This is a genomic window from Janthinobacterium sp. GW821-FHT03C10 (assembly GCF_059420865.1).
On record NZ_JBWKUN010000001.1, the window covers coordinates 1 to 57671 of the forward strand.

The window sequence follows — 57671 nt, forward strand, 5'->3', positions numbered from 1 at the left end:
CGTCTGGCGCACTGCATCCGGTGATCAATACGCTTAGCTACGACGAGGCAGGCAGGATAACGCAGCAGATTCTGGCGCTGGGCCTGGTAGCGCAGGAAAGCAACGACTATGTGTACGACCAGACTGGAAAGCTGCAGCAACGAACGTATGCCGCGAATGGTGCGCGCAGTGTCTTCGATGGACTGAACCGGCTTGTGTCACATACCGATGCGCAAGGCAATGTGATGCTGACCACTTATGCGGAGGACGGCAGCAGGACGGAGTCGCGGCAGGTCAATGGCAAGACGGCCACCTATGAGTACGATAAAACGGGCCACTTGCTGCGCTCGGCCGCATCGGATGGTGTGGTGAAATCGTATGAATATGATGCACGCGGCTTGCTGATCCGCGAGACGTCGTCGGAAACTGGAAAGGATGCGTCTGGCGCACTGCATCCGGTGATCAATACGTATGCCTACAATGCTGCCGGCAAGATAACGCAGCAGATCAGGGCTGTTGGTTTGGTGACACAGGAAAGCAACGACTACCTGTACGACCAGGATGGAAAGTTGCAGCAACGAATTTACACTGCGAATGGTACGCGCACTATCTTTGATGAACTGGGCCGGCTTTCGTCACAAACCGATGCACAAGGTAATGTAAGGCTGGTCACCTATGCCGCGGACGGTAGCAGGATGGAGTCGCAGCAGTTCAACGGCAAGACGACCACCTATGAATACGATAAGACTGGCCGCCTGATCCGTTCGACCGACCCGGATGGCGTGTCGGTCATGCGCGGCTATGATGACCGCGGCTTGCTGATCCGCGAGACGTCGTCGGCGACCGGGAAAGATGCAGCTGGTGTATCGCATCCGGTGATTAATACCTATACCTACAATGCCGCTGGCAATATGACACTTCAGATCCAGGGGGTTGGTCTGGTGGTGCAGCGGCGAACTGACTATGTGTATGATCAGGCGGGACATTTACAGCAGCGTACCTTTGTCACCGAGGGGCTACGTATTGTTTACGACGCACTGAATCGTGTGGTGTCTTTAACCGATCTACAGGGCGAGACGGTGATTACATACAATGCGACCGGTGGTCGGACAGAATCCAGAACATTGAATGGCAATACCATCATCTCTGAATATGATGACCGTCGTTTGTTATTTCGCCAGACGTCAACTGAAACTGGAAAGGATGCGTCTGGTGAATTACATCCAGTGATCAATACGTATAGCTACGACGATGCGGGCAGGATGACACAGTGGATCCAGGCCGTTGGTCTGGTGGCGCAGGAAATCAATGACTATGTCTACGACCAGGCCGGCAATCTGCAGCAACGTACGTATGTCGGAAAAGGTACGCACAGCATTTATGATGGACAGAATCGTCCACTTTCGATGACTGACGCGCAAGGTAACGTAACACTGACCACTTATGCCACGGACGGCAGCAAGACGGAGTTGCAAAAGCTCAATGGCAAGACGTACACCTATGAATACGATAAAACTGGCCGCCTGATACGCTCGACCAACCCGGATGGCGTGTCGATCATGCGCGAGTATGATGATCGCGGCTTGCCGATCCGCGAGACGTCGTCGGCAACCGGGCAAGATGCAGCGGGCATATCGCATCCGTTGATCAATACGTATAGCTACGATGCCACCGGTCGACTGAAGCAGTTGATCACTGCCGTTGGTCTGGTGACACAGGTGACCGTCGATTACGTTTACGACCAGGCTGGAAAACTGCAGCAAAGTACTCATGTTGGCAGTGGCACACGCACTATCTACGATGGACTGGGCCGGCTTGTGTCGCACACCGATGCGCAGGGCAATGTCGCGCTGACCAGCTATGAGGCCGATGGCGGCACGACGGTGTCGCGAACCGTCAACGGCGAGACCACGCGCTACGGCTACGATCAGGCCGGCCGGCTGATCAAGCTGGTGATGGGTTTGATCAACGAACGCTATGTGTATGGCGAGAACAACCAGCGCGCATTTGTCATCGATGCGGCAGGCAAGGCACTGCGTTATATCTATGATGCCAGCGGTCAAGTAGAACAAACCATCCAGTATGCGTCCGCCATTAGCGTCGGCGACCGACCCGCGCTGCAGGCGGTGATCGCCGCGCTCAAACCAGCACCGGCGCTGGACATCGTCACCAATTTCGCCAATGGCTTGCCAGTGCCGACGGTACGTGAGGACCGCGGCTGGCACATGACCTTGCCGCTGCAGCGCTGGGGCTATGACCAGAACGGCAACCGTACGCCATATGTGGATACCAGCGGCAACAGCAGCGACAGCTATCTGAACCTATCGAACGGCAATGTCGTGCTTCGCCAGCGCGACGATATGATCGCCGCGCGCGGCATCGACCTGGCCCTGGGCCGGGCCTACAATGCGCAGGGCGGCCAGGCGCGGCACTGGACCTTTGGTGTCAGCCAGTCCGTTGGCAGGATCCTCGGCGTGGTCAACGGCGCTGGCAGCACGGTGCTGCGTACGGCCGCTGATGGCAGCCAGGCTGCATATACGTATGACAGCGCACGCGGCATGTATGTCTCGACCGATGGTGCCGGCGCCTACCGCACCCTTGCTTACGATGCGGTGGCGCAGCGCTGGACCTGGATTGCGGGCGATGGCCAGGTGCGCGAAGTGTATGACGCAACGCAGCAAGGCCGCATCATCCTGTCCGCGGATACCAGCAACAATCAGCTCAGTTATTACTATGATGCCGGAAGTGGCCAGCTGTCGCGCGTGGTCACTGCCAGCGGCGATACGACCTGGTTCGACTACAGCAATGGCGATCTGACGCAGGTACGCGACGTGCTCGCCTCGGGCAACGTGCTCACGCGCGTGCGTTATGGCTATGATGCGCAGCACCGTCTGACGTCGGTGACCACCGATTTGACACCGGACGATAACAGCATCGCCGATGGCAAGGTGGCTGTGATCCGCTATACCTACGATGGCAACAGTGAACGCATCGCCAGCGTGACGCAGGCCGACGGCACGGCGTTGTCCTTCACCTATCAGCAATACGGCAGCGAATGGCGCGTGGCCTCGGTGACGGACGGCCTGGGCCGCCGCACGCAGCTGGCCTACGATCTTGCCGCCAACACCACGCGCGTGACCGATGCGCTTGGCGCCGTCAGCGTGTATGTGTATGATGCGCAAGGCCAGCTGACCGGCGTGACCACGCCGGCGGGCCAGCAGACCATGTACGCGTATGACACGCAGGGCAATTTGATCCGCAGCGTGGACGCACGCGGCAATGCGGTCGAGATGCAATACGACGCCAATGGCAACCAGGTCCTGCAGCGAGACGCGCTGGGCAATACGATTACGCGCACGTATGATCCGGTGCGTAACCTCCTATTGACGGAAACGACGTACCAGATTGCCGACCCGGACGGTACCGGCCCTGGCCAGCCGGGCCGGGCGCAGACGGTGCGCTATGTCTATGATGCTGCGGGCCACCTGCGCTTCCAGATCAGCGCGGTGGGACGGACGATCGAGTACCGCTATAACGCCAAGGGTGAGCGCATCGCTAGCGTGCAATACGCAGCGGATCTGTTCGACAATAGCGCACTGGCGTCGACAGTGGCCCCAAGCGAGGCGGAGATCGCCGCACAGGTGGTGAACTATCCGAAAAAATCGCAGACGGTGCGCCTCGATTACGAATACGATGCGCGCGGCCTGCTGGCCCGCACGCTGTCGTCTGGCGCAGTCGATGCTGCTGGCGTGGGCATTGCCGCCACGCAGACGGTGCAGCGCTATGTGTACGACCAGGCTGGCCAATTGCTGCAAAGCATTGATACAGCCGGTGCCGTCACCAGTTACACGTATGACGGTTTGGGCCGTCTGCTGTCGGTGACCGATCCACTGGGCCATGTCACGCTCAACAGCTACGATGCGGCCGGCGGCCGCATGGCGGTCAGACTGGCCAATGGCTTGACGACCACCTCGGTGTATAACAAGGCGGGCGAACTGACAGACGTGATCCAGACAGGCCTGGCTGGAGAAGAGCTGGGCCGTACCAGTTATGCCTACGACGCCGATGGGCGTCTGCGCATGACGACGGGGCCGACGGGACAGCGAAGCTATGTGCTGTACGACGAGGCAGGGCGCAAGGCAGCGGACATCACGGCTGGCGGCACCCTGACGCAGTACCTGTACGACGTAAACCACCGGCTGATCCGCACGTTGCGTTACGCGCAGGCGGTGAGCGGCGCGAACCTGGCGCGCCTGGTGGCTGCCGATGGCAGTCCGCTGGCGGCAACCTTGGCACAAGCAGGGGTATTACCGCCTGCCAGTGCCAAGGATCAAGGCGAGTGGCGTCTGTATGACGCTGCCGGGCGGCTGGTCAAGACAGTGGGCGCTGCCGGTGCGGTGACCGAATATGTGTACGACGGCGTCTCCAAGCTGGTCCAGACCATTGCCCGCAGCACGCCGCTGAACATGGCGGCGTTTTCGGCCAATCCGGTCACAGGCAATGCCGTGGTGGCTGCTGCCGCCGACGACCGTATTACGTGGCGCAAGTACGATGCGGATGGACTGCTGCGTTATGAGGTCGATGGCGAACGCTATATGACGGAGTACCGCTACGACAGTGCGGGGCGCCAGGTGAGCACGCTGCGCTATGCCAACCAGGTGTCGGCGGCGGCGCTGGCGAATGGTTCGCTGGCCCAGGCCACGCCTGCGGCGCATGCGCAGGATATCGTGACCTCCACGAGCTACAACGGCCGTGGCCTGGTTGATACCCGCATTGATGGCGAAGGTTATGTCACCAGTTATACGTATGACGCGGCTGCACGCCTGGCGGAAACGCGCCAGGGAGCCCGCATGGTCGCTGGACAGCTGACGCAGCCTGGCGCCTTGCAGCGCGAAAGTTTCAGCTATGACGCCAATGGGCGCCTGTCGTCCAGCGTGCGCTACCTCGATGGTGGCGCAACAGAAACTGCGACGCTGTCCTATGACAACGTTGGCAATGTCATCGGTCAAACCCGTGCTGGCGTCGGCGCGGCCAGCCGTTACGACCTGCAGGGCCGCCTCACCGGCCAACTGGCGGGCAAGGGCAGTGCGGCCTTGGCGGCCCTGGGCAGCAATCCGTCCGCGGCCCAGGTCGAGGCCGTCTGGCAGGCATATGGCGTGCGTTATACCTACGACAAGGCAGGGCTGCGCACCGCGCAGACCGATGCCAACGGCAATAAGACGCTGTATCTGTATGACGCCGATGCGCGCCTGACACATGCCGTCAATGCCTTGGGCGAAGTACGCGAAACGGTGTACAACGTGCTGGGCGAAACGGTGGCCAGCATTGCCTACGGCACGCGCCTCGATGCGGCCACCCTGGCAAATTTGCAGGGCGGGATGGCAACGTCTGGCTTTAAGAATGCGGTGCTGGCGATCGCCAATGTCGCCAAAGATAGCCGCACTTCCTACAGTTATTTTGCCAGCGGCGCGCTGGCCTCGTCGGGCGATGCGCTGGGCAAGGTGACGACGTATGGCGTCAATGCGTTCGGCGAACAGGTCAGCCGGTTGACGCCGATCGCCACCGGCGTGGCGCTGCTGATCGAGACCAGTTACGACCGGCGCGGGCAAGTGACGGGCGAGGTGCGCGACCGTGGCGGCCTGAACCAGACCAGCATCTCGCGCTACGACGCGTTTGGCCGCCTGGCGGCAAGCGTGGACGCAAATCAGGTCACGCACGGCTATGACTATGACCGCAATGGTCGCCTGGTATTGGCGCGCGATGGCCTGCAGCAGGCGACACTGACCAGCTACGATGCCTACGGCAATGTGCTGACCCAGACGGACCGGCTGGGGCAAGTGACGCGCTACAGCTATACGGCATTTAACCGCGCCGTGACGGTGACCACGCCCGAGGGCCTGGTGACGGTCAGCAGCTTGGATGCGCAGGGCCGCAAGATTGCGCTGCGCGATGCGCAAGGTGTAACGAGTACCTATCACTATGATCTGGACGGCAACCTGGATGCGTCCAGGGCCGCCGAGGGGAGCCTGAATCTCAATAGCACGAATAGCTATGATGCCGCTGGCCGCCTGACGGAAAGTGTGGATGCGGGTGGACGCAAAGTGCGCTATGAGTACGACGCGGCCAATCGTCTCCTGACGCGCCGTGTCGATCCAGACGGTTTGAACCTGCGTACCAGCTACCAGTACGATGCCAAGGGCCAGCAGATCCAGATCACCGATCCTGCCGGCGCCGTGACGCAGACCGAGTTTGACCTGAACGGCAAAGTGTTCAAGCAAATTGCTGATCCACAGGGCCTGCGCCTGACGACGCAATATGCATACGATGATGCCGGGCGCGTCCTGGGCGTGACCAGTCCTGGTGGCATGGTCACCAGCTATATCTACGACAAGCTGGGCCGGCGCACGGAGCAGCATGTCGATCCGGCGGGCCTGAACCTGAGCACGCTGACGGGCTACGATGCCAAGGGCAACGTCGTGTGGGTGAAAGATCCGAATCGCAATGTCACGCGCTACCTATACGACGCCAACGACCGCGTGGTCCTGGTGGTCGATGCCAAGGGCGGCGTCACGCAGACGCTGTACGACAAGAATGGCAATGTGGTGCAGAGCATCGGCTATGCCAAGCCAGTCGTCGGGCTGACGGGCAACGAGACGACGCAGCAGATCCTGTCGCTGGTGGTGCGCGATACGGCGCACGACCTGAGCCAGGTCAGGCGCTATGATAAGGATGGCCGCCTGAGCTGGAGCGTCGATGGCAGCGGTGCAGTAGTACGTACCGAGTACGATGGCAAGACGGTCAAGCGCACGGCGTACGCGAATCGCCTCGACGCGGCCGCCCTGGCTGCATTGGCGGGCGGCGCCACGCCGGCGCCGGCCGTCGCGGCCGGACGCGACGTGGTCACGCAGCAGCTGTTCGATGCGGCCGGCCGCCTTGTCTACAGCATTGATGGCGTGGGAGCGGTGCAAGAGCTGCGCTACGACGGCAGCGGCAACGCCATCGTGCGCATCGCGTATGCCACAGCCATCAATATCACGCAGCCGCTGACGCTGGCCAGCGTGGCCCAGCAACTGGCGACGCTCTCTCAACCGGCGCGCGACGCGCGCCTGGTCAGCAATTACGACGGCGCCGGCCGCCTGACCTACAGCGCCGATGCGCAAGGTGCGGTGACGCAGTATGGTTACGACAAGGCCGGCAATCTGACGCGCCAGATCGCGTATGCGACGGCGCTGGCGGTGCCGGTGGCGGACAATGCCGTGCTGTCGGGTGTGGCGCAGAGCGCGGCGGACCGCATCAGCAGTTTTACGTATGATGCGCTGGGGCGCCAGGTGTATGCAGTCGATGCCATGGGCGGCGTGACGCGGCGCATGTATGACAATGCGGGCAACGTGGTGCGCAGCACGGCGTATGCGACACAGGTGCCGGCGTTGCTTGATCGTAACAGCGTGCCCGACACGGCGCGCATCCTGGCCTTGCTGCCGCTCGATACGCTGCCAGCGAGCCACGTCAACCGCGTGTTCGATAGCGCCAACCGGTTGCTGTACAGCGTCGATGCGCTGGGCTATGTCACGCAAAATACGTATGACGCGAATGGCCACGTGACCCGGGTAGCCCGCTATGCCAACGCCGTGACCGTGCCGGCGGCCAGCGGCAGCGCCATGAAAGAGGCGGTGGTGCAGGGCGCATTGCGCCTGGACGCCGCCAGGGACGTGGCCGAAACCCGCAAATACGACGCTGCGGGACGTCTGCAGGAGCAGACCCGCGCCGCCGGCAGCACGGCCGCCGGTACCATCCAGTACGCCTACGATGCCCTTGGCAATATCATCAGCATCACCAACGAACGCGGCTATGTGACGCGGCAGGAGTTTGACCAGGCCGGCCGCAAGACGCTGACCTCGGTGCCGCTGGACGCCACGAATTGGGCCGTGACACGGACCAGCTATGATGTCTTTGGCAATGCCGTCAAGGTCATCGATCCGAAGGGCAATGCCGGGTATTTCTATTACGACCTGCAAAACCGGCTGGTGTTGCAGGTCAATCCGCTCGGTTATGCTGTCGGCACCAGCTATACCTTGTCGGGCAAACCGCAAACGGTGACGGAATACAAAACTGTATTGACCGGAACGTGGTCGGCAGACGCGCGGCCCACGGTCACCAGTGCGGCGGGTGATGCCATTACCCGCCTGGAATATGACCGCAATGACAGTTTATTGCGTTCTGTCGATGCCGAGGGCGCTTCCGAGAGCTATACCTATGATGCCCTGGGCAACCGCAGCAGTTATGAGAACAAGCTGCGCGGCATCACGCGCTACACCTATGACGGCCGCGGCGCGCTGCTGACGGAAACGCTGCCGGTCAATGCCCCCGATGCCAATGGCGTGTCGAAGCCGGTCGTCAACAGCTACACCTATGATGCATTCGGCAACCGCATTACCTCAGTCGAAGCGCAGGGTTTGGCATCGCAGCGCCGCACCACGTACGGCTATGACCTGGCCGGGCGCCTGGTCAGCCAGCGCGGCGACGAGATCACGCTGCGCGACAGCAGCGGCGTGCAGCGGCGCGGCGCGCCGCAGCAGGCGTGGACCTACGACGAGCGCGGCAACAAGACCTCGTACACGGATGGTAATGACAAGGTGACGCGCTGGTACTACGACGCGGCTGACCGCAAGCAGATGGAACTGAGCGCGGCAGGTACCCTGTCGCAATGGCGCTATGACGCCGCCGGTAACATGATCTCGGCATTGGTGTACAACACGCCGGTCAGCGCGCCTGCCGGCAATGGTGCGCCGCAGCCGGTCAACGCGGCCGAGCGCCGCCAGACCTACTACGACTACGATCAGGCCAACCGCATGGTCGGCACGCGAGTAGGCAATAGCGACAAGCAGAAGGAGCTCAATGGTGATCCGGTTTTCAGCGTCCCCATGGCCGAACGCAATGAGCAGGGAAGCTTTGATTTCAAAAATGTCGCGATTGAGACCAAGCGCACCTACGATGCGCTGGGCAATGTGGTGTCCGAGAAGGACGGCCGCGGCACGGTGACCTGGTCGTACTACAACACGGCTGGTGCGAAGATTGCGCAAGTCGATGGCAAGAACTACCTGACGGTATGGACCCGCGATGCGGCCGGCAATATCCTGCAGGAGTACCGTTACGCCCAGCCGGTCAAACTGGTGGTGAATGCGGCAAGCAGCGTCGACGACCTGAAGGCCAGCAGCGGCACCAGCGCCGAGGACCGCATCACCGTGTCGACATATGACCGGATGAACCGGGTCAAGACGCAGAGCACGCTTAATCAGGAAGTGTTCAGCCTGGATACGAAGGGAGGGCTGAGCAGCCAGACCAGGACAACCGCAGTGGCCTACGAATATGATGGCCTGGGCAATATCCTCAAGAGAACCGAGGCGAACGGCGATGTCACCGATACCCGCTACGATGCCTTGGGCCGCCAGACCCGGACCGAAGGCGCTGGTTTTACGGACTTCCAGCAGGAATGGGTACGCCCGACCACCGACACGGTGTATGACGGCGTCGGCAACGTCATCACCTCGACCGCGCTGGGTAAGAAGCGCGCCGAGGACCGCGTCACACGCTTCAGCTATGACGCTGCCGGTATCCTGACGGGTAAATCGACGGATGGTATTGCAGGCAGTTATGTTTATGGCCACGACGCGGCCGGCAATGTGACGGAAGTGCAGGTGAACGGCCAGAAAGCCGATGGCACCGCCAGCATCAGCGGCACCCTGATCGGCTACGATGCGATGGGGCGCGAAACCAGACGTCAGACCGGCCCGGTGAACAGTGCTGGAGGCTGGCTTGCGGGCGACAGCCGCGAGGTGCGCTATAACGCCTTTGGCGAAATTGTATTCAAGGGTGTCAATGGTGGTACGGCGGAGTTTGCCGAGTACGACATCATGGGGCGGCGCTGGAAGACGAATGCGGGCGACGGGTCGACCAAGGTGTACCAGTATGACCAGAACGGCAATGCGACCGTCCTGATCCAGTCGTCAGGCGCGAATTTGCGCCCAATGACGCTGGAGCAAATCCTGGCAATCAATGAAATACAAGGAAAATCAACAGATCCAGTGGTGCTGGCGGCCAAGGCGGCTGGCGGCATCAGTGTCACCCTGAGCAAGTATGACCAGCGCAACCAGTTGACCGATACGTACCAGGCGACGATGCAAAGTGCGCATAATTTTGTGACGAATCAGCCGTTCCTGACGCAGGAGCTGGGTGTCAACTTTACGGCAGGAGGCTTGACTGTCGGGGCGACCAGGGAAACAAGCGACAAGGCAACGATTATGCCGACGGTGACCGGCAGTATTGGGTATAGCTCGTATGGAACGGTAGGCTTTAATATTGCCTGGACAGGCCATACTAACAAGGGTATAGGCGACGATATTAATGAGCTTCCCGAGGGCTCTATTGTTACAATTCCTCCGGGGTTAGCCAATGGCTCTGGCAAATTGCATATACGAATTAACGGTGTTGATATTCCAAATGCAATCTCTGAACCGAATGTTTCAGAAATTAGGTGGGAAATGAATGCTCCTAAACCTTTCCCTACCGGCTTTTATTCTAACTTCCGTGTTGAGCTACTACAAGAGGTACAAGAAGGTGCCACGTCAAGCTTGATACTGCTTGCTGCAACTAATATGTCTGCTCCTACCCACATTCGATTGGATCCGTTCACTTATGAACGACGGGGTAGCGGTTTAGGTGCTTTTGGGGTTCAGATTAATATTCGAAATCAACCAACTTCGACTAGCCGGCTTGTATTTATGCGCAGGCAAGTTGGCTCGAACGGGCCGTGGTCCACCTATGAAGGGCAGCAAACGCACAACAGTCAAGGCGGGCCAATTGCCGGTTGGTTCCAGCTTCAGCCTGGATATTTTCCATCGGCGGGCGGTGTATCTTTTTGGGAGCCTGATTCGGGTAGTTATGAGTACCAATACGTTGCCTTGGCTGCGGATGGCACGGTATTAAATGCCGAATCTGGTGTTTACAATAGTACGCAAGGAAACTCCGTGCTTGCGCAAACAGCGCAGGCAATCTACGGAACAGGTAAAGCATTTCAAACCAAGGTGAGTTCGATTTACGGAACCGGCGATACGGCTTGGCTCAATATCACGGAACAAGGCAAGGCGCAGTCCATGCGCATCCATTACCGTGGCCAAGGAACCGATGCTTGGCAGGTGATGATGTTGGAAGCGGAGCCTGGTATTCCAGGCTGGTTCAAAATGCCGATCGAAGGATTGCCCGCCTGCACGTACTGGTTTGAAACGTATACAGGGCCAGCTGGTACGGGGACGCAGGTCAACGCACCAGGCGGAGGTCGGACCGAGGGAACCTTTACGCCGTATGGCGAGGTTTCCGCACTGGCCGCATTCAATGCCAAGCCAGCCAGCGTGACTTTTTACAATCAGCCAACAAGTGCAGTCAGTATGCGCCTGTTTTACACAGGACCCGATGGTATTCCCCGAAGTAAAAATCTGGACCGCAATGGCGCAAACAGCTTCATCTGGAATGCCAGCGATGTGGCCCCCGATGTCTTATCCAGCAGTTATGTGGTTAAGTATAGTTACGAGGCATTCGACGCCAGCGGCCAGCGCGTCAACGCGGCAGAAGGTGTAGTGGGGTTGGGAAAAGAACCAATACAGTCGACGCACAAGCTGTTATCGCAGCCCAGCATCGTTTCCTTCGCGCCACCCGTGCCAGCGGCAACACAGATGATATTGCAGTACCGCAGTCTCGGCTCGACAGGCGCCTACACGCGCGTGGTGTTGCCACGCAGTGGCGACAAGTTCATCTGGAAAGTAGAAGACGCTGGCTTGCGCCCGCAGTCCGGCAGCAATAAATTTGAATACAGCTATACCTTGCTTGACGTGGCTGGCCAGCCGGTAACGGATGGCAAGCCGAGTTATGATGGTGTTGTCGAGGTCATGGCGGATCGCACTACCAGCTACAGTTTCACCAAATGGACAATGTTCATGAAGAGCGGTGAGGCGACCATTCACCGCCAGCAGGCCTATAACGCCTTTGGCGAGATCGCCAGCGAGACCGATGGCAGAAGTAACGTGGTCAACTTGACGTACAACACGGCGGGTAAATTGACGCGCAAAGAAGCGCCGATGACCACCATTGCATTGGAAAATGGCACCAATGCGCCTGGCCACCCGGTGATCTTGTATTACTACGATGCCTCCAATCAGCTGATCGGCGTGCGCGACGCGAATGGCAACCTCAATACCCAGACCTTGCTGCCGGGCTACGGCAGCGAGGGGCGCATCGTCAGCGAATTCCATGCGGATGGTGGCGTGAAAAAGGCTGGCTACGATGTGTTCGGCGACCTGCGCACGGTGACGGACGAATTACAGCGCGTGACGCAGAACCGCTATGACCAGGGTGGGCGTCTGATCGAGGTGATTCGGCCGCGACGTGTGGAGGGTACGCCTGGATTCAATAACGGCATACCGAACGTCGATACGTACACCTACGATACGCAGGGCAACCGCATCAGCCATACGAATGCCTACAATCAAACTGAAAGCACCGACTACGATGCCGAAGGAAGGGTGGTGCGCACACTCAGCTTTGAGCAGCGCGAGGTGCGCTACAGCTATACCTATGACGCGGCCATGCTGGGAGCGGGCGGTCTGGTGGTCGGCGGCTGGAAAAAGGTCACTACGGTAGGCGATGCGCGCAGCACCAGCGACAGCAACGACTATTTCGGCCATCTGGTTGGCCATGTCGATGTCATGAAACGCGACGTGATCTACAGCTACGACCATGCCGCCCACCTGATCCGCCAGACCTCCAGTGCCGGGCAGAACATCGACTTCGAATACTATGCCAATGGCTACCTGAAGCGTAGCACGGACCGGGTTCTGAACGTCGAGTCCTATTTCGAATACGACAAGGAGGGCAACCGCACGCGCGAAGCGTATGCGAAGCTGGAAAAAGATGGCCAGCGTACCTACTATCAGCTGGCCGATATCAGCTACGATGAACTGAACCGGGTCGTGAAGTTCGTCGATCCGGAAGCGACCATTACGTATAGCTATGACGCCAACGGTAACCGGCGTCAGGTGAAAAGTGCCTACAACACGGTGGTCAATGGTGCCCCGGCGGTGCAGGAATACTGGTACCAGTACGACAGCATGAACCGTTTTACGATCACCAAGGGGGTTTCGGCGAATGGCATGGTCAGCACTGGCAGCACCGGCACCAGGATCAGTTACGACCTGGCTGGGCAACGATTGACGGCGACGGCCGCCAACGGCACCGTTGAGCGCTACAGCTATACCAGCGATGGCTATTTGGAAGACGTCACGATCAACGGTGTGCTAGGTGCACGAAGGGAAAATGATTTGCGGGGCCGGGTAACTGTCTATATGGAATATAAGAACGGCGCCAAGATTTCACAGAAAAACACGTCCTTCGATTACGACAATCGCATTTTGCAAGAGAGCTATACCGATATGGCGACGTGGAAAACCACGGTCACCGATTTCGATTACCGCCTGGACGTCGGCAATGGCAGCTACACGGGTGTGGACCAGGGTGTGGTCACGCATACCTTCCAGCATGCAGAAGGCGTCACCAATACCGGCGTGCACACCATGTATAGCTATGTCTGGTGGGATGAGGCCAAGCAGAGCCAGGTCCAGATCCAGGGGATCAATGCGGGCAATCCGGAAGCGAAGCGCTGGGCCAGCGGCTTCTCGGACCTGCAGTATGACGTCAATGGTCATCTGACGCGGATGAATGCGTATGAAGCCGGCAGCTTGGGCGCCGTGGTCGGCAGTGCTTCGAGCCGCACGATGACTTATGTCAGCGACCAGTATGGCCAGGTGTTGCGCCGCAACAAAACACAGGCCAATGGCAACCTGGAGGTGGCGCACCGCTTCTACTATATGAATGGCCATACCATCGGCGACGTCAGCAGCGAAGGACCGTCGACGATTTCGTATGCGGAAGAGCTGGCGCAGCGCGGCCTGACCACGCCTGGCGGCTTCCGTAATGCCAAGCCGGTATCGTCGGCTGACTTCGACCAGAACTACCAGCCGATCAATTCGTCCTATCCGGGCGCCACCGCGAGCGCCTATACGGTGCGCAAAGGCGACACACTGGGTTCGATTGCGCGCGCCGTCTGGGGTGATGAAAGCCTGTGGTATCTGCTGGCCGACGCGAATGGCCTGACGATCAGCGACACGCTGATCGAAGGGCAGGTGCTGACGGTGCCGAACAAGGTCAGCAACTTCCACAACAATGCCAGCACCTTCAAGGTGTATAACGCCGGCCAGGCCATCGGCGACACCATGCCGGTGCTGCCGCCGGAACCGATGCCGCCTCCTCCACCACAGCAGTCCAAGGGCGGCGGTGGTTGCGGGGTGATGGGCAAGCTGATCATGGTAGTCGTGGCAGTCGCCGTGACATATATGACGATGGGAGCAGCAGCCGGTGTAGCAGGAGCGATGTTAGGTGCCGGGACTACGGCGGCGACTGTGGCAACCGGTGCGATTGCCGGTGCCCTCGGGGCGATTGCCAGCCAGACGGTGGGCATGGCAATTGGCGCGCAGGATGGCTTCAATTGGAATGGGGTTGCCTTGGGCGCCTTGGGTGGGGCGGCGACTGCTGGGGTGATGAATACGGGCATGGGGCCGACGTTCAGCCCTGGCACCAGCGCATTCGTCAAGGGCGCAGTGCAGGGGGGCATCAGCAACACGATCACGCAAGGCGTAGCGGTGGCGACGGGATTGCAGCACAGTTTTGACTGGCGCGGTGTCGCGGCAGGAGCAATCGCCGGTGGTGTTTTTGCCGAAGTGGGCAATGCTATCGGGCAAGCACAGTATGGCGAGCAGGGTTGGGCCAATCTAAACGGCTTGGGGCAAGACGCGAAGGATGCCGCCCTGTGGAGCGATATCGGCAAGACCATGGCGCGCGGCGCCGCCTCCGGCGTGGCAGCGGGCATGGCCAGCGGTCTGGTGCGCGGCGGCAGCTTGCGCAACAGCTTCCCGGGCATCATGCAGGATGTGATCGCCAGTACGGTGGGCAATGCGATTGGGCTGGGGGCGCAGGTGACAGGACAGATGGCGCAGGCTAGCGCAGCGTCAGAAAGTGAACAAGGTCCAAAGGTCTATAAAAACGGCTCAACACTGAGTGATCGACAGTTGTTCGCTGGTGAAACAAATTGGTTGAGTAAAATGGGGTTGTCCGGCTATACCTCTGACAAAATATCCGATAGTTCTGGTTCATGGCGCGATACCGTGGATCAGTGGCGGGAGGAAAATCCAGGTTACATGCTGCGAGTTAACGTTCAAGGGAAATATTTATCTGCTGAACAGTATCTGGCGGAGCGCTTCCCCGGTAGCGACGCTGTATCGTTAAACTCAACTGAGCAGTCGCGCAATTTTAATCAGCGTTACTACAATGCCAATGAAGCATCGGCATCGCATCCTGCCATTGCGGCTTTTTGGCATGTCGCCGGTTTGACGAGCGACGCTGCACACAATTTGGAAGCTGCAGGCCGTGGCATTGTTTCGCTATATGATGATCCTCAGGCGCTCACCGCTGTAGTCAATGGATTGCAGCAAACGTGGAATCACTTGCCGACTGTCGTCATCAACGGTATGCAGAATTTCTCGCAGATGTCGTACGGCAAACAAGCTGAATCACTATACAAGTTCGGCTTGGAGAATGTTGCCACCTTCGGAGCTGGAAAGTTGGTAGCTACTACTGGGGGCGTAGCCTATCAAGGAGGGATGAATAGCGTAAAATGGCTGGCGCCGAAAGCGGGTGAGTGGTTGACCATATATGCTCAGCGTACAGGCATTGTTTTGAACGCAATTGAAGATACGCGCGTTCCTACATTGAATGGGGCAAATACCGCGTTAGTAGAATCCGAGGCGTCCGCGCTCCAACGGATGGCGGCGAACAATCGAGCAGGCTCACCGGCGACTGACCTACGAAGTGCGTACCAGCAAGCGAAGGGACAAGTGGATTTCGCTCACATCGAGGCTGACGTTCGCCTCAATTCTGCTGGTGGGTTGAAAGAGGCGAAAGGAGGGCATTTTTCGTCATCGCCACTAGTAGATATCGTTCCTGGCACCGAGTCGGTTGGTGCGAATGGTTCGATGTGGGCAAAAATAAATTTGAAGGGGCCAGATGGCAATTGGTATCTGAAGACCAATAACAATGGTTTTTCCAGCTTAACACCGGATACTTGGTCTCTCGCGCAAGCTAAAGGTGAAATGAGCCAAGCATTCTTAGGGCGGACTCAACTCCCCAACGGGAACTGGATGGGCAGTTCCAGCGGTGTAGACTTCCGATTCTATTCACCAACCAAAAATGTGCCATTGTGGCGCGGCTTTCCGGAGTACACACCATGATGAGAATTATTACTGAAGTTTTTAAAATGCCGAGTGGCTCCATTATTCCTTTACTCTACGCGGTAAAGGAGGATGGCCAAGTTGATCGAGCGGTAACCGATACTTTGTGCGATTTTGTGAGCCATTTGTTTCCTCCAGCGGACAAGGAATTTGAGAGTTTGCTTGCCCAAGTGAGTGTGGGAAAATACTTTCCGGCCAATCCATTGTTAGCGGATTTTGGAGTGAACGACGTCAATGCCTGGTTGGTTGCTCCACATGCGAAAGGCGGTGGCATTTCGATTTCAAATGAAAATATCTCGGACTATTCGATTGATGACGGACAACCACAACAATTTTCAGTTAAGGAATTTCACGCTGCATCTGAGTGTTGGAAGAATTTTCAGAAAATTATTCGAGAAAGAGGTGCGGAAAGCATTCTGGGGGAGAAATTTGAAACACTAATTCCATAACGGCGAATTTGTTGGGGAAAATCAGACGTGGGGACATCTTTTGGGGACTCAATTAGGTGGCTCGGGAGACATAGAAGAAAACTTGGTTATGTCCCTCGGTCTTATGCATCGCTGAAAGCTGGAATGCGTATTGATCGATGGCACGCTTGGATCACCGCTCGGGGTAGACAGGCTTTATGGTTTCCGAGCGCAGATGGCGACGGACAGTATTTCGTGAGATACCCAAACGCCTGGCGACTTCTCTAAATGGAACCTGGCCTCGAATACGCCAGCGTCGAATAATTCCTAGGGAAGCGCTGATCAATCAGGTTTTCTGCCGAAGTTGGCGCGCCAAATGGTCGACCAGTCTGCCATTCAAGCCCGCTTTTTCGTTCAATTAAACGCGATGCTGCGCGTCTTTCTGCAGTCAAGACGGATTACGGGATTCGGTAACCGTAAAATGTCTTCTGGCCAGTACCAGGTTGGAAGGCGAACAAGGTAAAAAGCTGTGCAGTGTTCTTGGCCAAGCCGCGATAGCGCGTCTTACGATGACGGAACAGGTTCTTGATGACATGAAACGGATGCTCGACTTTTGCTCGCACGCTGGCCTTCAGGTGCTCCAACTTTTCCGTCAGGCGCCCCAGTTTGTTTTTGGGCAGCGCCTTGCGTTTGGAACGTTTCATGGCCACGCGCCATGTCACCGACTTGCCGATGTGCTCGGGCCGTGTTTCCACGTCCTGATAGCCGGCGTCGCCAAGCGCGGCGGCCTCGTCGCCGTGCAGCAGCGCGTGCGCCTGGGTCACATCGGCGACATTGCCGGCCGTGCCGATGACCATATGCACCAGGCCAGAAGCGGCGTCGATGCCGACGTGGGCCTTCATGCCAAAGTGCCATGACTGGTGCATTTCCGAATCGCGCTTGCCGTCCTTGTTCTTGGTCGACGGTGGCGCGGCGATCAGCGTGGCGTCGATGATGGTGCCTTCGCGCATCACCAGACCCTTCTAGGCCGAGTGTGCGTTGATCGTGTCGAAGATCTGGCGCGTCAGCCCGTTGGCTTCAAGCAGGTGGCGGAACTTCAACAAGGACGTCGCGTCCGGCGCCGATTCGCGGCCCAGGTCGATGCCGACGAAAGCACGAATGGATTGGCTGTCGTAGATCGCGTCTTCGATACCTTCCTCCTACAAACCAAAGCATTGTTGGGCCACGTACATGCGCAGCATGCGCGCCAGTCCGATCGGTGGCCGGCCGGTACCTTCGACCTTCGGATAGAGCGGCTCGACGGCTTTATACAACTTGCTCCAAGGCGTTACACTGTCGATCTCGGCCAGGAAACGGTCGCGCCGCGTCAGCTTCTTCTTGGCAGCATATTCAAGGTCGGAAAAGCACTTTTGCATGGTCGATAGTCGATGGCGGACGGTGGCGATACCGTTATTGTGTCAGGTCGGACCGCAGCAGGGAACGGTACCAGATGAATAAATCAGTACTTCCGTAGTAATGCCACGTTGATCACTCCAATTCCCAGCTCAATGTCGTGACCAGGATTGTGTCTCAAACGTGGGGTAAGTGTCGTTTGCAAATTGTGGGGTGAAGTAGGTCAGATTTCCAGGCAAATCAACAAGCTTGAATAACCTAACTTTTAGGCGCAAGGAGGCACTGATTAATTCAGTTTGCACCATATTGTCACTGAATCGCATAGTGAGTCCTGGCCGCCCAGCGGCACGCAATATCACATCAAATCAGCTGACATGCTGTACGTTGACGCGTTGTTTGATCGCTCAGAGCGTAAATCCTCGCTGACGTAGTGAATTGATCAGCTGTTCCGTGCAAGCTTGTGGAGATTTACTTTTTGAAGTTGTATATAAAAATGATAAAAGTACATTGAATTTTGCTTTTTTTGAAAAATATTTCATATATTCAAGTAAATAAAATTGTACGTCACGGCAACAATTTTGTTGCCAGGTATGATATTGTTTCAGTCTACTCAAATTTTCTTCGTGCCTTCGTGCGCGGGTTCTGATTGCGCATGTATGGACTTGATGGCTATCGCCGGCAACGGCATGCAACATGATTTGCAGAGGCTGGAAACGATCAGCCAGAACGTGGCGAATGTACTCACTCCTGCTTATAAAAAACAGGTGGTGGTCGGTCCTGCGTTTGCCGCGCATATGCAGGGTGCCTTGGAACAAGATGCTGCATCTCCATCTATTCTTCCGCCTTCCCTGACGATCGACCCTTCCGCCGGTTCCTTGCGCTATACCGCCAATGCGCAGGATGTGGCGATAGAAGGCGCTGCCTTTTTTGAAGTGGAAAGCCGTTCTGGCCCGCAGTACACGCGGCAGGGCGCCTTGCGCGTCGATGTGAATGGCCGCCTGGTAGGCGCACACGATTTGCCGCTGGCTGGAGCCACTGGCGACATTATTCTTATTCCCGATCTTTTTAAAATCGATGCAAATGGCGATGTGCGCCAGGGAGAGCGTATTGCCGGGCGTTTGAAGCTCGTGCATTTCGCCAATCCGGAAGCACTGGTGCCGGTCGGTGGCGGTTTGTATGTGCAGGGAAATGCGCATTTGGCTGAGCGCGAAATGAGCAGTAAGGTTCGCTCCGGATTTCAGGAAGCATCGAATGTCAATTCCGCTCAGGAGATGGTGCGCCTGACGGAAACCGTGCGTCATTTCGAAGCGCTGCAAAAAATCATGCAGGGTTATGACGATGTGCTGGAAAAAACGATACGCAAGCTTGGGGAGTTTTAACGCAGCATGAACGATTCGCTCTATATCGCCGCCACCGGCATGCACATGCAGCAAAAAAGTGTCGACACCATCGCCAATAACCTGGCGAATGTGAATACGCCCGGTTTTAAAAAAGGGCGCGTCAGTTTTGAAGATATGGTCAGCCGCGAGGTGTCGCGCGCGGCGCGCGGCGATGATGTGCAGGCTGGGCAGAACCTGTGGCAAGGACGCGGTGTCGGTATCTTTTCACTGTCCCAGGTGTTCACTGCTGGCGACTTGAAAAAGACGGACTCGGCCATGGATGTCGCCATCAAGGGCGAAGGGTTTTTCGAGGTGGTCGACGTCGACGGCACCCCTGCGTACAGCCGCGGCGGGACATTGTCGGTCGATAAGGATGGCTTTCTGGCCACTGCCGATGGCCACGTATTCAAGCCGGCGATCCATGTGGGCAACGATGCCAGGGAAGTTACCTTGAGCACCGATGGCCGCGTGATGGTGAGCCGCGACAAAGGCGAGACAAGCGAGGCGGGGCGCATCGAGTTGGCACGGTTTTCCGACACGACTGGCCTGCTGTCGCTGGGCGGTAACTTGTACAAACCGTCGGAACGTTCCGGCGATGCGATCTACGGTAAGCCGGGCGACGATGGGCTGGGAACCGTAGCGCAAGGTTTTGTCGAGTCGTCGAATGTCAAGCTGATCGAGGAAATGGTCGACCTGATGGTGGCGCAACGTGCGTACGAAAGCAGTGTGAAAGTGATCCAGGCTTCCGATGAAATGCTGGGCATGAGCAATAACCTACGGAAATAATCCATGGCTGCCGCGCGATGCATCCACCGCTGGCTGGCATGCGTGCCGCTTGCCGTGCTGGGTATCGCGGCCCATGCCTCGACGGTAAAAATTGAGTTGCGTGACGAAGTGTTGCTGAGCGGCCCGCGCATGGCGTTGTCGGATCTTGCCAAGGTCGATGCCGGTGACGCGCGGCTGACACAGGCAATTGCTGCACTGCCGGTAGGCAGCGCACCTCTGGCTGGACATGTCGACCGGCGCAGCCGTGCCGAACTGGAAGTGGCTTTGCGTGGGCAGCAGTTTCCATTGGGGCAGCGCATTGAGTGGCAAGGGGCGCGTAGCGTGACGATACGCCGGGAAAGCCGCGCGCTGGACCCGGCCTTGCCACTGGCCGAAGCGGTCCGGCATGTGTCGGCAGTGTTCGGCCCCCAATATGCGTCGCTGGAACTGAGCCTGGCGACGCCGCTGGCGGAGCTGGCCTTGCCATCAGGCCAGGTGGAATACCGGGCGCGTGCCATCGAGCGCCAGTCCTTGCGGGCACGGCTGCCCGTGTGGGTCGATGTATTCGTCGATGGTGCCTTGTACCGCTCGGTGGTGGTGACCTTGGCGGTCGTGGCGCGGCAAGAGGTATATGTAGCGCGCCGCGCGCTGGCCGAGGGCGATACGGTGACGGCGCAGGACGTGGTGCTGGGCGTGCGCGATGTGGCTGGCCTGGCGGATGCGGCGATAAAGCCGGAGGCGCTGGCTGGCGCACCGCGTTTGCGGGGCGCGCTGGCACAGGGACAGGTATTGACAGTGCGGCAAGTAGCGCCGGCTGGCATGGTCATGCGCGGCGACAGGGTGGCGGTAGAGGTCAGGAATCATGGAATTTTGCTGGAAACTGTGGCTGTGGCGCAAGCCGATGGACAGCTTGGACAAATGGTGCCAGTCAAATTGCAGCAAAGTAGCGAGGCGGTCAGTGCAAAAGTCATTGCGCCGGGCCAGGTGCGAATCGATGGAAGGTAGGCAATGCGTTACTTGAAAATGGTAGGCTACTTGGCGATGCTGGCAGGCATGGCGTGCGCGCACGCGGACAGCCTGTATCAGCCTGGCAGCTACCAGTCGCTGACCTCGGATTTGCGGCCGCGCCGGGCCGGCGACCTGATTACCGTGATGGTGTATGAAAATGCCAGCGCCACCAGCACTGCCAATACCAGCGCCGGGCGCGACGCCGGCGTGGGTCTCGATATCCAGCGTCCGGGCCGCGGATATGCCGCTGGTATCAATGCCAATAATCAGATGGACGGCCGTGGCCGCACGGCGCGCGAAGGACGGGTGCTGGCGCAAATTACGGTCAGCGTGCGCGAAGTGCTGGCTGGCGGCGATCTGATCGTCGCCGGTGAACAAATATTGAATGTGAATAACGAGCAGCAGACGATCAAGGTGGAGGGCCGCATACGCCCGCAGGACGTGTCCGATGCGAACGTGGTCTTGTCGACCCGCATCGCCGATGCGAAGATCAGCTACGCCGGCCAGGGAGACCTTGCCGACTCCCAGCGCCCGGCCTGGTGGCAGCGTTTCCTGACTTTCTTCGGATTGTAACCATGATCAAACATCTATTGCGTGCTGGCTTGCTGGCGGCGTTGCTGTGCAGCAGCTGGAGCCAGGCCGAAGTGATCCGCATCAAGGACCTCGGCAAGATGGCGGGCTGGCGCGACAATGCGCTGACCGGTTATGGCATCGTGACCGGCCTGGCCGGCACGGGAGACTCCAGCCGCAACAAGGCGACGCGCCAGTCGATCGCCAATATGCTGTCGCGCTTCGACATGAGTATCGTGGCCGACGATGTGCAAAGCCGCAACGTCGCCGCGGTCATGGTCACTGCCACGCTGTCGCCATTCGCCCGCGCAGGCGAGACGCTCGACGTGACGATCACCTCGATCGGCGACGCGCGCAGTCTGGTCGGTGGCGCACTGATGCTGGCACCGTTGAAGGGGCCGGATGGGCGTATTTATGCACTGGCGCAAGGCCCTGTCTCGGTTGGTGGCTACAAATACGATATGAACGGCAACGTCGTACAAAAAAACCATCCGACTGTCGCTTCGGTGCCTGGCGGCGCCGTCGTCGAGGTTGGCGTGCCGGCCGACGTTACCCATGCAGGCCAGAGCGTCACTTTTGTCCTCGCCGAACCGGACTATACGACCGCCACCCGGGTTGCCAGCGCCATCAATAGCGCGCTGGGCACGGGCCTGGCGGTGGCGCAGGATGCCGCAGGCATCGAGGTGCGCATACCCGAGGCACGGCGCAGCCGCGTCACCGATTTCCTGACAGCATTGGAAAACGTCACGGTCGAGCCGGATCGCCGCGCCAGGGTCGTGATCAACGAGCGGACGGGCACTGTGGTGTCGGGCGGCGACGTGCGTATTTCCAAAGTGGTGGTCTCGCACGGTGAGCTGAAGGTGACCATCCTCACCGACAATTCGGTATCTCAGCCATTGCTGGTAAGCCGCGTTGGCGACGGCGTGCGCAGCGTGCGCGTCGCCAACAGCCGGGTCGATGTGGAAGAACGTGGTGAAACAGGTTATGTGGCGGCGACCAGCAATACGGTGGCCGACCTGGTGCAGTCGCTGGCGCGCCTGAAGACGAATACGCGCGACATGATTTCGATCCTGCGTGCCGTCAAAGCTGCCGGCGCACTGCATGCGGAGCTGGTGGTGCAATAACAAGCGAGCGCTGGCGCCAGTCGATGGCCTTGGCAGTAGTCATGAATATTGAAGCAGGAGCGTGGTTCCATGGTTTCCCTTATCGATAGCAGCACAACTGGTTTATTGAGTCTGGCATTGGACGCGGCAGGCATGCGCCAGCAAGCGATCGCACAAAATATTGCCAACGCGAATACGCCCGGATACCAGCGTCTGGCAGTCAGTTTTGAAGGCCGCCTGGCCGAATTGACCCGTAACACCACCATGGGCGGTGCGCCACCGTCGTTGGCAAGCCTCGGTGATTTCCGGCCAGCGTTTGAGCTGGCGGGGAACGGCGAACCGGTGGCGCTCGACATGGAAGTGGCGGCATTATCGGAAAACACCTTGCATCAGCAAGCTTTGCTGAAGGCATTGAACAAACACTTTGCGCTGCTGGGCAGTGCGATCAATGAGGGTAAACGCTGATGGACTATAACGCGGCATTCCAGATCAGCGCCAGTGGCATGCGGGTTGAAAAACTGCGGCTCGACGTGACGACAGCCAATATCGCCAACATGCACAATGCGGCGCCGTCGGTGGCGCAGCTGTACCGGCCGATGCAGGTCCTGGCACAACAGACCCCGATGGCGTTCAGCCAGCAGTTCGGTGCGCTATATGCTGCCGGGCAGCGCGGCGTGCAGGTTGCGTCAGTTGAACCGCAAGCGGTGCAGCCGCGCATGGTGTACGAACCGGGTCATCCTTATGCCGACACCAAGGGCTTCGTGGCATATCCGGGCGTCAATCATACGGCCGAAATGGTGAACCTGAATACGGCATTGCGTGCGTATGAAGCCAATGTGGTGGCCATGAACGCAGCCAAGACCATGGCCGCCCGCACACTTGAAATTGGAGGCCAATAATGGTGATCGAATCGATTGCGGCAGCCGCGCTGGTCCAGCCCGGCGTGGCGCCTGCCAGCGCGCAGCCTCCTGTCGCAGGTTTTGGCCAGTGGTTTGCCGCCGAGCTCAAGTCCGTCAACACCAGCCTGGAGCTGGCTGACACGGACGTAAAAAAGCTGGCGGCAGGGGAAACCCAGAGCCTGCACGAGGTGATGATCCATCTCGAGGAGGCCAAGCTGTCGTTCCAGTTATTGGCGCAGGTGAGAAATCGTTTGCTCGATGCGTATCAAGAAGTAATGCGGATGCAGGTATAGGAGCAAGACGGTGACATCATTAGTACAAGTATGGCAACGCCTGGCGGTACAGGCGCGCATCGGCATCATTGCCGGCATCGTCCTGATCGCCGGTCTGGTGATCAGTCTGGGGTTCTGGGCATACCGCGCCGATTATCAGGTGCTGTTTTCCGACGTGGCGCCGGCCGATGCGGCGGCGATGACCGCCGAGCTCGATCGCATGAAAACGCCCTATCAGCTGACCGATGGCGGCAATACTATCCTGGTGCCGAAAGATCTCGTCTATAAAACCCGGCTAAAGTTGATGGGCAAGGAAATGCCCTTGCATGGCGCGGTAGGTTTTGAAGTATTTAATAATGCCGATTTTGGCATGACCGAGTTTGTACAGAAGGTGAATTATCTGCGCGCGATTCAGGGCGAACTGACGCGCACCATTCTTTCCATCGAAGAAATTCAGGCCGCGCGCGTGCACTTGGCGCTGCCGGAACAGGGACTGTTCAAGAAAGCTGTCACCAAGCCGAAGGCTTCGGTGACGCTGACCATGAAGGCCGGCCGTGTGCTTGGCGCAGCGCAAGTGGCCGGCATCCAGCGGCTGGTCGCGGCATCCGTACCCGATATTGTCAGCGATGATGTCACCGTGCTGAACCAGCATGGCGTGGCGTTGACGCGCATTGCGCAGGCCGATGGTGGTGAGCAGGGCGCATCCCAGCTCGATTCCAAGCGCAGCACGGAAGAATATCTGGTCAAGAAAGTGACTCAGGTGCTGGACCGCACCTTCGGCGCCGGCGAAACGGTGGCTAGCGTCGACGTGGTGCTCAACCTTGACCAGAGCAAGATCACGACGGAGGAGGTCTTGCCGGCCAAAGGGCTGGCAGCCGACGTCCAGCCTGCCGGCGTGATGGTGCGCGACCGCCAGACCAGCCGTGAATCCAATAGCGCGCTGGCGACCTCGGAACAAAAAGGGCAGGGTACCGGCGGCAGTAGCAGCGAGGCCGATTACCAAGTCGGACGGCGTGTCGAACAGCTGGTGCCGGCCAGTGGCACCGTCAAGCGCATGACCGTGGCGGTGCTGGTGAAGCAGCCATTGAGTGATGCCCAGCTGGAGCACCTGAAAGAAGTCGTCACGCTGGCCATCGGCTTCAACAGTCAGCGTGGTGATGCTGTGGTGGTGTATTCGATGGATAAATTTGCCTTGGCCGCCGAACGTGCGCCGGCGGTGGCCACGCCAGCCGCCGATGTGCCGCTGCAAACTGCGCCATTGAATGCCGCCACTGCGCCGCACTGGCCGGTAGCGGCCGTGCTGCTGGCTATATTGGCTGCGCTGGCCGTGGCATGCGCGCTGTATCTGCTGTTCAAGCGCCGCAACCGCCGCCGCGCTGAAAAGCGGCTGGATCCCGCCGCCCGGCAGCAACTGCTTAACGAGGTCAAGCAATGGATCGCCACGCCTGCCGGCGGCACCCTGTATGGAGAACGCAAGTGAGCGGCTATCGCCAGGCGGCCATCGCGCTGCATGCTGTCGGTGCTGCCGACCGACGGCTGATCCTGGCCGAACTGCCGGCGGCCGACCGCGCCACCTTGACCGCCTATTTACGTGAGTTGAAGGAGCTGGGGTTCGATGGCGCGGATGCGGATGAGGTGCTGTCGACACCTGTTGCTCCACCGCCAGCGGTTACTTCGCTGGACCGTATCATTGCCGCCACGCCCGAGACCATGTTTGCGATTTTCCAGCATGAACCGGCATCCATGGTGGCGCAGTTCCTCGCGCTGCAGGATTGGCCCTGGGCACCTGCGATGCTCGATCTGTTTCCAACGATACAGCGTGAACGCATCCGCACAGCACGTCCGTACCCGCTACCCGATGCGCCGGCGCGCCAGCGTTTCGTGTTCGATGCGGTGTTAGCACGTGTTGACGTCGCGGTTTGCCAGCAGCCGCAAGCGCGGCGTAGCTCTCCTTTGGCGTCGCTGTTGCGCAAAGTGACATCATGGACCCGATAATCCGCGCTGCGACAGTGTCGTCCGTGCCGCGGCAGTTGCGCGGTGCGGTAAAGCGTGTCGAGGTGGCGCAGGCTGTGCCACTCGCTGCGCAGATTGCAAAAAATGTCCTGTCTTCGCCGGTAGTGCCTGCGCCGGCAACAGTTCTTCCTCCAGTATCTGCTGAAGAGCGCCAGGTATTTGATGCTGCGGTCAAGGAAGTGGCTGAACAGAAAGCGCAATTGTTGCTCAGCAAGAAGAAGCTCGATGACGACGCGGCTGCGGTGCTGAAGGACGCGGAGCGCCGGGGCCTGGCACAGGGGATGGAAAAGGGCGAGCGCGAAGCGTTGGCGCTGGTGACACGTAAAATCGAAGTGCTGGCATCGCTGGCCGACGCCGTGGAAACGTCGAGCGCTCATGTTCTCGGGCAGGCAGAAGACATGCTGGTGGAAATCGCCCATGCGGCAGTGTGCCGCATGGTCGGCGCCACTGCTGCAAGCCGGGACACGCTGCTGGACATGGTGCGCACCATTGCGCGCGATGAACATGCTGCCAAACAATTGCGTATACGCATGCATCCGCAAGACCTGGCTACGCTGCAGGACGACGACATACCGCTCGACGCGCGCATTACCTTGCAGGCCGATAGTGCGGTGGAAATGGGCGGCTGTATGGTCGACAGCGATAAAGGCACGCTCGATGCACGTCTGGAAACCCAGCTGTCCCGCCTTGGCGAGGCTTTGCTGGCTGTGAGGAACGGCGGCACGGCATGATGCAGGCTTACCTGGACGCCGTACATCATGCCGAGTTGACTTGCCGCTCAGGGCATGTGCTGAGCATCTCCGGCCAAAGTATCGAAGCGCAGGGACCTGATGTCAGCATCGGTGAAGTGTGCGAAGTGAGTCTGGCTCAGACGCCAGGCAAGCTGCTCGCCGAAGTGGTCGGCATGCGTCCAGGACGTGTCATCCTGATGCCCTATGGCGACTTGCGCGGGATTGCCGCCGGCAGCCGCGTCGAGGCCGTGCGCCAGGCACCTGGTATTCCGGTTGGAGCCAGCTTGCTGGGCCGCGTTATTGACGCTTTCGGCGTACCGATCGACGGTGGGGCGCCATTGGCGTCGCAAAAAACGCGCAGTCTGCATGCCGCCCCGATCAATCCGCTGAGCCGGCCGCGCATCAAGGATTTGATGCACACGGGAGTCCGTGCCATCGATACCATGCTGCCACTGGGGCGGGGGCAGCGGATGGGTATTTTTGCTGGCAGCGGCGTTGGCAAGAGCACCTTGCTGGGCATGCTGGCACGCGACGTCCAGGCTGATGTGAATGTGATTGCGCTGATCGGAGAGCGTGGGCGTGAAGTCCGCGAATTCGTGGAAAAGCAGCTGGGCCCCAAGGGGCTGGAGCGCAGTGTCGTGGTGGTGGCGACGTCTGACCAGCCGGCGCTGGTACGTACCCGCGCCGCGTACGCCGCGACCGCCATTGCCGAGCATTTTCGTGAGGAAGGCCGGCAGGTGCTGCTGATGATGGACTCGATTACCCGTTTTGCCATGGCGCGGCGTGAAATCGGTCTTGCTGCGGGTGAGCCGCCGACCGCGCGTGGATATACGCCGTCGGTCTTTTCCGACATTCCGGCCCTGTGCGAGCGCTGCGGCACAACCGATTCCGGTGGCGCCATCACTGCCCTGTATACGGTGCTGGTGGAAGGCGATGATTTCAACGAGCCCATTTCAGACATCGTGCGGGCCACGCTGGACGGCCATATCATGCTGTCGCGCGAACTCGCACATGAAGGACATTTTCCATCGATCGATGTCTTGCAAAGCACCAGCCGCCTGGCTTCGGAGCTGGTGGGGCGTGAAGATCAGGACCTGATGCTGGCCGTGGTGGAAGTGCTGTCCACTTACCAGCGTAACCGGCAGATGGTCGATATGGGGGCTTACCGCAGTGGCAGCAATGTGGCGATCGACCGTGCCATCGCCTTGCATCCGGCGATTATTCAGGTGTTGCGCCAGCCGGTACAGGAGTCGACGACACGCGCTGAGGCCTTGGTGCGCTTGCGGGCGGCACTCTTGGCAGGGAGCGGTACGTAATGGGCAGCAACCGCCGCTTCCAGTATGCCTTGCAGCCTATGCTGCTGACGCTCCAATGGGAACTCGACCGCCTGCGCTCGGAGCTCGGCGAGATGAATGCGGCATGGGCCGCACAAGATGCTTCGGTGAAGACGCTGTTGCAACGTCAGCAGGCATCGATGCAGGAGTGGGGCGGCCTCGAAGGCGCGGCAGGGCCGTTATCGGTGGACCTGTTTGTCATGTTGGCGCGCCATATCGACGATTGCGGCCTGCAGGCCAGGCGCGCGCAAGAGGCGCTCAACGTTCTGACGCAGCGTCGCGACGAACTGACGGACCGCCTGAACCTGGCGCAGCGGGCATTGGATGCAGTACAGGAGCACCGGGAAAAAATGCAGTTGCTATTCCTGCAAGGCCGAATCAGCCTTGACTTCAAGGCCGCCGATGATCAATGGGGAATGTCGCGCGTGACAGGAGGAGCATATGACAGTGAATCTTGAAGCGCTCGATGGCCAGGCGCCATCGTCCCGCAAATCATTTGCGCAACAGCAGGGCCACCAGGAGCGCTGGCTGTTTGAACTGGAAACGGCACTGCTGGAGCAAGGCGTGAAGAAAAATGCTCAGCGCCAGGCCGCCGATACGGGAGAGGGAGAGCGGGCGCCGCAGCCGGCAGCCAAGCAGACTGCCGCACAGCTACCGTTGCGCGCTGATGCTGGGAGTTTGAATGGCAACACGCTGCCAGCGCCTGCCTTGCCCGGTGCATTGCCAAACGGGTATACCGTGTACGGCGTAGCCGTTGCTGCGGAGGCAGGTGCATTGCCGCGCGTCGCGATACCTGGCACGGTTGCTAGCGATACCCCAGGCCGTACAGTGGCTGTCATGGGGCCCTCCGATGGCGACAGCGGCGGCGTGGTGCGCACGCAGCCCTTGGCGCTGTCGGCCGGCTTGAGCGCTGGCTCCGCTGCAATTTCGTGCACAGAGCAAATACCGGAGACGGCCAGTATGCCGCTAACGCAGCTGAGGCAGGAAGACACGCCAGAGTACGCATTGCGGCAAATGCATCTGTACCGGGAAAGCGGCGGTGTGCGTGCATGGATACGTGATGCGTCGCTCAGTGCAGTTCAGGAACGGCTAGTGGCGCAGGCCATGCTGCTCGAGCTGCATGGCACCGGCACACGCATGATCGCGCTGACTGTGAATGGAAAAGAGATACTCATCAAGCAGAAAGCCGGCGCAGGCGCTGACTGCTTTGTTGCCGAGCCCATGCCTACCGGCAGCGCCGGAATCCCACTCATAAATAAGGATGCACTCTGATGGCCGTTAATCCCATTTCTGCGGCAGGCGCGAACCAGCCAGCCCAGTCCAGCAATATCGCTATTCAGGATTTCCTGAAGATCCTGACTGCGCAGCTGAACAGTCAGGATCCACTCAAGCCGGTCGATAACCAGGAGTTCGTGGCGCAGATTGCGCAATTCGCATCGCTGGAGCAAAGCCGCCAGCTCAACGCCAAGATTGATGAGCTGCTGTCGGTGCAGTCGTCGCTGCAATCGGTTGGCCTGCTGGGCAAGACAGTGGATATCAATCAGGGTGGCGGCGTGGTCACCGGCAAGGTGACGGCACTCGATTTCGCCTCCGGCCAGCCGTTGCTGACCCTGCAGACCTCGTCCGGGGCCTTCCAGGACAAGATTACGCTGTCACAACTTACGAATGTCCGTTAAAGGAAAACACCATGCTTGATACGCTGTTGATCGGTACTTCCGGCCTGTTGGGCTATTCGCAAGGATTGCGTGTAGTGGGGAACAACCTGGCCAATGTCAATACACCGGGCTTCAAAAAGTCACAGCCAGAGTTCTCCGACTTGTTCGACAAGGGCAGCAACGCCGCACACGCCAATGGCCGCAGTGGTGGCGGATCGCGCGGTGTCGGCTTGAATACCTTGGGGGCACAAATCAACTTCAAGAGCGGGATTGATCAGGGTACGGGCAATCCACTTGATGTGATGATTGATGGAAATGGCATGTTTGTCATCCGCCGCGATGATCAATTGCTGTATACCCGCGCCGGCGATTTTCAGTTCAATGCCCAGGATATCTTGGTCAATACCAGTGGCGACCATGTCCAGGCCCTTGACAGTAGCGGCAAGCTCGCTGACGTTCAGCTTGGGACACTGGCGCGCAATCCACCCAAGGCAACGAGCACGATCAAAATTAGCGGCAACCTCACCAGCACTGTTGCCACACCCGCCATTGATGCGACGATGACAGGATTGAACATCATCGATGCTGCCGGAGCCAGTCATACCGTCAATCTGATCTTCAAGGATCAGGGCGGTGGAAATTTCAAAGTCACCGTCAACGATGTCGCGACAGGAACGGCAGTCGGCACAGGCGAGCTGAAATTCAATTCCGGTTTCCTGCTGCCTGGATTCGATGTGGTGACCTTTGCATATAGTTCAGCCACCGTGCCGGCCTTCGACGTCAAGCTCGACTTTACCAGCAACGTGAATTCCTTTCCGACACCGAGCAGCCTGAGCCTGGTATCTCAGGATGGCTACCTGGCGGGCAGCATGACGGAGCAGGGAATAGGAGCCGACGGCACGCTATCGATTCGTTATTCCAATAACCAGACGGCGAAGGGGCCGCGTCTGGCGTTGGCCAATTTTCATGCCTTGGGCGACTTGGTACAGGTTGGCGGTGGTGCATTTTCCGCAGCGGCGCAGCTCCCGGTTCAGTACGGTTATGCCGGCGTCGATGCCTATGGCAAGCTCGCACCGGGCCACCGTGAAGGCTCTAACGTTGATCTTGCCGAGGAATTCAGCAATTTGATCCTGATGCAGCGCGGCTACCAGGCGTCGTCTCACGTGATCAGTACGGCAAATGACATGATCCAGGAGTTGTTCGACATGAAAGGACGTCGTTGATGCAGGTACACCCGTATTTGCTGGTATCTGATACTGCGCTGGACGCAGTGGCCGGGCCTTTGCGTCGTGCGGTAGAAGCGTGGTGTGCTGCGTGGGGCATAGCAACATCCAACATGGACTTCGATTGCAAGCGCGCCTGGGAAGCGCAAGCTGTCTGCCCCGACGCCTCATGGCGTGCCGCGCGCAGCCGCGGTGACGAGACCTGGTGGTGCGCTTGCACACCTGAGTGGAACCTGCAGCTACGTCACGCGATGTTTCCACTTGGTGTGGCCGAGCCTTTGCAAGCGTCGCAAGCCGGGATGGCGGACGAAGCTGCCGATGCGGCCAGCGAAGCCTTGTTCGAGTCGTTGAGTGGCATAGCGCAGGGCGGTGCGCCAGTGGCACCGCCAGCAGCAGCCTGGTTGCGTGGGGCAGGTGTGGTGGCGTTAAGGCTTGGTCTTGGCAAGCAAAGTATGTATGTGATGATTAACCAGACGGCCGTAGCGCGCTTCACACAGCAGATGGGCCACGCTGCCGGACGCCTGGCGCCGCTTGCCATCGTGAACTATCTGCACGCCTTGCGTAACATCTCTTTGAGTTTGCCGCTGGAAATAGGCCGTGCCGAGGTAGGGCTTGGCAGCCTGATGTTGCTTGGGGTCGGCGATGTGATCCGGCTCGATACGCTGGCTGACAGGCCCCTGACGGTCATGGGGCCGGGAGGGGACGCATTGTTCGATGCATACCTTGGTCTTGCAGACCAAAAAGTAGCGCTTGAAGTTGTTCGGCGTGATTAATAATGTACATGATTGAGCATGGAGTAGTGGAATGAGTAGTACATCAAATAGTAATGGCGCCGCCATAGCGCAAGCCCAGGTCGTGGAATTATCCGAATTCAAGGAGCCGTCCCCGGCAGGGCCGGCCATTTTCGCCGGGAACCTGGGATTGCTCGATAGCGTCAAGGTGAACTTGAACGTCATGGTCGGGGAAATCCAGACCACGGTTGGCGAATTGATGGCGCTGAAGGAAGCTTCAGTGCTGAAAACTGATCGAAAGGCAGATTATCCGATCGATATTGTCGTGAACGGTAATATCGTCGCGCGCGGCCAGCTTGTGGTGGTGGATGACCATTTTGGCGTTCGCATCAGCGAACTGGCAAAGGTTGCTCACGCATGAGACGGGGCATCATCGTAGCGCTGGCTTGCTCATGGTATGGGGGGGCGGCGCTGGCGACCCAGACGATTCCCTTCAAACGCGATGCCGAGGCAGCCAGCCTGGCTGGCTCGGGTGGGATGGCAGTGCTGCTGGTCTCGCTGCTGGCAATTGGCGCGGTGGTGTTGGTTCGCAAGCGCCTGAAGCTGGGCATGCGGGCGAAGGGTGCGCCGGCGCTGTTGCGTGTACTGGAAACGCGCCGTTTGGGCCCTCGTTCGCTGATTTCCGTGGTCGAATTCGGTGGAAAGCAGCATTTGCTGGCACAAGGCGAGCACGGCATCACGTGTATCGATACGATCGTGGTGGATGCTCCACCAGGCGGCAAGGAGGCTAGCGATGCGCCTTGAGTTGCGGCAGTGCGCCTTGCTGGGCATCCTATTGGCCGCTGTCTGTGGCGGGATGGCGGCGGCCTGGGCTGGTGGCGTGGCGGAACCGGCGCTTGCGCTACCGGGTTTGCAGGTACGTTTGGCCGAAGGGGGAGGCACCCCGGCCAATGTCTCTTCGGCAATCAAAATATTGCTTGGCCTGACGGTACTGAGCCTGGCGCCAGCAATCCTGATGTCGATGACCTCGTTTATCCGGATTGTGATTGTCCTGTCCATGTTGCGCCACGCGCTGGGCATGCCGGAAACGCCGCCCAATACCGTGATTATCAGTCTGGCGCTGTTTTTGACCTTTTTCACCATGTCGCCAGCCTTGCAGGAGGTTAATACCAGGGCGCTGCAGCCGTACATCGCTGGCACGCTCAGCACCGAAACCGCCGCCGGGCGTGCCGTATTGCCATTGCGCGAATTTATGGTCCGCCAGACGCGTGAGCAAGATCTTGCGTTGATGGTCGAGTTATCCAAGGCAGAGGCGCCCAAAGTGATCGACGATATCAGCATGGTGCAGCTGATTCCGGCGTTCATGCTGTCGGAATTGCGTTCGGCGTTCCAGATCGGCTTTGTGATTTTTTTGCCGTTTCTGCTGATCGACCTGATTGTATCGAGCGCGCTCATGTCACTTGGCATGATGATGGTGCCGCCTGCTTCGATCTCGCTGCCGCTCAAAATTCTGATGTTCGTACTGATTGATGGCTGGAATCTGGTCGTGCGAGCGTTGTTGGGCACTTTTTCCTAGGACGCTGCGTGGACTGCGCCCTGCAACCGGAGGTGGTCGCCAGCAATGCTGACATGGCGCTGTTGTGGCGTATGTTCCAGGATAATCGCGATGGTGAGTTGCGCAACCGCATCGTAGCGCATTACCTGCGCTTTGCGCGCATCATGGCAGCCAAGTTGTACGCAGGGCGCCATGATGTCAATGCCGAGTTTGCAGACTACGTGCAGTACGCACGTCTTGGGCTGTTGGAAGCGGTCGACCGCTTTGATAGTGCGCGAGGCATCAAGTTTGAAACCTTTGCCGCAAAACGCATCAACGGTGCGGTACTGGATGGTCTGCGCTCGTTCAGCGAGGTGCAGGAGCAGATTGTCGCGCGCAAACGCATTGTTGCCGAACGCGTTGAGACACTGCGCGGCACCGCGCCATATCCTGCCGATCCTGCTGCGTTGTTTGCGCAGCTTGCCGAAATGGCGATCGGATTGGCCGTGGGGTTTGCGCTCGATGATACTGGCATGTATTCTGATACTGGTATCCATTATCAGGACAATACGTATCACGGCATTGAACTGATGCAGTTAAAAGAGAGCATTCAAGTGGCGCTTGTCCAGTTGCAGGGTAAGCAGCGCCAAGTGATTACGTATCATTATTTGCAGCAAGTTGCTTTTGAGGAAATTGCACAGATACTCGGTGTGTCGCGCGGGCGGGTGGCGCAAATACACAAGGAGGCCTTGGGGAATCTGCGCGAGGCCTTGCGAAAGCGTGATGGCCTGGATTTATATTGTTAGCGCCCACATTGCCCTGTTACTTGTACGTGAAAAAATAAACTGAATCGGATTTCATTATGACTAGTGCGACCTTGTCCATGCTTGACCAAGCCGAATTGCTGCAACTGGCTTTGAATGCCAGCACTGCTGGTGATTCGGGCGCCGCGATCGGCTATCTGAAAGAAGCCGTATCGCGCCCCGATGGCAGCGCCGCCGCGCATTACATGCTGGGGGCCGAATATGCGCAAATTAAGATGTATGCGAGGGCTATTGACGAAATGGAAGCTGCGCTCGCCCTGGATCCCGCTCTGTCCGTAGCACGGCTGCAACTCGGCTTGCTGTGGCTGGCGGGAAATGACAGCGCCCGCGCTGCTGAAGTACTCGCTGGATTGGATGCCGTGGGTCCGCAGGATCCGTTACATCACTTTGGGCGCGGCTTGCAATACCTGATACGTGAGGAGTTGGCTGAGGCAGAAGATTCGTTAAGGCAGGGTATCGGCTTGAATCAAAGTAATCCTGCACTCAATGGTGATATGCAAAAAGTCCTGGGTGAGATCGCCATATTGCGCGCGGCTGCGCCACCGGCAGCATCGAAAGTGGCCGAAATTGGTGAGGGGGAGCGCAGTATTTTGCTGTCCGCCTATACCGGTAATCAAAGCCATTGACGATGCGCAGCATGATTATCTCACTTGATATGGACTGACATGACATCGTCGATTGCTTCGGTTACGCAACTCGTCACGCTGATCCAGACGCAACTGGGCGGTGCTGCGTCCGTGCAGGAACGCAAAGGACGCACCGCGCCCCGCAAAGTGGCCGAGGACGATTACGCGGCGCATAAGTTGAGCGGCCTGATTCAACAGCGCGTGAAGCAAATCGCACAGGATGACCCGCAGCGTGGCCGCAAGGCATTCCGGGTATTCCTAGAGGCTGTGCTGTTGGCGCATTTCGGCGAAGCATTGGCGCACGATCCGAAGTTTTATCAAGTGCTCGATGATATCCAGTCGGCCATGGAGAATGATGCCGTCAGCGCAGTAATGATACAGAGCGCCATCGGTCATTTGCTGGCCGGAGGGTAGCGGGCGGCGCAATGAAGCACCCCTATGTTTGATGTGTGACCAGGATGGTCCTGGTTTTTGAATGAGATTTGACACCTATGCAGCCAGAACCAAGCAATCTGACGGAAGCGGTAAGCCGGCTTGAGCGCACCGAACAATATTTGAAATCGGATCCCGTCAACCGCAACCTGTTGGCGACGGTGATTGATCAATGCCTGGAATTGGGCCGCCTGGAGGCAGCCGCTGGCTATGCCGACGCTGCGCTGGCGCTGTTTCCGGGAGATGCTTTTTTCCAGTCGCTGCGCGGCAATGTACTGATGGCGCAGCAGCGCTGGGACGACGCTGCAACCGTGTTTGTTCCATTGCTCGCGCTTCATGCCGACATGCATCTGGCCTATAACCTGGCATATTGCTATTTTTGGCTGGCGCGTTATGCCGATGCGGCCCAGGCACTTGCGCCATTCGGCTTGGCCGCCGGCATATGGCCAGAGGCCGTGACCTTGCTGTTGCGTGCGCTGCATCATGCGGGCAGGATGGATGAGGCGGTCGCGTTGATCGCGGCGCAGGAATCGCATTGCAGTACCGACCACCGCTTCCTGTCCGTGGCGAGCCTGGTCTACATGGATGCCGGCGATGCGGCTCAGGCTGAGCGCCTGAGCCTGGCCGCTCTGGCAGATCCGATGCCGCCGCTCGAGGCACTGATGGTACGTGGCTCGATGGCACTGGCACGGTTCGATACAGCTGCCGCGGTGGAGCGTTTCGGACAAGTCATTGCACGTCATCCGCAGGAGGGGCGCAGCTGGGCCGGGCTTGGCATGAGTAGCCTGCTCGTTAACGATCTGAGCGCGGCGCGGACGCAGCTGGAACAAGCGGTCAAGTTTCTACCGTCGCATATCGGCAGCTGGCACTTGCTCGGCTGGTGCCGGTTGTTCGAACATGACCTAGCGGGTGCACGGCAGGTATTCGAACAGGCACTGGCAATGGACCGCAATTTTGGCGAAAGTCACGGGGCACTGGCTGTGGTCCAGGCGCAACTGGGTGAGCGGGACCAGGCTGAAAAGAGCATCGAACGGGCCCTGGGACTGGATCCACGCGGTTTGTCTGCCCGCTATGCGCAGATGATACTGGCCGGAGATACGGTCGATCCTCTCGCATTCCGCCAGCTGGCTTTCAAATTGCTTTCGTCCCAGAAGGGTGTGTTTGATGATGACTTGGGCAAAGTGGTGCAGGGTGTTGTGCAACAAAACGCAAGGAGCGACGGTTGAGGCCGGACTTGGCGCTGCAACTGCTGGCCGACGTATTGTGGAATGCCGTGTTGATTGCTGCACCGTTGCTGGCGGTAACGCTGGCAGTCGGTTTGCTGGTCAGCGTGGTGCAAGTGGTGACCCAGGTGCAGGAAGCATCCCTCACATTCATTCCCAAAATTATCGCTGCGGTGGTCGTTCTGGTGGTGTGCGGACCGTGGATGCTGAAGCGGCTGATTGCTTTTTCAGTCACTTTAATCAGTAATATACCCACCTATTTTTAATACATCCGGATTTGTCTTATGGTTGTCGATATCGATCCGGCATGGTTCATGGCCGTCTTCTACACAGCGCTGCGGATCGGTGTCGTGCTGGTGATGACGCCCATTTTCTCCAGCCTGACCGGTATGGTGACGGTGCGCGTGCTATTCACGCTGGCGTTGAGCGTGATGTTGGTGGCCGGACTACATGTACGGCCTTCCACCGCGCCACTGGCGATGGGGCCGGTGGCTCTCGCGGCCATGGCCGAGGTGGCCAATGGTGCCACGTTGGCGTTTGGCGTCTTCGCTGCCTTTGGCGCGTTTTCTTTGGCTGGCAAGATATTGGATGTTCAGAGCGGCTTCGGTATCGGCAATGTGTATGACCCCGTGGCACGTACCAGCGCCCCCTTGTTTGCGAGCATGCTCAACCTGCTTGCTGTGGCTGTGTTTTTTGGCATGGATGGCCATCATGCGCTGCTGCGCGGACTGGCGTTTTCTTTACAGACCACTGCGCCAGGAGGCGGCTTTGCCGGTTTTGCGCTCGACGCCGTGATACGCCAGTTCGGTGTGATGTTCTCTCTGGGCGTGGCGCTGATCATCCCAGTTATCTTTTGCTTGCTGCTGGCAGAGACCGCGCTGGCAGTGGTCTCACGTGTGTTGCCGCAAATGAATGTCTTCGTGGTTGGGGTCCCTGTGAAGATTTTTACTGGTGTGGCGGTGCTGGCTCTGACCGTTGGTTCGATGGGGCCTGCCATGGGGCGCGTCTATAGCTCAATTTTTACTTATTGGGAACAGGTGCTGATCTAAATGTCCAGTCAAGATGCGGATTTATCGGAACAGGCTACCCCACACAAGCTCGATGAGGCGCGCAAGAAGGGGTCCGTTCCACGCAGTAATGACCTGAATGCCCTGGCCATGTTGGCGGCGGTGGTCGTGACGATCTATGGCAGCGGCTGGGATGCGTGGCAACGTATAGGTTTGCTGCAGCAAAAAATTCTGGCCCATGGCAATCAAGCGGACTGGGGTGTTGATGGCATGGCTGCCTGGATTGGCCAGTTACTGACAGATATGCTGAGCATCATGGGGACGTTGTTCCTGACCTTGGCTGTCGTGGCGGTCCTGATCAGTCTATTCCAGACGGGTCCGATATTCAGTTTTCATCCCCTGATCCCGGATTTGAACCGGCTCAACCCGGCAACTGGCCTGAAGCGCGTATTTTCCATGCGTACCCTGTTTGAGACGGCCAAGAGCCTGATCAAGTTGGCAATCCTTGGAACGGTAGCGTACTTCCTGGTGCGCGACGCCATCCCAGGCCTGATCGGGTTGCCATCGCTGGATGCCAAGGCTTACTCGCGCATGCTGATTGCCTTGATTGGAGCGTTGCTGGTCAAGCTGGTGCTGACGCTGCTGTTCATTGGTTTGGTCGATTTTGGATTCACCCGCTGGGAATTTGCCAAGCGTATGCGCATGAGCAAACGCGATGTCAAGGATGAGTCGAAGAATCGCGAGGGAGATCCACGCATTCGTGCGCGCATCCGCGAATTGCGCAAGGAAGTATTGAAGCGTAGCAAGGGACTGGCGAACGTGCCGTCGGCCGATGTCTTGATCACCAATCCGACTCGGCTGGCAGTGGCTTTGCGCTATCAGCATGGGACCTCCAGCGCGCCACAGGTGGTGGCCAAGGGGGCGGGAGAGATGGCGCGACGTATGCGGGAACTGGCGGGGCGCCATAATATTCCTGTAGTGCAAAACAAAATGTTGGCGCGGATATTGTTTCGGGAGGTGGGCGAGGAGGGTTTTGTACCTGAGAAACTGTACCCGCAAATCGCCAAGATCATGATTTGGGTTTATACAATGCGCGATGCAAGGCGTGCTTCTGGAAAGGTAGTTTGATGTCGGCTTTACGTCGTATTTTTAGCAGCAACACGGACCTGGTGATGGTGTTACTGGTGGTGGGCATATTGACGGTACTATTTGTGCCAATACCGTCGACTGTGCTTGATTTCCTGATCTTGACCAACGTCAGTTTTGCTCTGCTGATCCTGTTGCTGACGTTTTATATCAGCCGACCCGTGGAGTTTTCCACCTTCCCCTCGCTGCTACTGATCGCCACACTGTTCCGTCTGTCGCTCAATGTGGCGGCGACGCGCTTGATTCTGTCCGACGCTGATGCCGGCCGCGTTATCGCCTCGATCGGCGCCTATGTCGTGGGCGGCAATTATGTGATTGGACTGATCGTTTTCCTGATTTTGGTGGTAGTGCAGTATGTCGTCGTGACGAATGGCGCGCAGCGCGTGTCGGAAGTGGCGGCGCGCTTTACCCTAGACAGCATGCCTGGCCAGCAAATGAGTATCGATGCGGACCTGAACATGGGTTTCATCGATCAGGAAGAGGCCAAGCGGCGGCGCAAAACGCTGGAAAAGGAAACTGGGTTTTATGGGGCGATGGATGGCGCCAGTAAATTCGTCAAAGGGGACGCGATCGCTGGTATTGTGATTCTCTTGATTAATATTATTGGCGGCCTGGTGATTGGCGTCATGCAAATGGGCATGCGCTGGGACCAGGCATTGCAAACCTTTACCTTGTTGACGGTCGGCGACGGTATCGTGACCCAGGTGCCAGCGCTGGTGATCGCAGTTGGCACCGGCATTATTGTGACCCGCTCTGCTTCCGATGGGAATCTGAGTGCAGAAGTGCTGCGGCAGCTGACTTCTTTTCCGAAGACGTTGCTGGTGGTTGCCGCTGCACTGTGTATTTTAATTTTCTTGCCTGGTATTCCGGTGCTGCCGGTGCTGTCCATTATTGCCGTATTGTTGTTGGCCGCCATCCTGGTGCATAAGCGTGGTCAAGGTGATGCCGGCAAGGTCGATCTGGACAAGTCGGAGCATAAAGAGGCGGACGATCAGGATGCCTACGAGATGTTGAAAGTGGAGCCGATTGAAGTGTTGGTCGGTGCGGGTCTGTCGCCGCTGGTCGATGGCGAGAAAACGGTTTTCATGGAGCGCATCGCGGCAATACGCAAGCAATATGCGCTGGAGTCGGGCATGGTGTTGCCGCGCGTGCGATTTCGCGCCGCTGCGCATTTATCGGTCAATGCGTATGAGCTGCAGGTATTTGGTGTGCCTGCCGGACGCGGCGAGATCATGAGCGATCGTACCCTGGCCATTCATTCGGGGGGAGAAGCACGGCCGCTGAAGGGGATCGAAACTCGCGAGCCTACATATGGCCTGGCCGCGGTATGGATCGAGGATAGCGAGAAGGAATTTGCGCGTGCTTCCCGCTACACGCTGGTCGATGCCAGCACCGTGTTCATCACGCATTTAAGCGAGGTGTTGAAACAGCAGTCGGCCATGTTGTTGACCCGCGCGGAAACCGAACGGTTGTTACAACGGGTGCGGCAACAGCAGCCGGGCATGGTCGAAGAGCTGATTCCGACCGTAATGTCGGTTGGCGACGTCCAAAAAGTGTTGCAAAACCTACTTAGGGAAAAGGTCTCGATCCGTAATCTGGAAGGCATACTGGAAACCTTGATCGATATGGGTAAAAACAGTAAAGACCTGAACTATTTAACGGAGCTGGCGCGTCAGAAGCTGGGATCTGCCATCTGTCAATCGCTGCTTGGGGATACGGCAGCACTGAATGTGCTGACTCTAGATCCTGCCATCGAGCAGAACCTGATGCAAAGCGTCCGCGGCGCCGAATTGGGTAGTACGCTGGTGGTGGAGCCCAAGTATGCGGAACAGCTGCTGACGCGTCTGGCAGCCCAGTCCGAACGCATGATGAAGGCAAATATGTTGCCGGTGCTGTTGTGCTCCCCCGATTTGCGGCGTCATGTCCGTGCTTTGTCTGAGCGGGTGATTCCACATCTGCGGGTTCTGTCGATGGCGGAAATTCCCAATACTGTCAATTTAAAGGCATATGGCACCGTTAGTTTGTAGCCAGCGTTGCTGTGGCAACAGTCTTGAACATGTCCTTGTTGTCGTTAACTAGTGCAACGCTGCGCAGGCATTGCTACGGCTCGGCAAACCGTATCACCAGTTCGCTGGTATTGGCGAGAACAGAATGTGAGGGAGAGCGAAATTAATCCTGGACCTTTTACCGAAAGTGCCGCCACGGCACTCCATCGCGATGTCCTGATGTAGTGCAATGAGGGTCTACATCAGGTATTTGAGAAGTGCGACCAATGCCATTACCCGGCGCCTTTTGTCATAGTGGACATTATTTTGTGCTAACGACAGCTTGGCGCTTTTGCGTTACGATCTAGATGGCAGCATGCGCCACTCGCATCCGGACCGTACCATGTAACGCAGCGCATTGATCACCGTGCGCAAATCTGTCTTGCGAGGTCTTTCCGTCTTCGCTTGCCTTGGCAGCAGCGGTGCGATCAGACGCCACTCTTCATCTTTCACATCTGTGGGATAGCCACGTTTGAGTGCCGTCCTCACCTGCTGATGCCGGCTTCGATTCTCTTGCGTCCACATCGTCAATCACTCCAAAACATCAAAGATGCTTTGACCTGAAAGTTGCTATGAAGTTTTTAAACCGTCACTGAGCGTTCCATCTTGGCTGTAACCGAAATTGGAGTATGTAAAAAATGAACGTACAACGTGAACATCAGTGTCCTAAAGAGGGGCTTATTCGAGATGGTCTTGATACTTTGATAGCTGCACAATGTGAGGTTGCGATGGCGCACGCTCAAAGTGCTGCATCGTGGATTTCATTCAATCGTCCCGACATAGCTCTTGGTGTAGAACCCAAGATATTGTTGATTGCGGAAGATGACGAATTCTCGCTTCCAGAACTTGAAGACTTCGGCCGAGCCGGAAATGCTGTAAAGCTGTTTGACGGGCCATTTGGTGGCCTGTGGTGGTGCGATCCAGAGGGACGCGAGACAGCGCGACACGAATGCGTTTTATATGCCGCAAAGGCTACCTCTATGGTTTCGCAGCGCACGGTAGTACTGCGATTTCACCGACCATAAATAGGGATCAGCCCCTTGCACGCCGGCCATGATCCGGCATTCTTTTAAGCACGCATTATTGGCGTCGCATCTATTTCAAAAAGTCACAAGATCGGCGTATCCTTAAATTTATCGGAGCGCTGCGATTTCTGATGTGCCGAAACGAAAGCGTCATCGGCCAGGAAAATCTGGTGACCGGTTTGAACAAGCGGATTTTCCTCTTCCGTTCCGTCCGCGACGAACCGGTAATGACAGATAGATCCGCTGAGGGTATTTTTGAGGGTGTCGGTAACTGAATGGTTTGGAAATCACCGAAAAATCAAACGCTTAGCCACCTCATTGACAATCGAGTGGGAGTGACGAGCTTGCTTTAAATGATTGATTTTAAAGTAAAAATATATGGCCATTGATCATTTCAAAAGAATGATCAATGGCCATTTTTTGATGTGCGTTCGGTTGATCGTTCGCGCCAAGTAAATACTTGCATTGACGTCCACACCGTGATTCCAGGTCAACGACTTCATCTAGCCGTCAAGTGGCTTTCTGATTTCACCGGTCAGCGCATGGATCGCGTTGCGCATATTTTCCCCGTGAACTGCACCACCCAGTTGCCGCGAAAGTCTCTACCAGCGCTTATTTTTCGCTCTGGCCTGCGGACTCGGCGCAAGCCAAGGCTTTTTTGTGCATGGCGTCGAGGCCCTGATGCGCGAGGTCCAGCAGCGTTATTTCGACACTGCTGCCATTTTGCATGGCCAGGCGCTTCACGGCGCCGGCAAGCGCGGGGGGCAGTTCCAGAGAGTTCAGGATCAGTCCCCCTCCCGCTGGCACTGGCGGGGCGATGTGCGTCCCTCTGGCGATGGGCAAGGTTCCGTGCACAAGCCAGGCGGTGCTGACGCCGAGGGCTGCGGCAATCTTCTCTGCCGCGTCCATCCGAAGACTGGCTTTGCCTGATTCATAGCGATACAACTGCGTGGGATTGATGCCTGCCAGTTCGGCAAGCAGTACTTGTGAGAGACGAAGATCCTCGCGGCAGCTTTTGAGCCGCTCAGAAACATGGGTGTTGTTGGACATATGTATTGCCTTTCAATATACAACGTTCGTCAATGCGCCATCCGCGATCACATCCGGATACGCCTGATAGACACAGGTGGTCGCTTCATCGTAGGTGGCCCTGCTTGGACGCCCAGGGATGGCTGACGTCGGGTGCTGATCATCTTGCATGATTACCTTGCTTGAAGCCAGAGTGAAGCCAGGCAAGTTTTACCACGATGGATACATCCGGTGAGAATATTTGGAGGGGCAGCAGTTCATCGGTCCATGCCGCCTGTCGTTGCCGGTTCTCCTGCCGCAAGCTGCGCACCTGTTTACTAGTGGTAATGTGATAGTTGAAATGCAGTTACCAAACAGCTAAAGTTCTCAAGAAATAAATAAAATTGCCACACGGAAATAATTATTTTATAATCTACTTAAGAAAATAATTACGTAAGGCAACATATGCACCTGCGCTTGACGCCATGGTGCGGTGTATTTTTGTTCAGCGGCACCTTGTGTGCCGCCGTGTCCGCGCAGACCCGTCCCGAAATCGCGCCGCCCCTTCCCACTCCGCCTGGCCTCGGCCAGCGCGACGATGCCAGCCAAGAACTGATACGCCAGCAAGAACGCGAGCGCCTCCTGCGCCAGCAGCAGGAGCGCCAGCCCGACGTGCGCCTGCTCGATGCGCCCGCGGCCGCCTCCGCCAACCGCTTGCCGGCAGGCGAGTCGCCGTGTTTTACGATCAACCACCTGGAATTGCGGGGTGAGGATGCCGCCCGGTTCCAGTGGGCATTGGATGCCGCCAGCCGCGACGACCTGGGCGCGCCGGATTCTGCGCTGGGGCGCTGCCTGGGCACGCAGGCCATCAATGTGCTGATGGGGCGGCTGCAGAACGCCATCATCGCGCGCGGCTACGTCACCACGCGCGTGCTGGCCGAGCCGCAGGATTTGAGCCGTGGCACCCTGGCCTTGAGCCTGATACCGGGGCGCATCCGCCAGATCGGCTTTGCACCCGGCACCAATCCCCGCGCCACCTGGTGGAACGCCGTGCCGGCGCGGCCGGGCGACTTGCTCAATGTGCGCGATACGGAACAGGCGCTGGAAAACTTCAAGCGCGTGCCGACGGCCGAAGCCGATATCCAGATCATGCCGGCCGAGGGTGGCAATGCGAAGCCGGGCGAGAGCGACCTGCAGATCCAGTGGAAACAGGGCTTGCCGTTCCGCCTGGCGCTGGGCCTCGACGACGGCGGCTCGCGCTCGACGGGCAAGCTGCAGGGCAGCGTGACTCTGTCGTATGACCACTGGCTGACCCTGAACGACCTGTTTTACCTGAGCTTGAACCAGAACGTCGACGGCGACCGCAATGGCCCGCGCGGCACGGGCGGCATGGTGGCCCACTATTCGATTCCCTACGCCTACTGGCTGCTGGCCTTCACGGCCAGCGACAGCCGCTATCACCAGTCCGTGGCCGGCATCAGCCAGGACTACAACTACAGCGGCGCCAGCCAGAATCGCGAAGTCAAGTTGTCGCGCCTGGTGTACCGCGACGCCTCGCGCAAGACGATGCTGTCCCTGCGCGGCTGGCAGCGTGCCGCGCAAAATTTCATCGACGACACGGAAGTAGAAGTGCAGCGCCGCCGCATGGCCGGCTGGGAACTGGGCATCGGCCACCGCGAATTCATGGGACAGGCCACCCTGGACCTGAACCTGCAATACCGGCGCGGCACGGGCGCGATGCATGCGCTGACAGCGCCCGAGGAAGCGTTCGGCGAAGGCACGTCGCGCTTCAAGCTCATCCTGGCCGACGCGGCCCTGTCGGCGCCGTTCACGCTGGCCGGCCAGCCGCTGCGCTACGCGGGCAGCTGGCGCATGCAGCACAACCGCACGCCGCTGGTGCCGCAGGACCGCTTCGCCATCGGCGGGCGCTACACGGTGCGCGGCTATGACGGCGAAAGCAGTCTGTCGGCCGAGCGCGGCTGGCTGCTGCGCAATGAAGTCGGCGTGCCGCTGGGCAGCAGCGGCCAGGAAGCGTATGCCGGCCTGGACCACGGCGAAGTATCGGGACCGTCCGCCGAATGGCTGATCGCGCGCCGTCTGACAGGCGGCTTCGTCGGCTTGCGCGGCCAGTGGCTGGGGGTGCAGTACGACGCCTTTGTCGGCTGGCCCGTGCGCAAGCCCGAGCTGTTCCGTACGGCCAGCCATACGGCCGGCTTCAGCCTGAACGCCAGCTATTAATAAGTAACGATGTGAGACGCCGCCACCCGCCAGTCGTTCTCTTCTCCCTTTTGCATTAATTGATTGTCATTAGGACATGTCATGAACAAGAACCTGTACCGCATCATTTTTAATAAACGCCGTGGCCAGCTGATGGTCGTCGCCGAAAATGCTTCCTCGCAAGGCAAGGCGGCCAAGGGCGAGGGCAGCTTGACGAATGGCGTGTTTGAAGGCGATGGCGGTGGCGGGCTAAGTTTCAGTGTGAATGGCAAGTTGCGGCCGCTGGCCTTGGCCATATTTGGCGCGCTGGGCATGGTGGCCTTTGTGTCCGGTCCGGCCATGGGGCAGATCGTGGCCGATCCGAACGCGCCGGGCCGTCAGCGTCCGACCGTGGTGCAAAGCGCGAATGGCGTGACGCAAGTAAACATTCAGACGCCGAGCGCGGCGGGGGTGTCGCGCAATACCTACAGCCAGTTCGACGTGACGGCGAATGGCGCCATCCTTAACAACAGCCGCGGCAACGTGCAGACGCAGACGGGCGGCTGGGTGCAGGGTAATCCGTGGCTGGCGGGCGGCAGCGCGCGCGTGATCCTCAACGAAGTCAATTCGGCCAACCCGAGCCAACTGCGCGGCTATGTGGAAGTGGCGGGCCAGCGGGCCGAGGTCGTCATCGCCAATCCGGCCGGCGTGGCTATCGATGGCGGCGGTTTTATTAACGCCAGCCGGGTGGTGCTGACGACGGGCACGCCGATGCTCAACGATGGCAGCCTGGACGGCTACATGGTGCAGCGCGGCGTGGTGACCATCAACGGCCGTGGCCTGGACACGTCGCTGAGCGACTACACGGCGATCCTGGCGCGCGCCGCGCAGATCAATGGCGGCATCTGGGCGCAGGAACTGAAAGTGGTCACGGGCAGCAACCAGATCGATGCGGCGCATGGCGTGGCGGGCGCGGCACTTGGCGCGGGCCCGGCACCGGCGTTCGCGCTGGACGTGGCGCAACTGGGCGGCATGTACGCCGGAAAAATCACCCTGATCGGCACGGAAGCGGGTCTGGGCGTGCGCAACGCGGGCGTGATGGCGGCCACGGCCGGTAACCTGGTGCTGCAATCGAATGGCTGGCTGAGCAACAGCGGCAACATCCAGTCCGCCGGCGCTGGCAGCCAGACCAGCATCACCGTCACGGGCGACGTGGCCAACAGCGGCACCGTGTATGCGGGCGGCGACAGTCAGCTGCAGGCGCAGGGCAATATTGCCAACAGCGGCGTGATCGGCGCCCAGAGCAATGTCAGTGTGCAAGCCACGGGCGCCGCCTCGCGCATCGACGCCTCAGCTGGCTCGGTATTGGCGGCAGGCTTGAATCTGGACAATACCTTGGCCGCGAGCGGCAAGCTGCGCGTTTCAGCTGGCGACACCATTGCCGTGCACGGCACGGCTGTGGCCGGCGGCGACAGCAGCTTGGCGGCGCGCCAGCTGGACATTACTGGGGCGCAAGTGTCGGGCGGGAACGTCAACCTGGGGGCCAGCAGCGGCGACCTCGATGCCAGCCGTGCGCAGGTCACGGCCCGCGAACGTTTGCAGCTGGACGCGGCGCGCACCGTGCGCGGCGATGCAGCACAGCTGACGGGACAACAACTGGGCGTGCAGGCGCACGACCTGTCGAACGTGGGCGGTCAGCTCACGCAACTGGGCGCGGGCGACCTGGCGATTCAACTGCCGGGGAGCCTGGACAACACGCACGGCGTCATCGCCACGAATAGCCAGGCCTTGCGCCTGCAGGCGGGTAGCTTGAGCAACCAGGATGGGCAAATCCAGCATGCGGGCACGGGCGCGCTGGACATCAGTGCGGGGCAGGTCAACTTGCAGCGCGGCAGCATCGTCAGCAACGGCGCCATGGCGCTGACGGGAGAGCAGGTCGACCACCGCGATGCCCGTACGGTGGCAGGACAACTGAATATCGATGCCGGTAGCCTGGATAACCGGGGCGGCAGCCTGGCCCAGAGCGGCCAGGGCGCGACCGGCGTGCAGGTGCGCGGAGGGCTGGACAATCGCGGCGGCACGCTGGAAAGCAATGGCGTGATGTCGGTACAGGCGGCCGGCGTGCAAAACCAGAAGGGCCGCATCGTCTCAAGCACGGATCTGGCGCTGTCGACCGGCGCGCTGGATAACACTGAGGCGACCCTGGCCGCCGGTGGCAAGCTGCGCCTGGACAGTGGCGACGTCGACAATACGCGTGGCCAGATCCAGGCGCTGGCGGGCGATGCCAGCCTGTCCGTGGCAAAGCTGAACAATACAGCCGGCAGCGTGTTTGCCGGTGGCAATCTTGCCACCCGGGCCAGCGAAGTGATCAATAGCGGCAATGTGTACGCGGCCGGCAGCCAGGCGCTGCAGGTGAGCGGCGCCGTCAGCAACAGCGGCGTGATCGCCGCGCAAGGCGACAACCGCATCGATGCCAGCCGCATCGACAGCGCGGCCGGCAGCTTGCTGGGGGCCGGTGTCCGCACCGACGGCAGCCTGGCCGGCAACGGCCAGTTGGCGTTGACGGCCACGCAAGCGATCGGTGCCCACGGCCAGAATTTGGCGACAGGCAAGACCAGCATGCACGCTGCCGCCATCGACCTGAGCGGTAGCCAGACGGGCGGCGCGGCCATTTCCCTGGACGCCGGCGTCGGTAATGTCGTCACCGACAACGCGCTGGTGACCACCACCGGCTTGCTGTCCGTGACGGCGGCCGGCAGCGGCCAGGCCTTGTCGAACGTGCGCGGCACCTTGAGCGCGGGACAGCTGGACCTAAAAACGGGGTCGCTGGACAACCGCGGCGGCACGTTGATACAGACGGGTACGGGCGACACGACCTTGCAAGGCAGCACCCTGGACAACACGGGTGGACACATCGCCGTCAACAGTGCCAACCTGTCATTGACGGCGGAACAGCTGACTAACCGCGACGGCAGCATCGAACACGCGGGCACAGGCAGCTTGCACATTGAAGCAACGCGCTTCGATGACGAGCGGGGCAAGCTGACGGGCAATGGTGTAGTTGATATCCAGGCGGACACGCTCGATCACCGTCATGCCGTCACGTCGGGGCAGCAGGTAGCCGTGCAGGCCAGCCAGCTGGACAACAGCGACGGCACCCTGCAGCAGACGGGGGCAGGACAGATGCGCGTGGATGTGGCGCAGACCCTGGACAATACGCGTGGCAACATCGCCGGCAATGGCAGCCTGCAAGTGCAGGCGGGCGTGCTGGACAACAGCAAGGGCCGCATTACGTCGGCTGCCTCGGCGGATATCGTCAGCAAGGGCACGCTGAAGAATGTTGACGGCGTCATCGCTGCGACAAGCGACTTGCATGTCGGCGGCGTAAATATCGACAACACCCGAGGCGTATTGCAGGCAGACAATTTACGTCTGGACGCGGCGGCCTTGCAAAACCAGCAGGGGACGGTCAGCGCCGGCACGGACCTGACGGCGAAAGTGAGCGGTGACCTGAACAGCGCCGGCCTGCTGTACGCGGGGCGCAACCAGCTGCTGACGGTGGGCGGCGTGCTGAACAACAGCGGTTCCATCGCCTCCGTTGGTAATACCACTATATCTGCTGGCAAGGTGACCAGCAGCGGCTTGCTGGGCGCCGGCGTCAAGGCGGACGGCAGCCTGGGCACGGCGGGCGACCTGAGCATCAACGCTGAAGGCGTGTTGCAAGCGAGCGGGCAGAATCTGGCGGCGGGCAATGCGACGCTGACGGGTTCCAGCGTGGACCTGTCGGGCAGCCAGACAGGCGCAGCGAATATCGCCATCACGGCGAATACTGGCGATGTCGTGACGAATAAAGCCGTCATCTCGGCCGGCAATGTGCTGGCCATCACGGCCAATGCAAACAATGCCCAGTCGCTGGTGAACAGCCAGGGGCAGCTGGTGGGCGGTCAGCTGCAGCTGAACGTGGCGAATCTGAACAACGCCAGCGGCGACATCGTGCAGACGGGCACGGGCGATACCGTCATCACCACGGGTAAGCTGGACAACACGGCGGGCCGCATCGCCGTCAACAGTAACAATCTTGCCTTGAACGCGACGGTGTTGACGAACGTTAATGGCAAGCTGGAGCACGCGGGCGCCGGCATCCTGGCGATTAACGCAGGGCAATTCAACAGCCAGTACGGCAAGATCACGGGCAATGGCAAGCTCGACATCACGACAGCCAGCCTGGACCACCGCAATGCGACGACGGTGGCGAACCAGCTGACCGTCAATGCCGGTACGTTGGATAACCGCAGCGGCAGCCTGGCGCAGACGGGAACAGGCCTCATGACGGTGAACGCCACGGGCCAGTTGGACAACACGGGCGGCAAGGTCGAGGGTAATGGCGACGTGCTGGTGAAAGCGGACAGGTTGCTGAACAACACGGGCCGCATCGTGGCGGCGCAGGATGCCGAACTGAAAGTCGGCAGCCTGGACAACACGGAAGGCACGGTGGCCGCCGGCCGCAACCTGGCATTGAATGGTGGCGACATCGACAATACCAAGGGCCAGTTGCAGGCCGTGGCCGGCAATGCTGCTTTGACAGTCGGTAAATTAAACAATGCCACCGGCAGCGTGTTTGCTGGCGGTAACCTGAACACCGCACTCGATACCTTGAGCAACACGGGCAGCCTGTATGCGGCCGGCAACCAGACCTTGAACGCCAGCGGCGCCATTGTGAACACGGGCGTGATCGCGGCACAGGGCAACAACAGCATCACGGCAAACAGTCTTGACAGCGGCGCAAGCAGCTTGATCGGCGCTGGCATCCAGGCCGATGGCAAGCTGAGCACGGTTGGCGACTTGACGATCCATACCGCGCAAGCGCTGGCCACGCATGGCCAGAATCTGGCGGCGGGTAGCGCGAATCTGACCGGCGCCAGTGTCGATATCGCGGGCAGCCAGACCAGCGCGGCGAACATCGGCCTGACGGCAACAACGGGTGACGTCAGCACGAACAAGGCGGGCGTCACGACGCCAGGCGGGCTCAACATCACGACGAGCGCCGCCTTGCACAACACGGACGGCACGGTGCAGGCAGGCCAGCTCGACCTGCACGTGGGCAATTTGGACAACGCCAAGGGCACTATTTTGCAGACGGGCACGGGCGACACGAACATCGCCACCGGCAATCTGGACAATACGGCGGGCCGTATTGCCGTCAACAGCAAGAACCTGAACATCGACGCCATCGGCGTCACGAACCAGGATGGCAAGATCGAGCATGCGGGCGCGGGTACGTTGAATCTGCAGGCGGGCGTGCTGGACAACAGCAGGGGACACATCACCTCCGCCGCGGCGGCCGACATCGTCAGCAAGGGTGTATTGAACAATACCGATGGCGTGATGGCAGCGACTGGCGACTTGCATGTGGGCGGCGTGAATATCGACAATACGCGCGGTGTATTGCAGGCGGATACTTTGCGTCTGGATGCGGCAACCTTGCTGAACCAGCAAGGGACAGTCAGCGCCGGCACGGACCTGACGGCGAAAGTGAGCGGTGACCTGAACAACGCCGGTCTGCTGTATGCGGGCCGTAACCAGCAACTGGCGGTGGGTGGCTTGCTGAACAACACGGGGTCGATTGCTTCCGTCAACAATACTCATATTGCGGCGGGCAAAGTCACCAGCAGCGGCTTGCTGGGCGCCGGCGTGAAAGCGGATGGCAGCCTGGGCACGGCGGGCGATCTGACCATCAACGCTGATGGCGTCTTGCAGGCGAGCGGACAGAACCTGGCGGCAGGCAATGCGACGCTGACGGGTTCCAGTGTGGACCTGTCGGGCAGCCAGACAGGTGGGGCGAATATCGCCATCACCGCGCGAAACGGTGATGTACAAACGAACAAGGCGGTGATTTCCGCCAGCAATCTGCTGGCCATCACGGCCAACACAAACAACGCCCAGTCACTGGTGAACAGCCAGGGCCAGCTGGTGGCCGGCCAACTGCAGCTGAACGTCGCCAACCTGAACAACGCCAGCGGCGACATCGTGCAGACGGGCACGGGCGACACCGTCATCACCACGGGCAAGCTGGACAACACGGCCGGCCGCATCGCCGCCAACAGCGCCAACCTGGCCTTGAACGCTACGGTGTTGACCAACATTAACGGCAAGCTGGAGCACGCAGGCAGCGGCGTGCTGGCCATCAACGCAGGTCAGTTCAACAACCAGTCCGGCAAGATCACGGGCAATGGCAAGCTCGACATCACGGCGGCCACCCTCGATCACCGCAATGCGACGACGGTGGCCAATCAGCTGACGGTCAACGCCGGCACGCTGGACAACCGCGTCGGCAGCCTGGCGCAGACGGGCGCCGGACTGATGACGGTGGCGGCTACTGGTCAACTGGACAACACGGGCGGCAAGATCGAAGGCAATGGCGACGCGCTGGTGAAAGCGGACACGTTGCTGAACAACACGGGCCGCATCGTGGCGGCGCAGGATGCCGAACTGACAGTCGGCAGCCTGGACAATACGGAAGGCACGGTGGCGGCAGGCCGTAACCTGGCATTGACCGGTGGCGACATCGACAATACCAAGGGGCAATTGCAAGCCGTGGCGGGCAACGCCATTCTGAACGTCGGCAAACTCAACAACACAGCCGGCAGCGTGTTTGCCGGTGGCAATCTGACCACCACGCTCGATACCTTGAGCAATACGGGCAGCCTGTATGCGGCCGGCAACCAGACCCTGAACGCCAGCGGCGCCATCGTCAATACAGGCGTGATCGCGGCGCAGGGCAATACCAGCATCACGGCAAAAAACCTCGAAAGCAGCGCAAGCAGCTTGATCGGTGCGGGTATCCAGGCCGATGGCAAGTTGGGCACGTCGGGCAATCTGACAATCAGCACCACTCAGGATATTGTTGCACACGGCCAGATACTGGCCGCAGGCAATGCGAATCTGAGCGGTGCCTCGGTTGATATCGGTGGCAGCCAGACCAGCGCCGCGAATATCGGCCTGACGGCAACACAGGGTGATGTCAGCACGAACAAGGCTGTCGTGACGACGCCTGGCACGCTGAACGTCGCGACCAGTTCCACCTTGCACAACACAGACGGCACCTTGCAGGCGGGGCAGTTCGATCTGCACGTGGGCAATCTGGATAATACCAAGGGAACGGTCTTGCAAACGGGCACGGGCGATACCAGCATCGTGACCGGCAATCTGGACAATACGGCGGGCCGTATTGCCGTCAACAGCAAGGACTTGCACATCGATGCGACCACGCTGACAAACGGCGATGGCAAGATCGAGCATGCGGGAACAGGCATCTTGTCCGTGCAAGCAGGCGTGTTGGACAACAGCAAGGGCCGCATCACGTCCGCTGCATCAGCCGACATCGTCAGCAAAGGTGTATTGAACAACACCGATGGCGTGATGGCTGCGGCCGCCGACTTGCACGTCGGCGGCGTGAATATCGACAACGCGCGCGGCGTGTTGCAAGCAGACAATTTACGTCTGGATGCGGTGACCTTGTTGAACCAGCAGGGCACGGTCAGTGCAGCCACGGACTTGACGGCCCAAATCAGTGGTGACCTGAACAACGCCGGCCTGCTGTATGCGGGCCGCAACCAGCAACTGACGGTCGGCGGATTGCTGAACAACACGGGGTCGATTGCCTCCGTTAACAACACGATAATTTCCGCTGGCAAGGTGACCAGCAGCGGCTTACTGGGTGCTGGCGTGAAAGCCGATGGTAGTTTGGGCACGGCGGGTGACCTGATCATTAACGCAGATGGCGTGCTGCAAGCGAGCGGCCAGAACCTGGCGGCGGGCAGCGCGGTGTTGACGGGGGACAATGTGGACCTGTCGGGTAGCCAGACAGGTGCGGCGCACATCGCCATCACGGCCCTTGCTGGCGATGTCATCACCAACAAGGCAGTCATCTCGGCCAGCAACGTGCTGGCGATCACGGCCAATGCGAACAACGCCCAGTCGCTGGTGAATAGCCAGGGCCAGTTGGTGGCCGGACAGTTACAGCTGAACGTGGCGAATCTGGACAACGCCAGCGGCGACATCGTGCAGACGGGCGCGGGCGCCACCGTCATCACCACGGGCAATCTGGACAACACGGCCGGCCGCATCGCCGTCAACAGCAATAATCTTGCCTTGAACGCGACGGTGTTGACGAATATCAATGGCAAGCTGGAGCACGCGGGTGCAGGCGTGCTGGCTCTCAACGTAGGCCAGTTCAACAATCAGTTCGGCAAGATCACGGGAAATGGCAAGCTCGACATCACCGCCGCGACCCTGGATCACCGCAATGCGACCACCATCGCCAATCAGCTGACCATCAACACCGGCACGCTGGACAACCGCACCGGCAACCTGGCGCAAACGGGTAGCGGTTTGATGAGTGTTAATGCCACCGGCTCGCTGGACAACACAGGCGGCAAGATCGAAGGCAATGGCGACACGCTGGTGAAAGCGGGCACGTTGCTGAACAAAACCGGCCGCATCGTGGCGGCGCAGGATGCCGAACTGCAGATAGGCAGCCTGGACAATACCGAGGGCATGATCGCGGCAGGCCGCAATCTGGCATTGAGCGGTGGCGACATCGACAATACCAAGGGCCAATTGCAAGCCGTGGCCGGTAACGCCACCTTGAACGTGGCTGACCTGAACAACACCGCAGGCAGCGTGTTTGCCGGCGGCAACCTGCATGCGACGCTGGCTAGCCTGAACAATACGGGCAGCCTGTATGCGGCCGGGAATCAATCCGTGACGGCAAAAGGCGCCATTACCAACACGGGCGTCATCGCGGCGCAAGGCAACAACAACATCACGGCGAAGACCCTCGACAGCAGCGCAAGCAGCCTGATTGCTGCGGGCATGCAGGCCGATGGCAAGCTGGGTGCGGCTGGCGATCTGACGGTCAACACTGCGCAAACGCTGGCCGCGCACGGCCAGGTTCTGGTGGCTGGCAATGCCAAGCTGACGGGTGCCAGCATCGATATCGGCGGCAGCCAGACCAGCGCGGCGAACATCGGCATGACGGCAACACAGGGCGATGTCAGCACGAGCAAGGCGGTCGTCACGACGCCAGGCACGTTGACTGTGACGAGCGCCGCGACCCTGCATAACACGGATGGCACTTTGCAGGCGGGCCGGCTCGACCTGCATGCAGGCAATCTGGACAATGCAAAAGGTACCATCTTGCAGACGGGCACGGGTGACATGCGCATCGTCACCGGCAATCTGGACAATACGGCTGGGCGGATTGCCGTCAACAGCAAGGACTTGAACATCGATGCGGCCACGTTGACGAACCGCGATGGCAAGATCGAACATGCAGGCACGGGCATCTTGAATTTGCAAGCGGGCTTACTGGACAACAGCAAGGGGCGCATCACCTCGGCCGCGGCGGCCGACATCGTCAGCAAGGGCGTGCTGAACAATACGGATGGCGTCATCGCTGCGACAAGCGACTTGCATGTCGGCGGCGTGACTGTCGACAACACGCGCGGCGTATTGCAGGCGGATACTTTGCGTCTGGATGCTGCAACCTTGCTGAACCAGCAAGGGACAGTCAGCGCGGGCACGGACCTGACGGCGAAAGTGAGCGGTGACCTGAACAACGCCGGCCTGCTGTATGCGGGCCGCAACCAGCAACTGACGGTGGGCGGCGTGCTGAACAACACGGGGTCGATTGCTTCCGTCAACAATACTCATATTACGGCGGGCAAAGTCACCAGCAGCGGCTTGCTGGGCGCCGGCGTGAAAGCGGATGGCAGCCTGGGCACGGTGGGCGATCTGACCATCAATGCCGATGGCGTGCTGCAAGCGAGCGGCCAGAACCTGGCGGCGGGCAATGCCGTGCTGACGGGCGAGGCCATTGATCTATCAGGCAGCCAGACGGGAGCAAACAACCTTTCCATCACCGCGCGCAGCGGCGATGTCATCACCAACAAGGCAGTGATTTCGGCCAGCAATCTGCTGGCCATTACCGCCAATGCGCATAACGCCCAGTCGCTGGTGAACAATCAGGGACAACTGGTGGCGGGCCAGCTGCAACTGAATGTGGCGAACCTGGACAACGCCAGCGGCGACATCGTGCAGACGGGCACGGGCGATACCGTCATCACCACCGGCAAGCTGGACAACACGGCAGGCCGCATCGCGGTCAATAGCGCGAACCTGGCCCTGAATGCGACGGTGTTGACGAACATCAATGGCAAGCTGGAACACGCGGGCGCCGGCATCCTGGCGATTAACGCAGGACAATTCAACAACCAGCACGGCAAGATCACGGGCAATGGCAAGCTGGACATCACGGCCGCCACCCTGGACCACCGCAATGCAACGACGGTGGCCAATCAGTTGACGGTGAACGCCGGCAGCCTGGACAACCGTGCCGGCAGCCTGGCGCAGACCGGCACCGGCCTGATGACGGTGAGCACCACCGGCCAGCTGGACAATACGGGCGGCAAGATCGAGAGTAACGGCGATGCGCTGGTCAAAGCCCAGGTATTGCTGAACAACACAGGCCGCATCGTGGCGGCGCAGGATGCCACATTGAACGTCGGCAGCCTGGACAACACGGATGGCACGGTGGCGGCAGGCCGCAACCTGGCATTGACCGGTGGCGACATCGACAACACCAAGGGACAGCTGCAAGCCGTGGCGGGCAATGCCACCTTGAGCGTGGCGAACTTGAACAATGCGGCCGGCAGCGTGTTTGCGGGCGGTAACCTGAACACCGCACTCGATACCTTGAGCAACACGGGCAGCCTGTATGCGGCCGGCAACCAGACCTTGAACGCCAGCGGCGCCATTGTGAACACGGGTGTCATCGCGGCGCAGGGCAACAACAGCCTCACGGCAAATACCCTCGACAGCAGCGCAAGCAGCTTGATCGGTGCGGGCATGCAGGCCGATGGCAAGCTGGGCACGGCTGGCGACCTGACGATCCATACCGCGCAAACGCTGGCTGCGCATGGCCAAGTCCTGGCGGCGGGCAATGCCAATCTGACGGGCGCCAGCGTCGATATCACGGGCAGCCAGAGCAGCGCCGCGAACATCGGCCTGACGGCAACCCAGGGCGATGTCAGCACCAACAAGGCGGTCATCACGACGCCGGGTGCGTTGAACATCACCACCAGCGCCACCCTGCACAATAGGGAGGGCACCTTGCAGGCGGGGCAGATCGATCTGCACGTAGGTAATCTGGACAACGCCAAAGGCACTGTCTTGCAGACGGGAACTGGCGATACGAGCATCGTGACCGGCAATCTGGACAATACGGCGGGCCGTATTGCCGTCAACAGCAAGAACCTGAACATCGACGCCATCAGCGTCACGAACCAGGATGGCAAGATCGAGCATGCGGGAACGGGCATTCTGGATCTGCAAGCGGGCGTGCTGGACAACAGCAAGGGCCGTATCACGTCCGCGGCGGCGGCTTCGGTCGTCAGCAAAGGTACATTGAACAATACCGATGGCGTGATTGCGGGTACCACCAACTTGCATGTTGGTGGCACTGCACTGGACAATACGCGCGGCATCTTGCAAGCCGACGTCTTGACACTGGATGCGGCCAGTCTGCTGAACCAGCAGGGGACGATCAGCGCCGGCACGGACCTGACGGCGAAAGTGCGCGGAGACCTGAACAACGCCGGCCTGCTTTACGCGGGCCGCAATCAGCAACTGACGGTGGGCGGCGTGCTGAACAACAGCGGTTCCATCGCCGCCGTTGGTAATACCACTATATCTGCTGGCAAGGTGACCAGCAGCGGCTTGCTGGGCGCCGGCGTCAAGGCGGACGGCAGCCTGGGCACGGCGGGCGATCTGACCATTAATGCCGATGGCGTGCTGCAAGCGAGCGGGCAGAATCTGGCGGCAGGCAGTGCGACGCTGACGGGTTCCAGCGTGGATATGTCGAACAGCCAGACGGGCGCGGCAAACATCGCCAGCACGGCAACTACTGGTGATGTCGTGACGAACAAGGCGGTGATTTCCGCCAGCAATCTGCTGGCCATTACCGCCAACGCAAACAACGCCCAGTCACTGGTGAACAACCAGGGCCAGTTGGTGGCCGGCCAGCTGCAACTGAACGTGGCGAACCTGAACAACGCCAGCGGCGAGATCGTGCAGACGGGCACGGGCGACACCGTCATCACCACGGGCAAGTTGGACAACACGATGGGTCGCATCGCCGTCAACAGCGTTAACCTGGCCTTGAATGCGACGGTGCTGACGAACATCAATGGCAAACTGGAGCACGCAGGTGCCGGCCTCCTCGCCATCAATGTGGGCCAGTTCAACAACCAGTTCGGCAAGATCACGGGCAATGGCAAGCTCGATATTACGGCCGCCACCCTGGATCACCGCAATGCAACGACGGTGGCCAATCAACTGACCATCAACGCCGGCAGCCTGGACAACCGTGGCGGCAGTCTGGCGCAGACAGGTACCGGCCTGATGACGGTGGCGGCTACCGGCCAGCTGGACAATACGGGCGGCAAGATCGAGGGCAATGGCGATGCGCTGGTCAACGCTCAGGTATTGTTGAATAGCACAGGCCGCATCGTGGCGGCGCAGGATGCCACATTGAACGTGGACAGCCTGGACAATACGCAAGGCACGGTGGCGGCAGGCCGTCATCTGCAGCTGTCCGGTGGCGACATCGACAATACCAAGGGGCAATTGCAGGCCGTGGCTGGCAACGCCACCCTGAACGTGGCGAACTTGAACAATGCAGCCGGCAGCGTGTTT

At 59.5% G+C, this 57671-nt stretch carries 36 protein-coding genes and 1 pseudogene (1 of these 37 running past the window's edge); 33 read left to right on the forward strand and 4 right to left on the reverse strand.

Going from position 1 to position 57671, the window contains the following annotated elements; all coding sequences use genetic code 11:
• Positions 1-20: 20 nt before the first annotated feature.
• Together AC07VH_RS00005 and AC07VH_RS00010 are read left to right on the forward strand one after the other, a co-directional pair.
• The gene (locus tag AC07VH_RS00005) at positions 21-16367 is read left to right on the forward strand and encodes a LysM peptidoglycan-binding domain-containing protein (RefSeq protein WP_494804020.1); all 16347 of its coding nucleotides are present in this window, start codon (positions 21-23) and stop codon (positions 16365-16367) included.
• Positions 16364-16816, forward strand: coding sequence for a hypothetical protein (locus AC07VH_RS00010; RefSeq protein ID WP_489627724.1), 453 nt, complete (start codon positions 16364-16366; stop codon positions 16814-16816). The genes AC07VH_RS00005 and AC07VH_RS00010 overlap by 4 nt, the downstream gene beginning before the upstream one ends.
• A 151-nt stretch (positions 16817-16967) precedes the next feature.
• Here AC07VH_RS00010 and AC07VH_RS00015 read toward each other — a convergent pair whose 3' ends face one another.
• The gene (locus tag AC07VH_RS00015) at positions 16968-17120 is read right to left on the reverse strand and encodes a winged helix-turn-helix transcriptional regulator (protein WP_489627723.1); all 153 of its coding nucleotides are present in this window, start codon (positions 17118-17120) and stop codon (positions 16968-16970) included.
• 102 nt (positions 17121-17222) lie between these two features.
• A pseudogene (locus tag AC07VH_RS00020) lies at positions 17223-18189 on the reverse strand (IS5 family transposase).
• Positions 18190-18822: 633 nt separating this feature from the next.
• Here AC07VH_RS00020 and AC07VH_RS00025 point away from each other — a divergent pair.
• From AC07VH_RS00025 to flhA, 28 genes are all read left to right on the forward strand, one after another.
• Positions 18823-19545: a flagellar hook-basal body protein gene (locus AC07VH_RS00025; RefSeq protein WP_494803957.1), complete on the forward strand. Its 723-nt coding sequence runs from the start codon at positions 18823-18825 to the stop codon at positions 19543-19545.
• Positions 19546-19551: 6 nt separating this feature from the next.
• The gene (gene flgG, locus AC07VH_RS00030; protein WP_489627721.1) at positions 19552-20331 is read left to right on the forward strand and encodes a flagellar basal-body rod protein FlgG; all 780 of its coding nucleotides are present in this window, start codon (positions 19552-19554) and stop codon (positions 20329-20331) included.
• Positions 20332-20334: 3 nt separating this feature from the next.
• Complete coding sequence (gene flgA / locus AC07VH_RS00035) at positions 20335-21315, forward strand: flagellar basal body P-ring formation chaperone FlgA (protein WP_494789439.1); 981 nt, start codon at positions 20335-20337, stop codon at positions 21313-21315.
• A 3-nt stretch (positions 21316-21318) separates the two neighbouring features.
• Positions 21319-21891: a flagellar basal body L-ring protein FlgH gene (locus AC07VH_RS00040; RefSeq protein ID WP_489627719.1), complete on the forward strand. Its 573-nt coding sequence runs from the start codon at positions 21319-21321 to the stop codon at positions 21889-21891.
• Positions 21892-21893: 2 nt separating this feature from the next.
• Positions 21894-23012, forward strand: a complete 1119-nt coding sequence (locus AC07VH_RS00045) for a flagellar basal body P-ring protein FlgI (protein ID WP_494789440.1) — start codon at positions 21894-21896, stop codon at positions 23010-23012.
• Between the two features lie 69 nt (positions 23013-23081).
• Positions 23082-23456 (forward strand): flagellar basal body rod protein FlgB, encoded by a 375-nt coding sequence (locus AC07VH_RS00050; RefSeq protein ID WP_489627717.1) that lies wholly within the window; start codon positions 23082-23084, stop codon positions 23454-23456.
• Positions 23456-23890, forward strand: coding sequence for a flagellar basal body rod protein FlgC (gene flgC, locus AC07VH_RS00055; RefSeq protein ID WP_494789441.1), 435 nt, complete (start codon positions 23456-23458; stop codon positions 23888-23890). Before AC07VH_RS00050 ends, flgC begins: the two co-directional genes overlap by 1 nt.
• A complete protein-coding gene (gene fliE / locus AC07VH_RS00060) occupies positions 23890-24183 on the forward strand; it encodes a flagellar hook-basal body complex protein FliE (protein WP_494789442.1) in 294 nt (97 codons plus the stop codon). Before flgC ends, fliE begins: the two co-directional genes overlap by 1 nt.
• A gap of 10 nt (positions 24184-24193) precedes the next feature.
• Positions 24194-25642 (forward strand): flagellar basal-body MS-ring/collar protein FliF, encoded by a 1449-nt coding sequence (gene fliF, locus AC07VH_RS00065; RefSeq protein ID WP_494789443.1) that lies wholly within the window; start codon positions 24194-24196, stop codon positions 25640-25642.
• Positions 25639-26157 carry a hypothetical protein gene (locus AC07VH_RS00070; RefSeq protein WP_489627712.1) on the forward strand — a complete coding sequence of 173 codons (519 nt, stop codon included), beginning with the start codon at positions 25639-25641 and terminating at the stop codon, positions 26155-26157. Before fliF ends, AC07VH_RS00070 begins: the two co-directional genes overlap by 4 nt.
• Entirely contained in the window at positions 26145-26906 is a 762-nt protein-coding gene (locus AC07VH_RS00075; RefSeq protein ID WP_494789444.1) for a FliH/SctL family protein, read from the forward strand. The genes AC07VH_RS00070 and AC07VH_RS00075 overlap by 13 nt, the downstream gene beginning before the upstream one ends.
• The gene (locus AC07VH_RS00080) at positions 26903-28222 is read left to right on the forward strand and encodes a FliI/YscN family ATPase (RefSeq protein WP_489627710.1); all 1320 of its coding nucleotides are present in this window, start codon (positions 26903-26905) and stop codon (positions 28220-28222) included. The genes AC07VH_RS00075 and AC07VH_RS00080 overlap by 4 nt, the downstream gene beginning before the upstream one ends.
• A complete protein-coding gene (locus AC07VH_RS00085) occupies positions 28222-28698 on the forward strand; it encodes a hypothetical protein (protein WP_494789445.1) in 477 nt (158 codons plus the stop codon). Before AC07VH_RS00080 ends, AC07VH_RS00085 begins: the two co-directional genes overlap by 1 nt.
• Positions 28682-29512 carry a hypothetical protein gene (locus tag AC07VH_RS00090; protein ID WP_489627708.1) on the forward strand — a complete coding sequence of 277 codons (831 nt, stop codon included), beginning with the start codon at positions 28682-28684 and terminating at the stop codon, positions 29510-29512. Before AC07VH_RS00085 ends, AC07VH_RS00090 begins: the two co-directional genes overlap by 17 nt.
• Positions 29512-29916: a flagellar hook assembly protein FlgD gene (locus AC07VH_RS00095; RefSeq protein WP_489627707.1), complete on the forward strand. Its 405-nt coding sequence runs from the start codon at positions 29512-29514 to the stop codon at positions 29914-29916. The genes AC07VH_RS00090 and AC07VH_RS00095 overlap by 1 nt, the downstream gene beginning before the upstream one ends.
• Positions 29917-29927: 11 nt before the next feature.
• A complete protein-coding gene (locus AC07VH_RS00100; RefSeq protein WP_489627706.1) occupies positions 29928-31118 on the forward strand; it encodes a flagellar hook protein FlgE in 1191 nt (396 codons plus the stop codon).
• Between the two features lie 113 nt (positions 31119-31231).
• Entirely contained in the window at positions 31232-31891 is a 660-nt protein-coding gene (locus tag AC07VH_RS00105; RefSeq protein ID WP_494789446.1) for a FliM/FliN family flagellar motor switch protein, read from the forward strand.
• A gap of 31 nt (positions 31892-31922) precedes the next feature.
• The gene (locus AC07VH_RS00110; protein ID WP_494789447.1) at positions 31923-32270 is read left to right on the forward strand and encodes a FliM/FliN family flagellar motor switch protein; all 348 of its coding nucleotides are present in this window, start codon (positions 31923-31925) and stop codon (positions 32268-32270) included.
• Positions 32267-32653 (forward strand): flagellar biosynthetic protein FliO, encoded by a 387-nt coding sequence (locus AC07VH_RS00115; RefSeq protein WP_494789448.1) that lies wholly within the window; start codon positions 32267-32269, stop codon positions 32651-32653. Before AC07VH_RS00110 ends, AC07VH_RS00115 begins: the two co-directional genes overlap by 4 nt.
• Positions 32643-33425 carry a flagellar type III secretion system pore protein FliP gene (fliP, locus tag AC07VH_RS00120; protein ID WP_494789449.1) on the forward strand — a complete coding sequence of 261 codons (783 nt, stop codon included), beginning with the start codon at positions 32643-32645 and terminating at the stop codon, positions 33423-33425. Before AC07VH_RS00115 ends, fliP begins: the two co-directional genes overlap by 11 nt.
• A gap of 8 nt (positions 33426-33433) precedes the next feature.
• Entirely contained in the window at positions 33434-34189 is a 756-nt protein-coding gene (locus AC07VH_RS00125) for a sigma-70 family RNA polymerase sigma factor (protein ID WP_494789450.1), read from the forward strand.
• 56 nt (positions 34190-34245) lie between these two features.
• The gene (locus tag AC07VH_RS00130; protein ID WP_494789451.1) at positions 34246-34833 is read left to right on the forward strand and encodes a hypothetical protein; all 588 of its coding nucleotides are present in this window, start codon (positions 34246-34248) and stop codon (positions 34831-34833) included.
• Positions 34834-34872: 39 nt separating this feature from the next.
• Positions 34873-35247, forward strand: a complete 375-nt coding sequence (locus tag AC07VH_RS00135; RefSeq protein WP_086139156.1) for a hypothetical protein — start codon at positions 34873-34875, stop codon at positions 35245-35247.
• Positions 35248-35324: 77 nt separating this feature from the next.
• Positions 35325-36491: a tetratricopeptide repeat protein gene (locus AC07VH_RS00140; RefSeq protein ID WP_494789452.1), complete on the forward strand. Its 1167-nt coding sequence runs from the start codon at positions 35325-35327 to the stop codon at positions 36489-36491.
• Between the two features lie 8 nt (positions 36492-36499).
• Positions 36500-36754 (forward strand): flagellar biosynthetic protein FliQ, encoded by a 255-nt coding sequence (locus AC07VH_RS00145; RefSeq protein ID WP_230492350.1) that lies wholly within the window; start codon positions 36500-36502, stop codon positions 36752-36754.
• A gap of 18 nt (positions 36755-36772) precedes the next feature.
• Positions 36773-37537 carry a flagellar biosynthetic protein FliR gene (locus AC07VH_RS00150; RefSeq protein WP_489627697.1) on the forward strand — a complete coding sequence of 255 codons (765 nt, stop codon included), beginning with the start codon at positions 36773-36775 and terminating at the stop codon, positions 37535-37537.
• Entirely contained in the window at positions 37538-38623 is a 1086-nt protein-coding gene (locus AC07VH_RS00155; RefSeq protein WP_489627696.1) for an EscU/YscU/HrcU family type III secretion system export apparatus switch protein, read from the forward strand. It abuts the gene before it with no gap.
• Positions 38623-40668, forward strand: coding sequence for a flagellar biosynthesis protein FlhA (flhA, locus tag AC07VH_RS00160; RefSeq protein ID WP_494789453.1), 2046 nt, complete (start codon positions 38623-38625; stop codon positions 40666-40668). The genes AC07VH_RS00155 and flhA overlap by 1 nt, the downstream gene beginning before the upstream one ends.
• A gap of 315 nt (positions 40669-40983) precedes the next feature.
• Here flhA and AC07VH_RS00165 read toward each other — a convergent pair whose 3' ends face one another.
• Positions 40984-41211 carry a transposase gene (locus tag AC07VH_RS00165; protein ID WP_494789454.1) on the reverse strand — a complete coding sequence of 76 codons (228 nt, stop codon included), beginning with the start codon at positions 41209-41211 and terminating at the stop codon, positions 40984-40986.
• Positions 41212-41324: 113 nt separating this feature from the next.
• Between AC07VH_RS00165 and AC07VH_RS00170 the strand changes: the two genes are divergently transcribed.
• Positions 41325-41711, forward strand: coding sequence for a hypothetical protein (locus tag AC07VH_RS00170; RefSeq protein ID WP_494789455.1), 387 nt, complete (start codon positions 41325-41327; stop codon positions 41709-41711).
• A gap of 612 nt (positions 41712-42323) precedes the next feature.
• Here AC07VH_RS00170 and AC07VH_RS00175 read toward each other — a convergent pair.
• Positions 42324-42761: a helix-turn-helix domain-containing protein gene (locus AC07VH_RS00175; protein ID WP_494789456.1), complete on the reverse strand. Its 438-nt coding sequence runs from the start codon at positions 42759-42761 to the stop codon at positions 42324-42326.
• 423 nt (positions 42762-43184) lie between these two features.
• Between AC07VH_RS00175 and AC07VH_RS00180 the strand changes: the two genes are divergently transcribed.
• A complete protein-coding gene (locus AC07VH_RS00180) occupies positions 43185-44957 on the forward strand; it encodes a ShlB/FhaC/HecB family hemolysin secretion/activation protein (RefSeq protein ID WP_494789457.1) in 1773 nt (590 codons plus the stop codon).
• Between the two features lie 81 nt (positions 44958-45038).
• On the forward strand, positions 45039-57671 hold the 5' portion of the coding sequence (locus AC07VH_RS00185; protein WP_494789458.1) for a two-partner secretion domain-containing protein. 11784 nt of this gene lie beyond the right edge of the window; only the first 12633 of its 24417 coding nucleotides appear in the window; it begins with the start codon at positions 45039-45041; its stop codon lies off the right edge, out of view.

What these genes read in the sequence shown, in the direction of transcription:
- AC07VH_RS00010 (WP_489627724.1), top strand. Translation starts at nt 16,364, where the DNA reads ATGATGAGAATTATTACTGAAGTTTTTAAAATGCCGAGTGGCTCCATT.
- AC07VH_RS00025 (WP_494803957.1), top strand. Translation starts at nt 18,823, where the DNA reads ATGGACTTGATGGCTATCGCCGGCAACGGCATGCAACATGATTTGCAG.
- flgG (WP_489627721.1), top strand. Translation starts at nt 19,552, where the DNA reads ATGAACGATTCGCTCTATATCGCCGCCACCGGCATGCACATGCAGCAA.
- flgA (WP_494789439.1), top strand. Translation starts at nt 20,335, where the DNA reads ATGGCTGCCGCGCGATGCATCCACCGCTGGCTGGCATGCGTGCCGCTT.
- AC07VH_RS00040 (WP_489627719.1), top strand. Translation starts at nt 21,319, where the DNA reads ATGCGTTACTTGAAAATGGTAGGCTACTTGGCGATGCTGGCAGGCATG.
- AC07VH_RS00045 (WP_494789440.1), top strand. Translation starts at nt 21,894, where the DNA reads ATGATCAAACATCTATTGCGTGCTGGCTTGCTGGCGGCGTTGCTGTGC.
- AC07VH_RS00050 (WP_489627717.1), top strand. Translation starts at nt 23,082, where the DNA reads ATGGTTTCCCTTATCGATAGCAGCACAACTGGTTTATTGAGTCTGGCA.
- flgC (WP_494789441.1), top strand. Translation starts at nt 23,456, where the DNA reads ATGGACTATAACGCGGCATTCCAGATCAGCGCCAGTGGCATGCGGGTT.
- fliE (WP_494789442.1), top strand. Translation starts at nt 23,890, where the DNA reads ATGGTGATCGAATCGATTGCGGCAGCCGCGCTGGTCCAGCCCGGCGTG.
- AC07VH_RS00075 (WP_494789444.1), top strand. Translation starts at nt 26,145, where the DNA reads ATGGACCCGATAATCCGCGCTGCGACAGTGTCGTCCGTGCCGCGGCAG.
- AC07VH_RS00080 (WP_489627710.1), top strand. Translation starts at nt 26,903, where the DNA reads ATGATGCAGGCTTACCTGGACGCCGTACATCATGCCGAGTTGACTTGC.
- AC07VH_RS00085 (WP_494789445.1), top strand. Translation starts at nt 28,222, where the DNA reads ATGGGCAGCAACCGCCGCTTCCAGTATGCCTTGCAGCCTATGCTGCTG.
- AC07VH_RS00090 (WP_489627708.1), top strand. Translation starts at nt 28,682, where the DNA reads ATGACAGTGAATCTTGAAGCGCTCGATGGCCAGGCGCCATCGTCCCGC.
- AC07VH_RS00095 (WP_489627707.1), top strand. Translation starts at nt 29,512, where the DNA reads ATGGCCGTTAATCCCATTTCTGCGGCAGGCGCGAACCAGCCAGCCCAG.
- AC07VH_RS00100 (WP_489627706.1), top strand. Translation starts at nt 29,928, where the DNA reads ATGCTTGATACGCTGTTGATCGGTACTTCCGGCCTGTTGGGCTATTCG.
- AC07VH_RS00105 (WP_494789446.1), top strand. Translation starts at nt 31,232, where the DNA reads ATGGACTTCGATTGCAAGCGCGCCTGGGAAGCGCAAGCTGTCTGCCCC.
- AC07VH_RS00110 (WP_494789447.1), top strand. Translation starts at nt 31,923, where the DNA reads ATGAGTAGTACATCAAATAGTAATGGCGCCGCCATAGCGCAAGCCCAG.
- AC07VH_RS00115 (WP_494789448.1), top strand. Translation starts at nt 32,267, where the DNA reads ATGAGACGGGGCATCATCGTAGCGCTGGCTTGCTCATGGTATGGGGGG.
- fliP (WP_494789449.1), top strand. Translation starts at nt 32,643, where the DNA reads ATGCGCCTTGAGTTGCGGCAGTGCGCCTTGCTGGGCATCCTATTGGCC.
- AC07VH_RS00130 (WP_494789451.1), top strand. Translation starts at nt 34,246, where the DNA reads ATGACTAGTGCGACCTTGTCCATGCTTGACCAAGCCGAATTGCTGCAA.
- AC07VH_RS00135 (WP_086139156.1), top strand. Translation starts at nt 34,873, where the DNA reads ATGACATCGTCGATTGCTTCGGTTACGCAACTCGTCACGCTGATCCAG.
- AC07VH_RS00140 (WP_494789452.1), top strand. Translation starts at nt 35,325, where the DNA reads ATGCAGCCAGAACCAAGCAATCTGACGGAAGCGGTAAGCCGGCTTGAG.
- AC07VH_RS00150 (WP_489627697.1), top strand. Translation starts at nt 36,773, where the DNA reads ATGGTTGTCGATATCGATCCGGCATGGTTCATGGCCGTCTTCTACACA.
- AC07VH_RS00155 (WP_489627696.1), top strand. Translation starts at nt 37,538, where the DNA reads ATGTCCAGTCAAGATGCGGATTTATCGGAACAGGCTACCCCACACAAG.
- flhA (WP_494789453.1), top strand. Translation starts at nt 38,623, where the DNA reads ATGTCGGCTTTACGTCGTATTTTTAGCAGCAACACGGACCTGGTGATG.
- AC07VH_RS00165 (WP_494789454.1), bottom strand. Translation starts at nt 41,211, where the DNA reads ATGTGGACGCAAGAGAATCGAAGCCGGCATCAGCAGGTGAGGACGGCA.
- AC07VH_RS00170 (WP_494789455.1), top strand. Translation starts at nt 41,325, where the DNA reads ATGAACGTACAACGTGAACATCAGTGTCCTAAAGAGGGGCTTATTCGA.
- AC07VH_RS00175 (WP_494789456.1), bottom strand. Translation starts at nt 42,761, where the DNA reads ATGTCCAACAACACCCATGTTTCTGAGCGGCTCAAAAGCTGCCGCGAG.
- AC07VH_RS00180 (WP_494789457.1), top strand. Translation starts at nt 43,185, where the DNA reads ATGCACCTGCGCTTGACGCCATGGTGCGGTGTATTTTTGTTCAGCGGC.